The 57,671-nt window shown below is 36.0% G+C and carries 62 protein-coding genes (1 of these 62 running past the window's edge); 61 read left to right on the top strand and 1 reads right to left on the bottom strand.

Annotation, left to right across the window (positions count from 1 at the left end):
• The 58 genes from flgL to arcA all read left to right on the top strand — a co-directional run.
• A protein-coding gene (gene flgL, locus ACFP65_RS12045) for a flagellar hook-associated protein FlgL (RefSeq protein WP_379918941.1) crosses the window boundary here: on the top strand, positions 1-515 show its 3' portion. Its footprint begins 400 nt before the window's first position; the window shows 515 of its 915 coding nt (coding positions 401-915); its start codon lies off the left edge, out of view; it ends in the stop codon at positions 513-515.
• 147 nt (positions 516-662) lie between these two features.
• Positions 663-1,898 carry an ISL3 family transposase gene (locus ACFP65_RS12040; RefSeq protein WP_379918939.1) on the top strand — a complete coding sequence of 412 codons (1,236 nt, stop codon included), beginning with the start codon at positions 663-665 and terminating at the stop codon, positions 1,896-1,898.
• A 182-nt stretch (positions 1,899-2,080) separates the two neighbouring features.
• On the top strand, positions 2,081-2,935 hold the full coding sequence (locus ACFP65_RS12035; protein WP_379918937.1) for a flagellin: 855 nt from the start codon (positions 2,081-2,083) through the stop codon (positions 2,933-2,935).
• Between the two features lie 139 nt (positions 2,936-3,074).
• Positions 3,075-3,467, top strand: a complete 393-nt coding sequence (locus ACFP65_RS12030) for a flagellar protein FlaG (RefSeq protein ID WP_379918935.1) — start codon at positions 3,075-3,077, stop codon at positions 3,465-3,467.
• A 4-nt stretch (positions 3,468-3,471) separates the two neighbouring features.
• Complete coding sequence (gene fliD, locus ACFP65_RS12025) at positions 3,472-4,908, top strand: flagellar filament capping protein FliD (RefSeq protein ID WP_379918933.1); 1,437 nt, start codon at positions 3,472-3,474, stop codon at positions 4,906-4,908.
• Between the two features lie 17 nt (positions 4,909-4,925).
• Positions 4,926-5,288 carry a hypothetical protein gene (locus ACFP65_RS12020; RefSeq protein ID WP_379918931.1) on the top strand — a complete coding sequence of 121 codons (363 nt, stop codon included), beginning with the start codon at positions 4,926-4,928 and terminating at the stop codon, positions 5,286-5,288.
• 21 nt (positions 5,289-5,309) lie between these two features.
• Positions 5,310-5,675: a flagellar export chaperone FliS gene (gene fliS, locus ACFP65_RS12015; protein ID WP_379918929.1), complete on the top strand. Its 366-nt coding sequence runs from the start codon at positions 5,310-5,312 to the stop codon at positions 5,673-5,675.
• Positions 5,676-6,212: 537 nt separating this feature from the next.
• Positions 6,213-6,590: a flagellar basal body rod protein FlgB gene (flgB, locus tag ACFP65_RS12010; protein WP_379918927.1), complete on the top strand. Its 378-nt coding sequence runs from the start codon at positions 6,213-6,215 to the stop codon at positions 6,588-6,590.
• Between the two features lie 21 nt (positions 6,591-6,611).
• Positions 6,612-7,046 (top strand): flagellar basal body rod protein FlgC, encoded by a 435-nt coding sequence (gene flgC, locus ACFP65_RS12005; RefSeq protein ID WP_379918925.1) that lies wholly within the window; start codon positions 6,612-6,614, stop codon positions 7,044-7,046.
• Between the two features lie 30 nt (positions 7,047-7,076).
• Positions 7,077-7,400, top strand: coding sequence for a flagellar hook-basal body complex protein FliE (gene fliE / locus ACFP65_RS12000; RefSeq protein WP_379918923.1), 324 nt, complete (start codon positions 7,077-7,079; stop codon positions 7,398-7,400).
• A 36-nt stretch (positions 7,401-7,436) separates the two neighbouring features.
• Complete coding sequence (gene fliF / locus ACFP65_RS11995) at positions 7,437-9,062, top strand: flagellar basal-body MS-ring/collar protein FliF (RefSeq protein ID WP_379918921.1); 1,626 nt, start codon at positions 7,437-7,439, stop codon at positions 9,060-9,062.
• Positions 9,063-9,072: 10 nt separating this feature from the next.
• Complete coding sequence (gene fliG, locus ACFP65_RS11990; protein ID WP_379918919.1) at positions 9,073-10,104, top strand: flagellar motor switch protein FliG; 1,032 nt, start codon at positions 9,073-9,075, stop codon at positions 10,102-10,104.
• Complete coding sequence (locus tag ACFP65_RS11985; RefSeq protein ID WP_379918917.1) at positions 10,088-10,852, top strand: FliH/SctL family protein; 765 nt, start codon at positions 10,088-10,090, stop codon at positions 10,850-10,852. The genes fliG and ACFP65_RS11985 overlap by 17 nt, the downstream gene beginning before the upstream one ends.
• Positions 10,849-12,177: a flagellar protein export ATPase FliI gene (gene fliI, locus ACFP65_RS11980; RefSeq protein ID WP_379918915.1), complete on the top strand. Its 1,329-nt coding sequence runs from the start codon at positions 10,849-10,851 to the stop codon at positions 12,175-12,177. The genes ACFP65_RS11985 and fliI overlap by 4 nt, the downstream gene beginning before the upstream one ends.
• An 11-nt stretch (positions 12,178-12,188) precedes the next feature.
• Entirely contained in the window at positions 12,189-12,644 is a 456-nt protein-coding gene (gene fliJ / locus ACFP65_RS11975) for a flagellar export protein FliJ (protein WP_379918913.1), read from the top strand.
• 48 nt (positions 12,645-12,692) lie between these two features.
• Positions 12,693-14,186 carry a flagellar hook-length control protein FliK gene (locus tag ACFP65_RS11970; RefSeq protein ID WP_379918911.1) on the top strand — a complete coding sequence of 498 codons (1,494 nt, stop codon included), beginning with the start codon at positions 12,693-12,695 and terminating at the stop codon, positions 14,184-14,186.
• Between the two features lie 22 nt (positions 14,187-14,208).
• Positions 14,209-14,634: an FLgD tudor-like domain-containing protein gene (locus tag ACFP65_RS11965; protein ID WP_379918909.1), complete on the top strand. Its 426-nt coding sequence runs from the start codon at positions 14,209-14,211 to the stop codon at positions 14,632-14,634.
• A 1-nt stretch (position 14,635) separates the two neighbouring features.
• Positions 14,636-15,031, top strand: coding sequence for a flagellar biosynthesis protein (locus ACFP65_RS11960; RefSeq protein WP_379918907.1), 396 nt, complete (start codon positions 14,636-14,638; stop codon positions 15,029-15,031).
• Between the two features lie 105 nt (positions 15,032-15,136).
• Positions 15,137-16,021: a flagellar hook-basal body complex protein gene (locus tag ACFP65_RS11955; RefSeq protein ID WP_379918905.1), complete on the top strand. Its 885-nt coding sequence runs from the start codon at positions 15,137-15,139 to the stop codon at positions 16,019-16,021.
• A 46-nt stretch (positions 16,022-16,067) separates the two neighbouring features.
• Positions 16,068-16,271: a flagellar FlbD family protein gene (locus ACFP65_RS11950; protein WP_379918903.1), complete on the top strand. Its 204-nt coding sequence runs from the start codon at positions 16,068-16,070 to the stop codon at positions 16,269-16,271.
• Positions 16,268-17,068 carry a motility protein A gene (locus ACFP65_RS11945; RefSeq protein WP_379918901.1) on the top strand — a complete coding sequence of 267 codons (801 nt, stop codon included), beginning with the start codon at positions 16,268-16,270 and terminating at the stop codon, positions 17,066-17,068. The genes ACFP65_RS11950 and ACFP65_RS11945 overlap by 4 nt, the downstream gene beginning before the upstream one ends.
• 21 nt (positions 17,069-17,089) lie before the next feature.
• Positions 17,090-17,899, top strand: coding sequence for a flagellar motor protein MotB (locus tag ACFP65_RS11940; protein ID WP_379918899.1), 810 nt, complete (start codon positions 17,090-17,092; stop codon positions 17,897-17,899).
• Positions 17,868-18,359 (top strand): flagellar basal body-associated FliL family protein, encoded by a 492-nt coding sequence (locus ACFP65_RS11935; RefSeq protein ID WP_379918897.1) that lies wholly within the window; start codon positions 17,868-17,870, stop codon positions 18,357-18,359. Before ACFP65_RS11940 ends, ACFP65_RS11935 begins: the two co-directional genes overlap by 32 nt.
• Before the next feature lie 33 nt (positions 18,360-18,392).
• The gene (locus ACFP65_RS11930) at positions 18,393-18,779 is read left to right on the top strand and encodes a FliO/MopB family protein (RefSeq protein ID WP_379918895.1); all 387 of its coding nucleotides are present in this window, start codon (positions 18,393-18,395) and stop codon (positions 18,777-18,779) included.
• A 15-nt stretch (positions 18,780-18,794) separates the two neighbouring features.
• Entirely contained in the window at positions 18,795-19,460 is a 666-nt protein-coding gene (fliP, locus tag ACFP65_RS11925; RefSeq protein ID WP_379918893.1) for a flagellar type III secretion system pore protein FliP, read from the top strand.
• Positions 19,461-19,487: 27 nt separating this feature from the next.
• Complete coding sequence (gene fliQ / locus ACFP65_RS11920; RefSeq protein ID WP_379918891.1) at positions 19,488-19,751, top strand: flagellar biosynthesis protein FliQ; 264 nt, start codon at positions 19,488-19,490, stop codon at positions 19,749-19,751.
• Positions 19,752-19,757: 6 nt separating this feature from the next.
• Positions 19,758-20,516, top strand: a complete 759-nt coding sequence (fliR, locus tag ACFP65_RS11915) for a flagellar biosynthetic protein FliR (protein ID WP_379918889.1) — start codon at positions 19,758-19,760, stop codon at positions 20,514-20,516.
• Positions 20,517-20,550: 34 nt separating this feature from the next.
• Entirely contained in the window at positions 20,551-21,618 is a 1,068-nt protein-coding gene (gene flhB / locus ACFP65_RS11910; RefSeq protein WP_379918887.1) for a flagellar biosynthesis protein FlhB, read from the top strand.
• 23 nt (positions 21,619-21,641) lie between these two features.
• The gene (gene flhA / locus ACFP65_RS11905) at positions 21,642-23,726 is read left to right on the top strand and encodes a flagellar biosynthesis protein FlhA (RefSeq protein ID WP_379918885.1); all 2,085 of its coding nucleotides are present in this window, start codon (positions 21,642-21,644) and stop codon (positions 23,724-23,726) included.
• A gap of 27 nt (positions 23,727-23,753) precedes the next feature.
• On the top strand, positions 23,754-24,470 hold the full coding sequence (locus tag ACFP65_RS11900) for a sigma-70 family RNA polymerase sigma factor (RefSeq protein WP_379918883.1): 717 nt from the start codon (positions 23,754-23,756) through the stop codon (positions 24,468-24,470).
• The gene (locus ACFP65_RS11895; protein ID WP_379918881.1) at positions 24,463-25,230 is read left to right on the top strand and encodes a flagellar hook-basal body complex protein; all 768 of its coding nucleotides are present in this window, start codon (positions 24,463-24,465) and stop codon (positions 25,228-25,230) included. The genes ACFP65_RS11900 and ACFP65_RS11895 overlap by 8 nt, the downstream gene beginning before the upstream one ends.
• 10 nt (positions 25,231-25,240) lie before the next feature.
• Positions 25,241-26,026, top strand: a complete 786-nt coding sequence (locus tag ACFP65_RS11890; protein WP_379918880.1) for a flagellar hook-basal body protein — start codon at positions 25,241-25,243, stop codon at positions 26,024-26,026.
• Between the two features lie 36 nt (positions 26,027-26,062).
• On the top strand, positions 26,063-26,779 hold the full coding sequence (gene ftsE / locus ACFP65_RS11885; protein ID WP_379918878.1) for a cell division ATP-binding protein FtsE: 717 nt from the start codon (positions 26,063-26,065) through the stop codon (positions 26,777-26,779).
• Between the two features lie 534 nt (positions 26,780-27,313).
• Positions 27,314-29,116, top strand: a complete 1,803-nt coding sequence (locus ACFP65_RS11880; RefSeq protein WP_379918876.1) for an EAL domain-containing protein — start codon at positions 27,314-27,316, stop codon at positions 29,114-29,116.
• Positions 29,117-29,443: 327 nt separating this feature from the next.
• Positions 29,444-31,195, top strand: a complete 1,752-nt coding sequence (locus ACFP65_RS11875; RefSeq protein WP_379918874.1) for a GGDEF domain-containing protein — start codon at positions 29,444-29,446, stop codon at positions 31,193-31,195.
• Positions 31,152-31,625: a type IV pilus modification PilV family protein gene (locus tag ACFP65_RS11870; RefSeq protein WP_379918872.1), complete on the top strand. Its 474-nt coding sequence runs from the start codon at positions 31,152-31,154 to the stop codon at positions 31,623-31,625. Before ACFP65_RS11875 ends, ACFP65_RS11870 begins: the two co-directional genes overlap by 44 nt.
• Entirely contained in the window at positions 31,618-32,049 is a 432-nt protein-coding gene (locus tag ACFP65_RS11865; RefSeq protein ID WP_379918870.1) for a prepilin-type N-terminal cleavage/methylation domain-containing protein, read from the top strand. Before ACFP65_RS11870 ends, ACFP65_RS11865 begins: the two co-directional genes overlap by 8 nt.
• Before the next feature lie 4 nt (positions 32,050-32,053).
• Positions 32,054-33,568 carry a DUF7305 domain-containing protein gene (locus ACFP65_RS11860; protein WP_379918868.1) on the top strand — a complete coding sequence of 505 codons (1,515 nt, stop codon included), beginning with the start codon at positions 32,054-32,056 and terminating at the stop codon, positions 33,566-33,568.
• A gap of 25 nt (positions 33,569-33,593) precedes the next feature.
• Positions 33,594-35,213 (top strand): GspE/PulE family protein, encoded by a 1,620-nt coding sequence (locus ACFP65_RS11855; RefSeq protein WP_379918866.1) that lies wholly within the window; start codon positions 33,594-33,596, stop codon positions 35,211-35,213.
• Between the two features lie 9 nt (positions 35,214-35,222).
• Positions 35,223-36,254, top strand: a complete 1,032-nt coding sequence (locus tag ACFP65_RS11850; protein ID WP_379918864.1) for a type IV pilus twitching motility protein PilT — start codon at positions 35,223-35,225, stop codon at positions 36,252-36,254.
• A gap of 24 nt (positions 36,255-36,278) precedes the next feature.
• Positions 36,279-37,481: a type II secretion system F family protein gene (locus ACFP65_RS11845; protein ID WP_379918862.1), complete on the top strand. Its 1,203-nt coding sequence runs from the start codon at positions 36,279-36,281 to the stop codon at positions 37,479-37,481.
• A gap of 113 nt (positions 37,482-37,594) precedes the next feature.
• The gene (locus ACFP65_RS11840; RefSeq protein ID WP_379918860.1) at positions 37,595-37,939 is read left to right on the top strand and encodes a prepilin-type N-terminal cleavage/methylation domain-containing protein; all 345 of its coding nucleotides are present in this window, start codon (positions 37,595-37,597) and stop codon (positions 37,937-37,939) included.
• A 56-nt stretch (positions 37,940-37,995) separates the two neighbouring features.
• Positions 37,996-38,748 carry a prepilin peptidase gene (locus ACFP65_RS11835; RefSeq protein WP_379918858.1) on the top strand — a complete coding sequence of 251 codons (753 nt, stop codon included), beginning with the start codon at positions 37,996-37,998 and terminating at the stop codon, positions 38,746-38,748.
• Positions 38,749-38,793: 45 nt separating this feature from the next.
• Entirely contained in the window at positions 38,794-39,837 is a 1,044-nt protein-coding gene (pilM, locus tag ACFP65_RS11830) for a type IV pilus biogenesis protein PilM (protein WP_379918856.1), read from the top strand.
• Positions 39,834-40,382, top strand: coding sequence for a PilN domain-containing protein (locus ACFP65_RS11825; RefSeq protein WP_379918854.1), 549 nt, complete (start codon positions 39,834-39,836; stop codon positions 40,380-40,382). Before pilM ends, ACFP65_RS11825 begins: the two co-directional genes overlap by 4 nt.
• On the top strand, positions 40,372-40,920 hold the full coding sequence (locus tag ACFP65_RS11820) for a hypothetical protein (RefSeq protein WP_379918852.1): 549 nt from the start codon (positions 40,372-40,374) through the stop codon (positions 40,918-40,920). The genes ACFP65_RS11825 and ACFP65_RS11820 overlap by 11 nt, the downstream gene beginning before the upstream one ends.
• Positions 40,921-41,078: 158 nt before the next feature.
• A complete protein-coding gene (locus ACFP65_RS11815) occupies positions 41,079-42,344 on the top strand; it encodes a tetratricopeptide repeat protein (RefSeq protein WP_379918850.1) in 1,266 nt (421 codons plus the stop codon).
• Between the two features lie 71 nt (positions 42,345-42,415).
• Positions 42,416-42,982, top strand: coding sequence for a ReoY family proteolytic degradation factor (locus tag ACFP65_RS11810; RefSeq protein ID WP_379918848.1), 567 nt, complete (start codon positions 42,416-42,418; stop codon positions 42,980-42,982).
• 119 nt (positions 42,983-43,101) lie between these two features.
• Positions 43,102-43,416, top strand: coding sequence for a nucleotide pyrophosphohydrolase (locus ACFP65_RS11805; RefSeq protein ID WP_379919038.1), 315 nt, complete (start codon positions 43,102-43,104; stop codon positions 43,414-43,416).
• Positions 43,417-43,480: 64 nt separating this feature from the next.
• Entirely contained in the window at positions 43,481-44,701 is a 1,221-nt protein-coding gene (locus ACFP65_RS11800; protein ID WP_379918846.1) for a CCA tRNA nucleotidyltransferase, read from the top strand.
• A 39-nt stretch (positions 44,702-44,740) separates the two neighbouring features.
• On the top strand, positions 44,741-47,539 hold the full coding sequence (locus ACFP65_RS11795) for a helicase C-terminal domain-containing protein (protein WP_379918844.1): 2,799 nt from the start codon (positions 44,741-44,743) through the stop codon (positions 47,537-47,539).
• Between the two features lie 95 nt (positions 47,540-47,634).
• On the top strand, positions 47,635-48,108 hold the full coding sequence (locus ACFP65_RS11790; protein ID WP_379918842.1) for a DUF5590 domain-containing protein: 474 nt from the start codon (positions 47,635-47,637) through the stop codon (positions 48,106-48,108).
• A gap of 35 nt (positions 48,109-48,143) precedes the next feature.
• Positions 48,144-49,439 carry an asparagine--tRNA ligase gene (asnS, locus tag ACFP65_RS11785; protein WP_379918840.1) on the top strand — a complete coding sequence of 432 codons (1,296 nt, stop codon included), beginning with the start codon at positions 48,144-48,146 and terminating at the stop codon, positions 49,437-49,439.
• Positions 49,440-49,462: 23 nt separating this feature from the next.
• The gene (locus tag ACFP65_RS11780; RefSeq protein WP_379918838.1) at positions 49,463-50,176 is read left to right on the top strand and encodes a DnaD domain protein; all 714 of its coding nucleotides are present in this window, start codon (positions 49,463-49,465) and stop codon (positions 50,174-50,176) included.
• A 21-nt stretch (positions 50,177-50,197) separates the two neighbouring features.
• Positions 50,198-50,857 (top strand): endonuclease III, encoded by a 660-nt coding sequence (gene nth, locus ACFP65_RS11775; RefSeq protein WP_379918836.1) that lies wholly within the window; start codon positions 50,198-50,200, stop codon positions 50,855-50,857.
• Between the two features lie 128 nt (positions 50,858-50,985).
• Positions 50,986-52,257, top strand: a complete 1,272-nt coding sequence (locus tag ACFP65_RS11770; protein WP_379918834.1) for an aminotransferase class I/II-fold pyridoxal phosphate-dependent enzyme — start codon at positions 50,986-50,988, stop codon at positions 52,255-52,257.
• A 4-nt stretch (positions 52,258-52,261) separates the two neighbouring features.
• The gene (locus ACFP65_RS11765) at positions 52,262-52,582 is read left to right on the top strand and encodes a YtxH domain-containing protein (RefSeq protein ID WP_379918832.1); all 321 of its coding nucleotides are present in this window, start codon (positions 52,262-52,264) and stop codon (positions 52,580-52,582) included.
• A gap of 232 nt (positions 52,583-52,814) precedes the next feature.
• A complete protein-coding gene (arcA, locus tag ACFP65_RS11760; RefSeq protein ID WP_379918830.1) occupies positions 52,815-54,044 on the top strand; it encodes an arginine deiminase in 1,230 nt (409 codons plus the stop codon).
• 62 nt (positions 54,045-54,106) lie between these two features.
• Here the strand turns inward: arcA and ACFP65_RS11755 are convergent, their stop codons facing one another.
• Positions 54,107-54,538 (bottom strand): DUF2188 domain-containing protein, encoded by a 432-nt coding sequence (locus tag ACFP65_RS11755; protein WP_379918828.1) that lies wholly within the window; start codon positions 54,536-54,538, stop codon positions 54,107-54,109.
• Between the two features lie 116 nt (positions 54,539-54,654).
• Here ACFP65_RS11755 and ACFP65_RS11750 point away from each other — a divergent pair, with 116 nt between their 5' ends.
• From ACFP65_RS11750 to trmL, 3 genes are all read left to right on the top strand, one after another.
• Positions 54,655-55,482, top strand: coding sequence for a methyltransferase domain-containing protein (locus tag ACFP65_RS11750; protein WP_379918826.1), 828 nt, complete (start codon positions 54,655-54,657; stop codon positions 55,480-55,482).
• A 383-nt stretch (positions 55,483-55,865) separates the two neighbouring features.
• Entirely contained in the window at positions 55,866-57,017 is a 1,152-nt protein-coding gene (gene queG / locus ACFP65_RS11745; RefSeq protein WP_379918824.1) for a tRNA epoxyqueuosine(34) reductase QueG, read from the top strand.
• A gap of 39 nt (positions 57,018-57,056) precedes the next feature.
• Entirely contained in the window at positions 57,057-57,566 is a 510-nt protein-coding gene (gene trmL / locus ACFP65_RS11740; protein WP_379918822.1) for a tRNA (uridine(34)/cytosine(34)/5-carboxymethylaminomethyluridine(34)-2'-O)-methyltransferase TrmL, read from the top strand.
• Positions 57,567-57,671: the final 105 nt, after the last annotated feature.

The raw sequence follows: 57,671 nt of genomic DNA, 5'->3' as shown, positions 1-57,671 counted from the left end.
TTTTTGCAGGGAATAACTCCACAACTAAACCGTTTGTAAAAGAAGCTTCAGTTGAAGGAGAAATGCCCAAAGTAACATACAAAGGAACATCAGATAATACTTCTAAAGAAATTGCACGTGGAGTTGCCGTTGAGATGAAAACTGACGGAAGTGTACTAATGAATACTCAGGAAGAAAGCAGTGACTTAGGAACATTATTTAACGACTTATTAGTTGCCTTGGATAGTGATGATACTGAAAAATTGGGTGGAAGCATTCTAAATAACGTCGATAAGCAAATTAATAATATCGTTAATTTGCGTACAAATATTGGGGCAACTCAAAACCGTTTAGTAGCTGCAAAAGATCGTAATGAATCAGAATATCTTAATTTAAAGACAACTTATTCAAATACACAAGACATTGATTTAGCAGAAACCTATATGAAATACTCTATGGAGATGGTTTCTTATGAAGCTTCTTTACAGATGGGTACAAAGATTTTACAGAATAATTTACTTGATTACATTAGATAGCTTTGATTTGAAACTACTCGACAAAAAGGGTTCTATAATATTTAGTGTTGGTGAGAATTCGCCAACACTATTTTTATGTAAAATGAAACAAGCGAGATTCTCTGATAGACTGTAGTTACCACACCAAATCTATAGGAGGAATCTTGCTTGCTTGAATCTTATGATATCAAAAAAATACTTCATATCCAAGATGAATCGATCACATTGACTCAGATTGATCGTCAAACCCTTAAAGGTGTTTTAACCAATATTGTCAGGGGGACGATCACTTATACACCCAACTATTGCCCTAAGTGCGGTGTTAAGAACGTTGATTACACGATTATTAAGCATGGAACCAAGCTAACTAAACATGTTTGGAATAAAGTAGCTGGGTATCCGACGCGCCTTTATTTAAAGAAACAACGTTTCTTTTGTAAGTCCTGTATGCAAACCTTTTCCGCTCATTCCTCAGAAGTCGAAGAACATTGCTTTATTTCTAAGAAAGTAAAGCAACACATTGGCTTTCAATCTAGAGAAGATCTTTCGATGAAGTATATAGCAGAAGAACATACAGTGTCACCTTCTACCGTTAAGCGAGTCATTTGCACGTTTGCCCAAGCCTATTACCCTGACTTTCAATCTTTACCGCCTTGTTTGCTTTTCGATGAATTCAACTCAGTCAAAAATGTGAAAGGTTCGATGAGCTTCATTTACGCCGATGGCGATACACATGAGGTCATTGATGTCCTTCCTGATAGAAGAAAAACTTATCTCAAACTTCACTTTCAAAAGTATCCGCTAAAAGTGAGAGAGCAGGTAAAACTTGTCGTGATTGATATGAACGCAGCTTATGAGTTCTTTATAAGAGAGCTTTTTCCAAATGCAAAAATCATTATTGATCGCTTTCACATCATTCAGTTGATCAATCGTTCTTTAGATAGAATCAGGGTCAAAGTGATGAAACAATATAACCGTTCTAGCTATCCGTATAAAGGGATCTACAATAAATTCAAGAATCATTGGCGCCTTCTATTAAAAGAGGAACGAGCACTGTCGAGTACAAATTATAAGCACTATACTTGTTTTGGACAAACCACCCAACAACACGTCGTTGATACACTACTCAGCTTTAGTAGCGAACTAGGAGAAAGTTATCGTTTCTATCAAGATCTTTTGCATGCTTTAAAAACGAAAAACTACAGCCAATTTCAAAACACATTAAAACAGACTACTTTTGACTATCACAATACAATGAGAATCAGTCAGCGAACATTACATTATCACTTAAAAGAAGGTCATATAGAAACAGCGTTTCTATATCGCTATTCCAATGGTCCGCTAGAAGGCTCTGATAACAAGGTGAAAAATATTAAACGTACAGCTTATGGCTTTATCAAATAGATCGATAAAGCTTCTTAAAGGTAACTAACGGTACAACACTATTTGACACAGAGCCACAAAAAGTTGAGTAGTTTTTTATTTTATTTTACTTTTTAGGGTTAACAATATTTGTATGCTTCCGATACTATAATTAGAAGGCGATAACGTCTTAAAAACACACAAACACATTGGAGGAAATTAACATGCGTATTAATACTAACACTGCAGCGATGAATACATACTCTCGCTTAACATCAGCAAACGGAGCTAAAAGTAATTCACTAGCTAAACTATCTTCAGGACTTAGAATCAACAAAGCTGGCGATGATGCTGCAGGACTTTCAATCTCGGAAAAAATGAAAAATCAAATTTCTGGTTTGAACCAAGCTACTCGTAATGCTCAAGATGGAATTTCTCTTATTCAAACAGCAGAAGGTGCTCTTAACGAAACTCACTCAATCTTAAATCGTATGCGTGATCTTTCTGTACAGGCTGGTAATGGAACTAACAGCGCTGACGATTTGTCTGCAATTCAAGATGAATTGACTGCTTTGACAACAGAAATTGACAGAATCGCTGAAACTACTCAGTTCAATACAAAAAAACTTCTTTCTAGTGAGTCAGAAGATGTTACTTTACAAATTGGAGCAAACACTAGTGATGAAGATAAAATTACTGTATCTCTGAAAGATATGTCTTCAACTGGTTTAGAGATTGCTGCTGAAGATATTGAGCTAGTAGATGCTTCTGATGTCGATAATATTACTGTCAATGCAGATGCTGCTAATGCGTTAACTGATAAACTTGATGCTGCTATTACTACAGTTTCAAAACAACGTTCTGAATTAGGTGCTACTCAAAACCGTTTAGACCACACAATCAACAACTTAACTACTACTAAAGAAAACCTAGCTGAAGCTAACTCACGTATCCGTGACGTTGACATGGCTGAAGAAATGATGTCATTCACTAAATCTAACATCCTTTCTCAAGCTTCAACTGCGATGCTTGCTCAAGCTAACCAAATGCCACAAGGTGTTTTACAACTATTGGGTTAATCTTAATAGAACAATTAGATTTAATATGGAACCGGAGCTGGTTTTCCAGCTTCGGTTTTATTTTACATATATAATAATGCTTTTTTTAGTTTCTTAAGAACAAGTTGAGTTTATTTATTTGATATTAGGAGTTGTGAAGATGAATCAACGTATTAATTCACAAAATACAATCAAGACTGTCGATAGAGTTTTACAACATAGTAAAAGTACGATATCCTTATACGGTAATTCATATGTAGATCCTATCCAACCAGTAAGAGAAATTAGAAGAACCGATCAGCAAGAAGACATCGTTAAAAAACCACCAACAGAGAGAGAAATCAATCAGTGGATACTTGAAGCAGAAGATGTCATGCAAAGAGTTAATACACAACTCTCTTTCAGAAAACATGATGGTACTGGGCGTATATTGGTTGAATTAGTAGATAATAATACTAGAGAAGTTTTAAGAGAGATTCCACCTGAAAAAATGCTAGATATAATTGCTGGTATTTGGGAATGGTCGGGACTTATTGTAGATAGAATGGAGTGACAATATGAGTGGTATGAACGTAATGGGGCTATACTCTGGTATTGATATGACCACAGTGGAGCAATTGATACAAGCAGAATCATCTAGAGGGGTAAAGTTTACAAACCAAAAAGATAAATACCAGAAACAACAAACTGCTTGGAAAGATGTCAATGGCCGTTTAGATAACCTTTATACGAAACTGGATAATTTAAAGAAACCAGATACTTTTAATTCGAAAACTGTTACAGTTTCTAGTGATAAAAATATCTCAGCTACTGCTAAGAGTACAGCTACTACTGGAGATTATGAGCTAAAAGTCTTACAACTGGCTACTAGTACACGTATAACAGGTGGAGAACTTGGCATAGAATCACTTAACGATCAGATGGGTATCGAAAGCAATTTAATAATTGATACGGGTACACTTGGAGAAAACGATTCTTCAAGCACTACTAAATTTGAAATAGAAATTAAAGCTGAAGATAGCTTGAAAGATATTCGTGACAAAATCAATGAGCAAAGTGAAAAATCAAAAATTAAAGCTAGCATAGTCGATAATCGTTTGATCTTGACTCATACAGATTCAGGTGAGAAGACTTTATCCGTTATTGGTGAAGCTGCTTCGGATCTTGGATTTGGTACTGATGTCGCTTCTGTAAAAATAGGACAACAAGCTGAGTTTGAAATTGATGGTCTTAACATAAAAAAAGATAGCAATACAATTACAGACGTTTTAGATGGGGTTACCTTAAATCTTCAAAAAGTACATGGTTTAGATGAGTCGGATAGAATCTCAATTACAAATAATACTGACAAGGCAGCAGATACCATGAAAGAGTTGGTGGATCAGTATAATTCTTTGAATTCCTTTATAGACCAACAAACTTCAGTTGGTGATCCTTCTGCTGAAAATAATAAGACTGGTACATTGGTTGGAGATAGCTCATTAGCTCGATTACAGTCAAGTTTAAGAAGTATGTTTACCAGAAACATGAGTACTTCTTCAGAGTCCGTCAAAAACTTACAAGATTTAGGAGTAGAGATCGATCGTTATGGTAAAGCATCTTTCGATAGGGCGAAATTCACAGAAACACTTGAAAAGAATCCGAGCGATGTAGAAAAGTTCTTTCATAGTTCTGAAAGAGTTACAAATACCGTCACCGATACTGAAGGTGTAGAAATAACAAAAACTGAAACAAAATTAAGTGGATTTGCCAATTCAGCACGTTCTCTAGTGAACGAATATATTTCTAGTTCATCAGGAATTATCAAAACTAAAAATGATACGTATGATCGTCTGATCAAAGATGTGAATCAGCGTATTGAGACATTTAATAAACGCATAGAAACTAAGCGTGAGCAGTATATTAAACAGTTTACTGCGCTTGATACAGCAATGATGCAAGCTGAATCACAACTCCAATTTATGATGGGACAAATGGGCGGAAACGATAAGTAAGACTGAAAGGAAATGTCATGGTACTACAATGTCAATTGCTGCAAAAAAAGAAAGCAACACTTCTTAAAATGTATAATGCTTACGAGTCTTTTAATGATACGATTGACTCCGCAATTTCTATTCTTTCTGAAGTAGAAGTGTTCATTCAAGAGATGAATGAACTAGATAAGCAACTTTCAGAATCAGAAATTCAGACATTTTCGGATGATTATCGGGATGTCTGGAAAGAAGTTATTGTAAAGCACAAAGAACTAATCACACTAATTGCAACTGAAAATCAAACAGTAAAAGGTCAGATGAATCAAGTGAACAAGAAAAACCAGATGATCAACGGGTATATGGATCAGAATCAGTCAATGTTTCTGGACAGACAGGCTTAATAGAAGACAAGGAGTATGAACATGGGTTACGGTAATGCGTCAAATGTCTATAAAACAAATCAAATTCAAACAGCTTCTCCTAAACAATTGGTTGTTTTGCTTTACGAAGGCGCAATCAAAAATATCCGACTAGCTGAGCTAGCTCTAGAAAACAAAGATAATGAAAAGATCAATCGTCATTTGATTAAAGCACAAGATATAGTGGCTGAATTATTAAATTCCTTGAATCATCAAGGTGGAGAGAACCACATAGCTAGTGAACTTGAAACTCTCTATGAGTATTTATTGAATGAATTACTCCAAGCAAATCTAAAAAAAGATTCTGAAAAAATGAGTGGAGCTAGATCAATATTAAGCGAATTACTAGAAGCTTGGGCCAGCATTTAATTGCTGGTCTTTTTATATGTGTAAGGGCATTCTAAAGTCTTAAAGAAAAATGTATAAAAATTAACAAAAATATTACTAGTTTTAAATAGGAATTTTACATTTAAAACAGTTCAGAAGTTGTACAAAAATAGATTTATTAGATAACAATATCAATCTATAAGTAATGAAATCGATTTAATATTTCTGTTCACAAAACTGTCATTTGTTTACATAATGACAAAAATAATGTGTAAAAAGCGCTTGACATTAACATCAATTTAACTATAGAGGTACGCAACTAGTGCATCTGGTGTCAGATAACCATTGGTATGATAAGGGTTAACTAATATTCGGGTTTTGACATATGAAAAAAGAAATTCATCTCGAATCTTTTATTTCAACCAAATGTTCACAATTACATTTCAAATATAAACATAACAAAAAAATTAAGATTGAAACTTTTTCAAGACTAATTTAAACTTATAAATGTTGGATATTTAAACAAAATTTCGAGTTTATACACATACCAAGATTTTTATTAGTAGCGGAGGTAATCAGATGGAATACAAGAACATTTCTTTATTGAATAGAGCACTGGATGCAACAAATATGAGACAAGAAACCGTCTCTAGCAATATTGCGAATGTTAACACTCCAGGTTATAAAGCAAAACGCGTAGAATTTGAATCCGTTCTTCAGCAAGCCATGGACGGTACCGGACTCAGAAAAACCAATGAACGTCACTTTGGTGTCTCTGGTCATAATGATGTTACAGCAAAGATAAAAGCACAAGAAGGTAATCGAGTAGGAGAGAATGGCAACAATGTAGCAATTGATACAGAAATGGCAGAATTAGCTGCGAACTCGATTCATTACCAAGCTCTCGTATCTCAAACAAGTGCTCAATATAATATGCTTAGATCTGTATTAAGATAATAGAAGGAGTTGGAATTATCAGTGTCAATTTTTGATGGAATGCGTATTAATGCAAGCGGGTTAACGCTTGAACGATTCAAGTTAGATACAATCTCAACAAACATCGCCAATGTAAATACAACAAGAACAGAAAATGGCGAAGGACCTTACATAAAACAACAAGTAGAATTTGAAGAAAGTCTTAAAACACAGACATCTGGCTTCACTGGTGACGTGAATACAAGTAGCGCTGGTGTCCGAGTCACAGGTGTTACTGCAGACCAAGATAATATCAAGATGGTATTCGAGCCAGAACATCCTGATGCGGATGAATTAGGCTATGTTGCCTATCCTAATGTGGACATGGCAGATGAAATGGTGGAAATGATGACGGCTATGAGAACCTACGATGCCAATGTTACAGCTATGAATAATAATAAAGACTTACTGAAACGTGCACTAGAAATTGGAAAATAATAAATAATTCAGATTGAAAGGAAGCATAGAATGTCAGGAATGAATGGAATTAATCAATTATACTCAAATGCATTAACTGAAATGAATGGAACAATAGGGACTAATCAAAAAGGGGGCGTGGTAAAAGGAGAAAGCGATCCTTTTTCAAACGTCTTTTCTAATGCTTTACAATCCTTAGAAAATAAACAAGTTGAATCTACTCAAGCTGTAGAAGCACTCGTTGATGGAACAGCGGACGACTTGCATACAGTTATGATCAAAACAACGGAAGCACAGCTTTCTTTAGAAGTTGCTGTTCAATTTAGAAATAGAGCACTTGAAGCATATAACGAAATCAAAAATATGCAGTTCTAAGTTAGAACCAGCAGCTGTTAAAGGGAGTATGCGTTTATGGACAAGGTAAAAGATATATGGGGTAACTTACAAAGTGGCTGGATGAACCTTGAAGCTACAAAAAGAAAAAGACTGATTATGTTAATTGTAGTTGCAGTGATTGTACTTGCTGGTGTTGCTTACATATCTCAAAGGAAGCAGTACACCGTTCTATTTTCGAATATGGAAGAAGCAGATGCGGGTGCTATTGTTGAGGATCTTGAGTCGCAAGGAATTCTCTATAAATTGGAGAACGGCGGAACTACGATTTTAATTGATGAAAAACAGGTCGATCAATATCGTATTGAGATCGCAACGAATGGCCTAATGCCTAAAAGTTCTACTGGATTCGAAATTTTCGATGACACAAGTATGATGGCAACAGATCAAGACCGCGAAATTATGTATCAAAGAGCTGTAACAGGAGAGTTAGAACGTTCTATTTCTTCTTTACAACAAGTAGAAGCAGCTAAAGTGATGCTATCGATACCAGAAGACAGTATCTTTCAAAATCCAGAATATAAGAGTGAAGCTTCTGCTTCTATTGTGCTTCAGACTAGAGGCGCGAATCAATTAACGACTCAAAATATTCAGGGAATTGCTTCTTTAGTTGCCGGTGCAGTTGATGGACTACCCGTAAGCAACATACAGATTGTAGACTCAAATGGAAACTTGTTAAGTGGATTCTTACAAGATGGAGAGAATGCGATTGGCGCTACAGATATTTCCAACCAGCAGCTATCTGTACAAAAGAGCTATGAGCAAGATCTTGAAAAACGAATCAATGAATTATTAGCGCCAGTTTATGGTCCAAATAATATCCGTGTAGTTGTCAATGCTTCAATGAATTTCGATGCAGTTGAAGGGGAGACAGTGACTTATACAGCTCCTATGGTTGATCCAGAGAGTGAAGAAGCTCCGGACCGAGAAGGACTAATTAGAAGTCAAACGGAAAATTATAACGGTGCAAGCGAAATGCTACAAGGTCTTATAGAAGAAGGAGAACTTCCCGTTGCAGAAGATGGCGACGGAGAAAATCAACAAAATGCTTCTCTAGACCGTACGATCAATTATGAGTTAGATCAAAATTCTGAACGATACGTGAGAGCCCCTGGTGTCATTGAAACAGTAGATGCTTCAATTATCATTAACCAAACGGGTGATACGGTCATTGCCCAGAATCAAATTGTTCCGATTGTAAGACGTGCTTTAGGACTAGACACTCAAGATAGTGCAATTCGTGGAGACGTTACAGTAGAGTCAATGGCTTTTGTGGGTAATGAAGAAGTACCTGTAATCAACACAGACATTATGGAAGATATTATGATCTTCTTTAGAAGATACTGGCCATTCATGGTTGGAAGTATCGTACTGCTTGTATTAGGCATTGCCATATTATCTATTCTGCGTAAAGGTCGAAAAGATGAATTTGATGAGTTTGAAGAAAGTTTCGAACCTCAACCAATGGTTCCAACTCAACCGGCTCAACCACTTCCTGTTGAACCAGAACCAATTGATTTAGATATTGAACGTAAAAAACAACAAAACAAAGTCATGAGTGATAAAGAAGACTTAGTAAGGGAAGAAGCAAAACAAAATCCTGAACTAGCGGCAGAATTAATGAAAATATGGTTAAAAGAATAGGAGGGGTAGAATGACAGAGGTTATTGATGATAAGAAAACCGTTCAACTAGATGGAATTAAGAAAGCGGCTATTTTCATGATTGCTTTAGGCCCCGAAACATCTGCACAAATTATGAAACAATTACCTGATGCCTACATTCAAAAAGTCAGTTATGAAATTGCCAATATTGATCATGTAAGTAGAGAAGATAGAGAAGCGATCGTGGATGAATTTCTTGAAATGTCTCAAGCAAGAGAGTATATACTTGATGGTGGTATTGATTACGCTAAAACTTTATTGAATAAAGCCTTGGGAACACAACGTGCAAAAGAAGTGATTGACATGCTGAACCAAATTCAATTAAGAGAGCGACCATTTAATATTGCTAGAAAAGCTGATCCTCAACAATTGACGAATCTACTGTTGGGCGAACAATCTCAGACAGTAGCTTTAATTCTTTGTTACATGCAGCCAGATAAAGCAGCTCAAATTTTGGTTCAGTTTCCTCAAGATAAGCAAACAGAAATAGCTGAACGAATTGGTACGATTAGTAATACCTCACCAGCTATTATTGAAAAGATTGAGAAAGTAATTGAGAGTAAGTTTTCTTCTTATGTTGAAAATGAAACCGAGAATGTAGGTGGCGTCAATACTTTGGTTGATATCTTGAATCAAGTTGGACGTACGACCGAGAAGACGATTGTAGCGGAACTAGAAGAAAGACAACCTACTTTGGCTGAGGAAGTCAAAGCGAGCCTATTCACATTCGAAGATATCGTTTCACTTCAAAAGAGCGATGTCCAAAAAGTTTTACGAGAAGTCAATCAAGACGATCTTATTCTTGCACTCAAAGGCGTTTCCGACGAGTTGCGTGACTTTATCTTTGATAATCTATCTGCTAGAGCTGTGGATACACTCAAAGAAGATATGCAGTTCCTTGGACCCGCAAGATTGTCTGCAGTCGAGGAAGCACAGCAGAAAATCGTTACCGTTATTCGTCGCTTAGACGAACAAGGGGAAGTATACATCATGAGGGGCGAACAAGATGCTATCGTCGAGTAGAATTATTAAATCTAAAAATAATATACAACAAGCGGAAGACGCTTGGGTTATCAATACAGTCTTAACCGATACTGAAGAGTATACGGATGAAGAATCAGATGCCTCAGAAGAGACACAAGAAGCACTATTAGAAAAAAAGAGAATCTTAAATCATGCCTACTCAAAAAAAGAAGAATTGCTTGAACAAGCTAAACAAGAAGCAGAAGCCATCAAGCAGCAAGCTTACCAAACAGCATTCCAGCAAGGACAGGAAGCTGGTTATCAAGAAGGCTATACTTTGGGTATGAAAGAAGGATTTGAACAAGGAAAGCAAGAAAGTGAAGCGTTGAAGCAAGAAGGTCGAGATTTAATTGTTCAGGCGCAATTTGAAGTTGAGCAATATAGTCAAGACAAAAAAGAAGATTTGCTTAAACTATCGGTTCATATGGCAGAAAAGATTGTTCATGAACAAATCAATCATAATGATGAAGGGATCTTATCTTTGATTCATCCCATACTACATCAACTAGATCGTGAAGAAGACTTTATCTCTATCACGGTCAATCCGGCAGTGAGAAATCAGATTCAAGCAAACTTAGCTAGTTTGAAGAATCAGTATACTGGCGTGCGTTTCGCCGTACTACAAGACAGTAGTATTGATCCAATCGGTTGTATTGTCGAAAGTGCACATAAAGTGATCGACTTGCAAATAACGGCTCAACTAGAATCTATGCTTAAAGAAATGAAAGAAACGGAGCGTAATGTTTGATGATCGATATCCCATTCAAACAATATCATGAGTCTATTGATAAAAATATGCATACCTTAAAGCAAGGTAAAGTAAGTCAGGTTATTGGTTTAATTATCAAAGTAGATGGACTAGATGCTTTTATCGGGGAAGTCTGCGAGATCAATATCAAGTCTACGGACAAGATCGTTTTAAGCGAAGTCGTTGGATTTGTAGACGAAACGGTACTGTTGATGCCACTTGACGAACTTGAAGGTATTGGACCGGGCTGTCTCGTTCGACCGACCAGAAAGACACTTAAAGTAGAAGTGTCTGATGACATGCTGGGTACAACCCTAGATGGTTTGGGGCGTCCGCTAACAGAGGCACGATTAACCGAAGGTAAAATGTATCAGGTTAATCGATCTTCTCCAGATCCTTTTAAGCGTAAAAAAATTAAAAATATTATGACCACTGGTGTTAAGGCAATCGATGGATTATTGACAGTAGGGGAAGGTCAGCGTATGGGCATCTTCGCAGGTTCTGGTGTAGGTAAATCTACACTACTTGGGATGATGGCTAAGTATTCTGATGCGGATGTTATCGTTATTGGATTGATTGGTGAGCGTGGCCGAGAAGTAATGGAATTCATCGAGAATGAGCTTGGCGAAGAAGGGTATGCCAAGTCCGTTGTTGTCTGTGCCACTTCTGATATGCCACCACTGGTTAGGTTAAAGGGCGCTTACGTGGCCACTGCAATTGCTGAATATTTCAGAGATCAAGGTAAGAAAGTCGTTTTGATGATGGATTCCGTTACGCGTGTAGCTATGGCTCAACGAGAGATTGGTCTGGCAACTGGTGAACCGCCTACGAGCAAAGGATATACTCCTTCTGTGTTCACAACATTACCGAAACTTCTTGAACGAAGTGGAACGTCTCAAAGTGGATCAATAACGGCTTTCTATACGGTTCTAGTAGAAGGTGACGATATGAATGAACCCATTGCCGATTCCGTTCGAGGTATCCTTGATGGTCATATCATTCTTTCAAGAAAAATCGCGTCAGAAAATCATTATCCAGCGATCGATATTCCAAATAGCTTAAGCCGTTTAATGAAAGAATTGGTTAGCCCAGAACAAGATGAACTTGCAGGCAAGTTACGAGAAAATTTGACTAGATATACAGATACCAAAGATTTAATCGACGTTGGAGCGTATCAAAAAGGCTCGAATCCTTTAGTTGATCAAGCCGTTCGTTTAAATAGACCGATAAAAGATTTTTTAAAGCAGAAAACAAAAGAATCTTATACATTTGATGAAACATTATCTGAGCTTAGCTCAGTATTCTCAGCTCACTCGATACGATAAGGAGAATGAATATGCAAGCCTATCAATTTTCAATGAGTAAGATTTTAGACTGGCGTGAAGATCTAGAAGAAGCTGCACAAAAAGAGGTCAAGTCTGTCGAAGTAAAGTTGATAAAAGAACAGCAACAGCTAGAAACCTTACTAAGAGATAGTCGTAAAATTAAAAGTGATAATCTTTTCAAGACTGATATTGATTCTGTTAAAAGACATAGTCTATACAAAGATCTGTTGGATGATAAAATCATTCAACAAAAAAACAGAATCCATCAAGTTGAAATAGAACTTGAAGCCGTCAGGGAGAAATTGAAATCAGCAAACAAAGATAAAAGAATGATGATCAAACTGGAAGAAAAAGAACGCCTCGTACATACAGAAGCCGAGAAAAAAGAAGAACAGAAACAACTAGACGAAATTTCTACTTTACAATTTGGTCGAAACCTCGCTCTTAACCCGAATTTAAGTATTTAAATTCAGGAAGAATGGATTTAAGATTACCCATTGAGAGGAGGTGAACACATGAACAGTCAAATTCAAGTTCAATTGATTCAAAATAGTGAATTGACCCAATCGAGTCAAATAGTTCAAGTTGATAGTCAGTTATTTGAATCCATGTTGAATCAGCAACAACCTAATAACCAACAGAATACCGAAGAAGGTTCAATCGAACAAAAAACGGATAAAGAAGAGTCAGTTTCTTTAGAAATCAAACGGTCAACTGATGAAGATACAGGTGAAGATACTCCTATAAATTTAGGACCATTTCTTCTAGAAATGATCAATCAAGAAACAGAAATCATTACTCAATTAGGTCTATCGACTGAAGAGTTAGACGCCACAATGAACAAAGTACTTAACGGTAACAAAGACTTGTCTCCAAAAGAGCAGAAAGTGATAGAGGCATTAATCAAACACTTGAAAGCTCCTGATACAGATGAACAAACTCAAATTCTAACTTCGATCCGCGATCAGGATAGTGACTTAAAACTTCAAAATCCTGTTTTTTATCAGAAACAAGTTTTAGACAACAAACATGGAAATTCAGAAGTGCTTTTAGAACAAAGCTTGTCAGAACAAGAACCTAAAGATCTAGAGAGATACTTAAATCAGTTAAATAGAAATACCTTTAAAGATCCTAAGCAATTGATTGAAAATCCTAAGTTGATCAAACCTGAAATACCATCTGAATTGTCTAGTGAGATGCCTGAAGCTCAATCGGTCTTAACTGATCATTCTGCTTTTACTTTAGAAAAGGTACTTCCAAATCTAAACTCTGAAACGATGGTAAAAGAAAAATCTTTATTACAGACTACTCAACTAGTGGGTCATTTCGATGAATCTGAACGTTCTATTGAAACAAGTACAGAAAGTATTAGTGCAACAAGTAAACCAGTGACTAATTTACGCCCGGTATCTAATACGCTAATGAGTAATAGTAATGAATCTGAATCATCTCTTGAAACAAAATCAACAGTTGTCGAAACAATGAATAACTCTATTTTATACTCTCGCCTAGTACCAGAACCACTTGATACGATTACTACAGCTAATCAGGTGATTGAGAAGAAAGAACTGGACGTTATCAAAAGCATGATAACAGAGAAAATTCAAAACCCCGGAAAAACTGAAACCCTTAGATCAACAATCAAACTAACTCCGGAAACGCTTGGAAAAGTCACGGTTGAGATCGAAATGGTCGATAATAAATTGGTTGGTCGATTGATCGTTGCAACAAATGAAGCGAAATTGTTAGTTGAACAGCAATTGAAATCTCAAACGTTAATCCAACCTGGTCAGGCTGTGCAATTAGAAAAAGTAGAAGTATCCGTAATGCCCGTCCAAAATACATTTGATGCAGCTTTCAATTTCTCAGATCAACAACAAAGTTCTCATTTTTCACAGCCCATGAAAAACAAAAAAGGGTATACAGTTAAAGAGGAACAGGAATTAGAAGGAACAGAAACATTAGAGTTAGAACGAAATGGATCAGGTCGACTTAACGTAATGGCCTAACATATAGAAAGGAGCGAAAAATATGATCGTCCCTCCTCAAATGACGATTGGTTCACTGAACCAGATTACACCAGAAGCTGATACGAAACAGAATTCAGATTTAGATATGGAACAATTTCTAATGATTATCTCTAAAGCGATGAGTATGCCTTCACTTGACGGCGGTAGCGGCGGTGGTGGCAACGAAACTGACTATATTGGACAGATGGTCCAGTTTGGTATGTTGAACCAGATGCAAGAACTCACTGAAACAATGCAAACAACGATGTTGATGACCCAGCAGCAGCAAGCTTTAAGTATGGTAGGGAAAGAAGTGACACTAAAAACGGATGCAGACCAGCTTGTATCTGGAGCAGTCGAAAAAGTTCGATTCGACAATGGTTATGCGACCATTCAAGTTAATGGTGCACAGTATTCACTCAATAGTATCATCGAAGTAGGCGCATAAGATGATTGAAAAGTTACCGCATCGTTCTATTCAAAATAATTTTAATGAAAATAAAGTGAGCCATAAAACGCAAGCAGTTGATCGACAATTTGGGACATTTATAGAAGATGCTTTGAAAAAGGTTGACGGAGAAACTCGAGTAACCTTTTCCAATCATGCTCAGAAAAGACTAGATCAACATGGTTTCACTTTGAACGAACAAGATATGACTAGACTGGATGAAGCCGTTCAAACTTTAGCTGATAAAGGTTCCAAACAGTCACTGATTTTATATGATGATATGGCACTCATTGCAAGTATTCAAAATCGTAAAGTCATAACAGCTCTAAAGTCGAATGAAATGAACGAAGTGACCAATATAGATAGTGCCATTCAAGTCAAGAAAGAGAAGATATAGTAGCTGGACTGAAAAGAGGCTGCGCTCCATTGACCGACTGATATGGAGACTTCTGACAGACATATAATCAAAATAAAAACACAAGAAACAATAGGAGGAATTCAAATGTTAAAGTCATTGTACTCAGGTATTACAGGAATGAAAGGTCAACAAACTAAAATGGATGTTATCTCTAATAACATTGCAAACGTAAATACTATGGGATTCAAATCACAAAAAGTTACTTTCCAAGATATGATTTCACAGACAAACGCTTCTGCTCAAGGACCAAATGCAAACGGACGCGGTGGTATCAATGCGCAACAAGTTGGTCTTGGTACACAAGTTGCATCTACTGGTATGTTAATGCAAGGCGGATCACTACAATATTCAGGACGTAGCCTAGATTTTGCGATTCAAAATGGAGATAACTCATTTTTTATGGTTAGTGAAAATGGCGGAGCTGAGAGCGTTAGTTATACACGTGATGGAAATTTTTACCTAGATAACGGTGGAAATCTGACAACTGCAAATGGCTATAAAGTAATGGGTTATGTTGCACCAGCAAATACAACTGAAGCTGCGTACAGTCAAATTGAAGACTTTGAAAATGCACCAAAAAATCCAATAACAATCAATCAAACAATGGGGGACTTAACGTTACAAGACTATAACATTGATAATACAGGAACAATCAAAGCTACATACAGTGATGGAAATACTTACGTGCTAGGAAGGCTAGCTTTAACAAACTTTACTAACCCAGATGGTCTGGAAAAAACAGGAAACAATATGTACAACGCTACAAGTAACTCAGGTGCGCCTTCGGCAGGTGCTCCAGGAGAAGACGGATACGGTCTTGTTCGCTCAGGATTCAACGAAATGTCTAACGTTGACTTAGCAAGTGAATTCACAGAAATGATTGTAACGAGTAGAGCTTACCAAGCTAACTCTCGTAGTATTACAACTTCTGATGAAATGCTTCAAGAATTAATCAACCTTAAACGTTAATTTTAACTCGTAACACTTAACTAAGCCTGTAGAAAGAAGGTACCTTATGATTTTATTGAAGTCTCTGATCGGCAAAGAGTTTTATTTAAATTCTGATTTGATATACAAGATTGAACGCGAATACGACACACTCATTACATTAACAGATCAAAAAACTTTATGGGTTCAAGAGTCTCCAGAGCTAGTTAAGAATAAAATTATAGAGTATAAAAAACAGATTTACAACCAGTCACTGGAGGTACAAGAATGAAAAGAAGTTTATTACCCATTATTGGAATGATTGTAGGTATAGGTTTAATCTTATATGCTATGTCATCTAGTGGATCATTGATGCGATTTTTCGATGCACCGTCACTCATTATTACTTTATTTGGATCTTTCTGTGCATTACTGATTAGTTTTCCAATTGATACGATGAAAAAAGTACCTGGTTTAATGAAAAAATTACTAATGACACCAGATAACGATCGTATAGCGTTGATTGATAAAATCATCGAAATTACAAAAAAATCTAGAGTAGAAGGTATTTTGGCAATTGAAGCGGATATTAAAGAAATACAATATCCCCTGCTTAAGTACGGTTTAGAAATGGTGGTTGATGGTTCAGACGAAGACACCATCAGAGAATTATTAACGGTTCAACTTGAACAAACAGAAGAACGACACTCAGTTGGTCACGAAGTGTTCTTAAAATGGGGAGAATATGCTCCTGCTTTCGGGATGATTGGTACATTAGTTGGCCTTATCGCTATGCTAGGAGATCTTCAAGATCCTTCTATGATTGGTGCTGGAATGGCTACAGCTCTATTGACTACCTTCTACGGTAGTTTTATGGCGAATATTGTATTCTTACCGATAGCTAAGAACTTGCAAATGCAAACCTCGATAGAGTTGAAAACAAATGAAATGATTCTAGAAGGAATTATGTCTCTTCAAAAGGGTGAGAATCCTAGGGTCATCGAACAAAAACTACAAAGCTTTATTTCAATGAAAGACCTTAAAAAAGTTGAAGAGGTTGAAGCACCTGTAGCAGTTCCGGAAAGATAATGAGTTTAAAAGAGGGATTAAATGGCTAGAAAAGTAAAAAAACCAAGTGGAGGAGGAGGCGCTCCTGCTTGGATGACAACCTATTCCGATCTAATGTCTTTATTACTGACCTTCTTTATTTTGCTTTTTTCAATGTCTGCTGTTAGTGAAGAAAAATTCAAGGAAGTAGCAGAATCACTGAGAATGGCTCTAGCAGGTAGCTCAAACGATTCTATTCTGGAAAGTGATGGTCGTTCGATTACGGATTTAAATAATGTGGATATCGAACAAGCCGACATAGCTGATCTTCCAGCACCAGATGTTGAAGCAACAAGTGACCCAAATGCCATACCGCTAGAAGTACAGGAACTTTACGAAACGGCTAATGAGTATATGTTGGAGCAAGGCATTGAGTCAGATCTAACTATATCTAGAGATGCTGATGGTGTCTATATTGATATTCAAGAGTCGATTCTATTTACATCTGGGAGTTCCAATATAACAACGTCTGGTGAAGAAACACTGACGACATTATCGGGGCTGTTCGATTTATTTGATAATAGTATGATTATAGAAGGCTATACCGATGACGTTCCGATGAATTCAGCACAGTTCCCAAGTAACTGGGAACTATCTACTGGACGAGCAGTGTCCGTATTAAGGTATTTAAGTGAAGAAAGTGGACTGACTCCAAGTCGCCTTTCAGCGAAAGGTTACGGAGAATATGCGCCTGTAGTTCCAAACGATTCAGCAGAGAATAGAGCGTTGAATCGTCGAGTAAATATTATTATCATGCACAAGGATAGAAAGGAAGTAGACAGTGGCAGAGAACCAAACGACACAAACGAATAGTAAAAATAAAGGTGGTAAAAGCAAAATCATCATTATTATACTAGTCACTGTTGTTCTAGCGTTAGCTGGAGTAGTAGGCTTTATAATATTAAAAGATTCAGAAAACATTCCAATCATTAGCAATTTAATGAAAGAGCCTGAACCAGTAGAAGTACAGGTTCCACTTGAGGAATTTTTGATTAATGTTGAAGATGGTAGTGGTCGAAATACCGCTATGGTTAAATTAGAAGTATCCGTCAGTAGTTTTGCTGATAATGCAGAAGTACTGATCAATCAGGATATAGCAAAAGTACGAGACTCAGTGATTTACGTCGTTTCAAATGAGAGTATTGACTCTCTTTTAGAAAGAGAAGATGACTCATTTGTTTTAAAGAGAGATATTAAAGAACGTATTAATCAGTCCTTTGGTAGTGACTTGATCGATAATGTTTATATCACCAATATACTGACTCAAAATTAAGAAGAGTTTTGTGAAACAGAGAAGGGGAATGAAATGCTAGAACTTGGACAATTTTTTCAAATGGTTGTCGCTTTAATATTTATCATTGTACTTGCAAATTACTTGTTGAAGAAACTGAATAAGATCAATCAAGTGAGAAGCAAGGCAATCAAAATCATTGAGCGCGTACCTGTGTCAAAGAATTCCTCACTCTGTATCGTTCAAGTGGGTTCTCAATATTTCTTAATGAGTTTCAGCGATCATAGTAGTGAAGTTATTAAAGAATTTACGCAAGAAGAAAAAGAAGATATACAGCAAAGAATTTTTCAACAGAAGACTGCAATTACAGAAGTATCTGATACAAAGAAGTTCTCGGGAAATTTGAAAGAGTTGTTAGAACAGCTCAAATCGAAGTACAATGATTCTTTTAACAAGGATTAAGAAAGGATTGAATAGATGATTGATAATTTAGTAGAAATAGTTTCAAATACGGGTGATTCTTCAGAAGTCATCGATTTGTACCTGCTTCTAGTAATCGTAGCATTAATTCCATCCTTTTTAGTCCTGACGACAAGTTTCACGAGAACAATTATTGTCTTGTCTTTTACTAGAAACGCATTAGGAACACAACAAACTCCTCCGAATCAGGTATTAGTCGGATTAGCCTTGTTCTTATCCTTGTTCGTAATGAGACCCGTTTATCAAGAAGTGAATGATGTTGCGTTAACTCCTATGATGGAAGGCGAGCTGACTCGGGAAGAAGCTTTTTATGAGGCAGAAGTACCGATAAAGAATTTTATGCTTGATCAGACTAGAACGAGCGACTTGGAATTGTTCGTTGAATTGTCGGGTGATGATTACCCGGAAACACCCCAAGATCTTCCATTAACAACCATTATCCCAGCGTTCTCAATTAGTGAATTAAGAACAGCATTCACAATTGGATTTTTAATTTTCATTCCATTTCTAGTGATTGATGTTGTTGTCGCCAGTATTTTAATGTCGATGGGGATGTTTATGTTGTCTCCAGTAATGATTTCTCTACCATTTAAATTGTTACTGTTTGTAATGGTGGATGGATGGTATCTAGTGGTTGAATCACTGATTAGCAGTTTCTATTAATTATCTGACGAGGAAAGGACCGTTTAAATGACAACACAAAATGTTTTAGATGTATTGCAGGATGCCTTTCTGGTCATGCTGCGAGTGGGCGCACCAGTATTGATTATTGCACTTGTCATCGGTCTGGTTGTCAGTATACTTCAGGCTACTACTCAAATTCAGGAACAAACCTTAAGCTTCGTTCCTAAATTATTCGCTATTTTATTGACGTTAGTTCTTTTAGGAACATTTATGCTAAATACATTGATGGCTTTTACCGAGCGTATGTTTGATATCATAGCAGGATTGTGATCGACTATGATAGAAGAAGTTCAACATTTTTTATTAATTCTAATTCGAATATCTACTTTTATGACCTTGAGCCCTGGATTCTCAAATTCGGCTTTTCCAAACGTTTCAAAGTTAGGGCTATCTTTTGCCTTAACCTTTACCGTGATGAGCGTCATTGATCCTATTACAGTGCCTTTTACATTAGGAATGTTTTTATTCATTGGTGTAAAAGAACTTTTTATTGGAATGGCTTTAGGGTATATAACCGTTTTATTCTTTACAGCTGTCGATATTGCCGGGACGCTAGTAGACTTTCAAGTTGGGTTTTCAATGGGGCAACTCTATGACCCTTCACTTGGTGTAAGTGCATCAAACTTCGGAAGAATTTATTACTGGATCTCAATTGGGATATTCTTTATCTCAAACATCCATCACTATGTTATAAGAAGTCTTGTACAATCATTTGACTATGTACCGCTTGACCAGACTTCTTTTACTCAGTTTGGAGTAGAAGGAATGGTTAAAATTTTTGGACATGTCTTTGAAGTGGCAATTAATCTAGCCATTCCGTTTGTCATTGTTGCACTATTATCTGAGTTAACCCTTGCTCTGATTTCAAGAACGGTTCCTCAAGTAAACGTACTCGTTTTAGGCATACCTATGAAGATTCTTTTAAGCCTGGTATTTATGTTTTTTTTCTTACCTATGCTAATAGAAAACATTTCTGGCGTATTTCCTGAAATGATTCAATACATGAATGAATTTATTCAATCCTTATCCAGTTAAAAACTGATCCAAGATACAAAAGAGGTGAAGAGCTGTGTCAGAAAAAGATGGTAAAACAGAAAAACCCACCCCAAAAAAGCTGAGGGATGCCAGAAAAAAAGGACAAGTACCTAAAAGTCAGGATCTATCTTCTGCTTTATCCTTTGGTAGTTTTGCACTAGCTTTTACAGCGTTATCTACCTATGTATTTCAGCGCTCTTTTGTATTTTTACATAATATGCTTCATATTGGATTCAACGTAGAAAATATTCAAAACGAATTAGGAAACATTGGATTGAAAGCTATGCTTTATTTTCTAGTATTGTCAGCTCCTTTTCTAATCATTGCCTTTCTGACCGGTGTGATTGGAAATCTAGTTCAAGTTGGATTTATGTTTACAGCTGAACCCATGAAGCCTAGTCTCAAGAAATTGAATCCTATTTCAGGATTCAAAAACATTTTCGGAAAAAAAGCAGCATTTGGATTAATCAAAAACTTAGTTAAATTATTTATTGTCATTGGATTTACCTTATTGACCCTTCAGGATTCAGCCAATATGATTATGAATGCCGGTCGGATAGGGACTCCTAGAATTTTCACCTTTATGATTAGTATGGTATCTAGGTTAGCCTTTGTACTCGCTATTTTTTTAGCAGTATTAGGAGTAGGGGATTATCTCTTCCAACGGTATACGCATAAAAAAGAACTCATGATGTCTATGCAAGAAATCAAGGATGAATTCAAGGATATGGAAGGTGATCCTCAGGTCAAAGCGCAGCGTAAAGCAAGGTATCGTGAACTATTGAGTGGAAAGATCAGTGATGTTGATGAAGCAACTGTTGTGATTACAAACCCAACTCACTTTGCCATTGCCATCCGCTATGATCAAACAAAAGATGATGTGCCTATTGTTTTAGCGAAAGGGCAAGATATTATGGCTCAGCGAATGAAAGAACGTGCTAAAGAACATGAAGTACCTATGATTGAAAACAGACCGCTTGCTCGAGCATTATATAAAGATGTTGAGCCGGGGGATCCCGTTCCAATGGAATTATATCAAGCAATAGCGGAAATACTTGCTTTGATTTTCCAAGCAGAGAAGCTTAAAAAAAATAAAATTTAACCGTAAAGAATAGGAGAATTGTGATGAATCAAACGTCAGCAACGAGAAAAGATGGTATAGGCAATTATTTGAATATTTTCATAGCATTCGTTGTTGTTTCCATTATAGGAATCATTATGATACCTATGCCAACCTTTATAATGGATCTACTGTTAGTAGTGAATATTTCGTTGGCCATCACAATACTCGTGCTAACATTATTCACGCATTCCGTCTTGGATTTTTTGAGTTTCCCGACGTTGTTGTTAGTTACAACTATGTTCAGGCTAGGGCTTAATATCAGTTCAACCCGATTGATATTGAGTGAAGGGAATGCAGGACAAGTTATTGATACCTTTGCTAATTTCGTTGCTGGTAACAACTACATTGTTGGTGCAATATTATTCATTATCATTGTGCTTGTGCAAGTACTGGTTGTAACCAACGGTGCAAGCCGAGTGGCTGAAGTATCTGCACGATTTACTCTAGACGCGATGCCGGGTAAGCAAATGGCCATTGATGCAGATTTGAACTCTGGGCTTATAGACGAAGGACAGGCAAAAACTAGAAGAACCAATTTAGAAAGAGAAGCAAACTTTTACGGTGCGATGGATGGAGCTAGTAAGTTTGTTAAAGGGGATGCCATTGCCGGTATCGTCATTACAATCATAAATTTAATCGGTGGAATTTTAATCCATGCTATGCAAGGAAATTATACAATTATTGAAGCAGTTGAGCAGTTCGGTAAGCTAACAATTGGGGATGGATTAGTCAGTCAGATACCTTCTCTATTAATTTCAGTTGCTTCAGGTATCCTCGTAACTAGAACGTCCAACCAAAAGGGTTTCGGAGATACGATTGGTAGAGAGTTATTTAACGTTCCTCAAGTTATGTACATTGTTTCTGCTTTAATGGTGGCATTTGCCATCATTCCCGGTTTTCCAGTATTTCCATTCCTTGTGCTTTCAGTAGCTTTAGGTGTAACAGGATATTTGGTTAACGAAGGTCAGAAAAACGATGCAGAAGACCTTGTTAAGCAGCAACAAATGGTCGAAAGTGAACAGCCAGCCGTCCGCGAGGAAGATTCGGTATCCAGTTTCCAAGTGGATAGAATCTCTATTGAGATTGGATATGGCTTAATTCCTTTAGCAAACGAAGATCAGGAATCCAATTTGACGAATCAGATTGCTGCTGTTCGAAAGCAGTTATCATTTGAAAAAGGGATTTTGCTGAACCCTATTAGAATAAGAGATAATCTGCAAATGGGACAAAACGAATATGTTATTAAAATCAAGGGCAATGAGATAGCAGCCGGCGAACTGTACACAGATCGTTTCCTTGTTGTAGAACCCGGTGGCGCAGATGAGTCATTTGATTTTGAAGGTATTCCAGCCATTGAACCAGCATTTGGATTGGATGCACTTTGGGTAACAGATAAGAACAAAGAATTAGCTGAATTACATGACTTTACGGTCGTAGATCCATTGACTGTCTTGATTACGCATTTAAAAGAAGTTATTAAAAAGAATGCACATGAGTTACTTGGAAGACAAGAAGTTAAAGAGCTGCTTGAGGGAATCAAAGATCAATACAATGTGGTTATAGATGAGTTAATACCAGATATCCTTCAATTAGGAGATGTTCAAAAAGTCTTGCAAAATCTTTTACAAGAAGACGTTGCGATTACCGATCTAGTCACAATATTAGAAACGCTAGCAGACTATGGCCAGACAACTAAAGATCATGAAACATTAACGGAATACGTTAGACAGTCACTTAGAAGAACGGTCATCAAACCTTACCTTGATGAGCAAGGAACATTAAATATATTAACGGTTCATCCTGAAACAGAAGAAATTTTAAGTACAAGCGTTCAAAAGTCATCTGCGGGATCAATACCTGTACTTCAACCGCAGATGGTGACCAAGTTATTTGATAGTATCAACCAACAACATACCGTTTTGAATGCTCAAGGCGTTCCACATGTTCTGCTGACTGCACCTAAAATCAGACCAGCTATGAAGAACTTGATCGCATTTAATTTCCCGGAATTGTCTGTCATTTCTTTGAATGAAGTTCCAAATGACTGTGCACTAGAAACCGTTGGAATGGTTGAGATTCAAAATTAAAGCATGAAGAAGAAAGGAAGAAGTCAGTTGAAAGTAGAAGATCGTAATCAGACAGTTATCCAGTATATGCCACTTGTTCATAAGGTCGTTCATACCATCAATATTAAAAACCGGGATTATGATCATGAAGATATGGTCAACATTGGCGTAATCGGCCTCATGGATGCTCTGGATCGCTATGATGAAACCCAGAAAGTTCCTTTTGAAAATTATGCTTATATTCGAATCAAAGGTGCTATAATTGATGAGATCAGAAAAACTTCACGAGTTCCTCGCTCGAGAATGGCCAAATTAAATACGTATTATAAGGCTAAAGAAGAACTTGAATTGGAACTGAAAAGAAATGCGACTGAAATAGAGGTTTGTCAGAAACTAGGTTTGACTAAAAAAGAATTAGAAGGCATCCATGATACAGTTCATCAGTTAGCTTACGTCTCTCTAGACGAAGTGATCAATGTAGATTCCGATAATGAAGTAACTATTTTAGATGCACTAGATGATGATAATGCCCCTTCTTTAGATGAATCCATTCTAAAAAAAGAGCAGTCTGTTTACCTAACCAAAGCCGTAGAACGCTTGACTGAGCGGGAAAAGCAAATGCTTCAAATGATTTATGTAGAACGGTTATCTATGAAAGAAGTTGCTTATATATTTGATATCAGCATACCAAGAGTATCTCAAATTCACGGTAAGACCTTACTTAAGTTAAGAGAAAATCTGGAGAGTGATTACGCTAATGATTAGAGGCATTGATACTTTATCAAAGAATTTTAACGTTTTATCAGAAAAGCAAAAAAATCTGGCTACAAATACAGCGAACGTAACAACACCTGGTTTCAAATCTCAAAACCTTGTGACGAGTACAACTGAAGCTGTTGATGTACATAATTATACTAGAGGACCTGAATTGAACTTGCGAAGAGAAACAGGGCAAATCATTTTTGGTAACCAATTAGACGAGGCTTACCGCAATTTGGATAGTGGCGCTCTTCAAGGGACGAACAATCAGACAGACGTGGCGTTGGATGGAGAAGGGTATTTTACTGTTCAGGGTCCTGGTGGAGAATTGTTTTATACTCGAAATGGTAACTTTTCAGTAAATGATCAGAATCAACTGGTTACACAAGAAGGATACACTGTATTAGGGATTCAAAATGGTGGGGGAACGGAACCTATCACTGTTAGCAATGAGAACTTTACTATCGATCAAAATGGGTTTGTTATTTCTGGACAAAATGCACCTCAATTTCTTTATATTACAAGTTTTCAAGACCAGTCAGACCTTACAAGTGTAGGCGATACTTTGTTCCAAGGAGAAAATGGTGTCCCAATTGGGAATGGATTCACGACCATGCAAGGGTATGTTGAACAATCAAATGTTGATATGGTTGATGTAATGAGTGATATGATGCAGATTTCAAGAGAATTTGAAGCAAATCAAAAAATCTTGCGAACAATGGATGAAACACTCAGACGAGCGACTCAAGAAGTCGGAAAGGCGTAAGGGGGAAAGTATGAATATTCCATATAGTATTAGTAAAAGTGGGCTTAAAGCCCAGCAAGTTAAATTAGATACAGTATCGCATAATATAGCGAACTCAAATACAGTTGGTTATAAACAGAAGACCGTTAGTTTCAGGGAATTACTTGTCAATGATATTACTGCCGTTGATGTCCCAACTTCTGGAAATGTCCAGAACATGGGTTTGAATAGGGGCGTACAAAGTACTGCGACTGGAACAGATTTCTCAAGAGGTTCTTTAGTCGAAACAGGAAGTAACTTATCTATGTCAATCAATGGAGACGGCTTCTTCAGTGTTGCAGGAGAAAACGGAGAAAGAATTTTAACTAGAGATGGACAATTCACTTTAGATGAAAATAAAACAATCGTGAATGGTAGAGGTCAGATTGTCGAAGTGAACTTAACGGTTCCAACAGAAGCTTGGCCAGAAGGAACTTTTCAAATTAGTAGTACGGGCGAAATCCTCATACAAGATGGCAATCAGGGACTAACATCGGTCGGAACGATTCCACTATATAATGTAGACAATCCGCAAGCCTTGATCCCAGATGGTGGGAATGGTTTTAGAATTGCTCCTGGTCTAGAAGGTTCTGTAATGAATTCTATAGAAAACCCAGCAGCTTTTGGCTCAATTCAATCCGGATTCGTTGAGGGTTCAAATGTAGATTTAGCGCAATCTTTTACAGATATGATGATGACACAAAGAGCCTATTCATTAAATGCTCAAGTTACCAGAAGTACAGATGAGATGTTTTCGTTGATCAACCAGTTCAGTTGATATCGTTATGGATGAGATAAAGGTCATGGTGAGAAAATGATTTTATTGGATAAGATTTCAAAACAGTACAAAGATGGTACCAAAGCTCTTCAAAATGTTTCCATAGAAGTGGAGCCTGGAGAATTTGTTTATCTTAGAGGTAAGAATGGTTCAGGTAAAAGTACATTACTTAAGATTCTTTTTGGTCAAGAAAAAGTCAGCAGAGGACGAGTTTCTGTTTCAGGATATGATGTCACTTTGATGAAAAATAATCGAATTCATGAATTAAGACGAAAAATGGGATTTGTTTTTCAGGATTTTCAATTACTTCAATACAAAACTGTTTACGAAAATATTGCTTATGTACTCGAAGTTACCGATCATCCAGTTGACGAAATAAGACATAGGGTAGTTGAGGCACTTGAAACAGTTGGATTAAAACATAAAGTGTTTGATTATCCTAGTAATTGCTCAGGTGGAGAACAGCAAAGAATTGCTATTGCAAGAGCAATCGTTCACAATCCTACAATTTTGCTAGCAGATGAACCAACGGGCAATTTAGATCCGCACACTGCATACGGAATTCTCAAATTGCTACATAAAATCAATCAAAGTGGGACTACTGTGATAATGGCAACCCATGATCAATCCTTTCTTGACAAAATCCCTTCTAGAATTATTGAATTAGATAATGGTTTTGTATCAAAGGATAGAAGTAAAAACCATACGATGTTATTACTCAGTAGCCGAATGGGTGAACAATATGTGATCTGATGAAGAGCGTAAAGATACTTTAATCTTTACGCTCTTTAGCATATAATAGACACAATTTTGTATGATAACTGTATTTTCTTTCAAGTTAAAAATGTTATACTATCTTTCTTGAGGGGAATTCTTATAATGTTAAGTGGATAATTATAAAACTCTTCTATTAATATTTAGAGTGATATTACCGATAGTATAAGGTGTAATAGACTTTAGGAGGGTGGTATGTCAAAGACAGTAAAACAGTCCACTAAAAGATCGTTTATCTTAGGTATCGTCCATCATTAATAGATAAATTTAGTTTATCGTATACATAGTGGCTTAATCGCCTTGATTTTGTTGCCATTTTTCTTAAGAATTATCATTTTGTATAAAATGGCTAAACTAAAACAACGATGACTACACGATTCTTTATAATTGTTAATGGATTCATATATCTTAATACTGTTAATGATTAATTAGTTAATCTTAGAGCTCATGATTATATGATGAGTGAATATGCTTTTTGAACAGTTAGAAAGTTGTAGGGGAGTATGAAGTATAATGTATATATTATTCATGGGTTTCAAAGATTTCTTCTCTGGCGGGACAGCCTATTATAGTGTGCTTATCTTTTTTGGGATACTATCGGTGAGTGTATTATGGCATTTCAGAGGAAAACTGAATGAGAAGAAACAAGAAATTGTTGATCTAACAAAAGAAAAAACAGATTTTGAAGAAGTATTCAATAATGATGTTGCGTTCGTTTGGGAAATTGATAAAAACAAACAAAATCTGCATACTTCTAAAATCGTTTGTAAAGTCATCAACTTTAGTGAATCAGACTATCCAAGGTTGCTGAAAAACTGGAAAGAAAGAATACACAAAGAAGATCTTCCAGAGTTCTTGAATTATGTCAATTCTTTGGAAGAGAAAAAAGGAAAGCCTCATGTTTTCCGTATTTATAATGGCCAAGAAAATATAATGTGGCTTGAGACGTTTGTGAATGTCGTTTACGATGATTCAGGTGAAATAAAGAAATTTATTGGAACGGCAATAAATGTAACGGAAAGAAAATTAGAAGAAGAACGGTTACGCGAAACAAGCTATTATGATCGTTTAACTAAACTTCCTAATAGAAAAATGTTTTACAAAACTTTCAATGAAAAAGCAAACCTTCAATCTTCTGAGAACGAAATGTCGGTAATTTTACTCGATATTGATCGGTTCAAAGTTATTAATGAACTCCATGGTCGAGAACTTGGAGATCAAGTACTCGTGGTTGTAGCAGAAAAGTTGCGAGAATTACTGGGTGAAGATGTATTTATCGCTAGAGAGAGCGAAGATGAATTCATTCTTTTACTGGAAGAAGCTAGTGAGAAGAAAACAAAACTTGTTGCAGAAAAAATCATCAATATGCTTAAAAAACCAGTTATTATACAAGATCAATTGTTTTATGTTTCTATCAGTATGGGTATCAGCCGCTATCCAGAAACTGCTCAAGACGTACTGGCATTATACCAACAAGCAGAGATTGCGATGTATAAAGTGAAAGATAAAGGAAAAAACAACTATCATGTATTTATGACGGATGATGCAGCACTAATCGAAAGAAAAAGAAGAATTGAATTTGGTTTAAAAGAGGCACTGGCTCGTAATGAACTCTATCTAGTCTATCAACCTAAGGTTAGTTTAAGTACTGGTGAGACTTATGGTACAGAAGCTTTGATTCGCTGGAAACATCCACTATTGGGGAATGTTCCCCCCAGTGAGTTCATTCCAATCGCTGAAGAGTCCGGTATCATCAATGAGATTGGTTATTGGGTAGTGTTTGAAGCGATTAGACAAAATAAAATTTGGCATAACGAAGGTATCTTTATAGATGTAGCTGTCAATGTTTCTGCACTTCAATACAGAGATCCATTCTTTGTAGAAAGAGTAAGGCAGACTTTGCTACACCATGATTTAGATCCGAAATACTTGATTGTTGAAATTACAGAAAGTGTTATGCAAGATGTGGAACATTCAAACAAGGTCATCAAAGAACTACATGATTTAGGTGTGAAAGTTGCCATTGATGATTTTGGAACAGGTTACTCATCCCTGAGTGTTTTAAATAATGTATTTATAGACATCGTTAAGATCGATAAATCATTTATCGACGGTATCATGACAACAGTAAATACTGCTTCACTTGTAAAAACAATGATTCAAATGGGTAAAAGTCTCAGATTTCATATCGTAGCAGAAGGAATTGAATCGGAAGATCAAGCCGACTTTCTGAAAGAAAATGAGTGCTCTTATGGACAAGGATATTTGTTCAGTAAACCATTACATCCTGATGAAGTGCCAGCCAATATTGCTTAAGTGAGCTCTACCGTAATACCAAAGATTTTTAATCTTGGAATTACGGTAGAGTTTTTTTGATAGTAAATATGACAGTAAATAGTTTGAAATTCACAAATTAGACTCAATCAATTGATAGGACTATTTTATCACTACATTAACTGCCTTAGCGTTATACGGATCAATGTTAGTATATTAACATCTACACTAGATGCCTTGTCACTGTGAGCTTATTAACTGTGCATTTAAACTCAAATTTATCTTATTGACATGATAATTTAATAAAGATAAGATTATTAAGAAAAAGAAACTGCTAATAAATTCCTAACATAGAAATGAGGTAATGAAATGCTGTCGGAAAAAAAACAAATCTTCACATGGATGGTATGGTTTATTCTTTATCCGACTCTGTTTGTCATTACGTTTAACCTAACTAATATTAATGAATTTTCAGATAGTACGTTTTATGTATATCTACTATTAAGTATCATTATCGCGTTATTTCCTTTGAATATTAAAGGCACAACAATTCTTATGATCAATGCAGTAGGGATGGCCATGTTCCTTTCTTACGGAATTTTCGCTGAAATGTTATTGGCATCCAGTGCTTTAATTGTTGTTCTAGCAAAAATGGGTCTTAATAAACAAAATTTTTTTAAAATACCTTTGAATCTAATGTTATTTCAGATCGTTTCGGTCTCCTCTGGAATTGTTTATTACATTGTAGACCCAGTATTACCTTCAGTTTTTAACTTAAGGTTCAACTTATTATCTTTAACGACGTATCTAGTGTTTTATATACTCCTGAATAGAATATTGATTTATTTCTTGGACAAGTATTGGTATTGCAAAGAGAATATTATAATTATTGATAGTGAATTGAAATTTTCATTACTATCGATTTTTTATGTTATACCGATTGCTATCATGTTAGTTTATTTGGAAGAATTGTATACTCACGTTGGAGTTTTTATAGCCTCTTTACCATTGATCACACTTACTATAATCCTAAAAGTTTATTTTAATATTAAAGCTAAAAACAAACACTTGTCTGAAATCAACAACTTGGCGCTAGAGTTAACAGGGAAATATTCTCAAAAAGAAATATTAAGTAATTATATAAAGTCTTGGGCAGTTATTTTTACTGCACAGAAAATCAGTTATTTCGAAGCATCAGAAAATATGAAGATTACTAAAATTTATGATTATGAAGTGGATACTAAAGAGATTCATCAGGTAGATTCTGAGTATCTAATTTGTCCAGATATCATCAAAGCATCCTGGTCAACGAACAGAATGATGGTCTTCAATTCTTCCAATGAATGGGCTATGGATTTCCCTTTAAGCGAGAAGCCTGAAAGTGTTCTGGTTTTGCCTGTAACTAGAGCAGAGAAAATTGTTGGTTTCTTAATGATGATTGATCCTAAAAGAGATGCTTACAAAGATATAGATGTGGTTTCATCTATTAGAGTTCTTCATAGTTACTTGAATATTGCTTTAGAGAATGCCTTTAATTTTGAAAAGTTACAATTTAATAGTCGTACAGACCATTTGACTGGATTGACAAACCTCAGAGCCTTTGAGAATGAATTGAAACAGTTTACGACAATGAATACAGAGCGCCGATTTTCCATTATCATCATTGATTTGGATTATTTTAAGAGAGTTAATGATACTTATGGCCATCAAGCAGGTAATGAACTCCTTAAGCAAGTTTCCATTTTATTAAGTACTTTTGTATATGAAGATGAGCGACTAGCTCGATACGGTGGCGAAGAATTTATTTTCTTTATACCTGATAAGACAGCCGATGAAACACGGATCCTTGCTGAAAAAATTAGAGAAAAGATTGAAGAAACAAACTTTAATACGCACAACTATCTATCTAAAAGAGAACTGGTTACTGTAAACATTACTGCCAGTATTGGCTTAGCTACTTATCCAGATCAATGTAGTAGAGTGAAGGACTTAGTGACACTTGCGGATAGAGCAATGTTTGTCGGTTCAAAACAAAGAGGAAGAAACAGAGTCGCATCGATATTTGGAGGAGAACAAGATGGTCCTGAAAAGATACTGGAGTCTGAAACGCTTTTATCATGATCAAGCGGGTGCTACGTTGGTTGAATTAATAGCCTCAATCGCTATTCTAGCTTTAGTGGTCACCTCTTTTTTGACATTCTTTATACAGTCTTCGAAAGCGACTCAATCTTCCGAACAAGTAACCGCAGCAACTTATTCTGGGCAAAAGCAAATGGAATATCTCTATCATTTATCCGAGACTTTGACCATTGCGGAAACCGTTTTGGAATTAGCAACCAAAGCCCAATCTACAAATAGTAATGGGTTGGAAAAATCGTACACTTATCAAGAAGATGGTATATCCTACTTGTTAGAAATGACTCTTCCTGATTCTAAAACTTCAAAACAACCAAATCTTATAAGGTTCATTTTAGAAGGATCAAAAGACGGTAAAAAAGTGATCCAGCTTGAGAATAAAATACCTTTCAAAGTAGGTCAGTTAGATGAGTAAACTAAAAAAAGTGTGTTCTCAAGATGGGTTTACATTAATAGAATTACTTGCAACGCTCGCACTACTTTCCGTGGTGGTTGTACTTGCTGGATCGATACATTTGTTTGGTCAGAAGCAATTCTCTCAACAAGCAGATCAAGTATCTCAAATTAGTGATATCCGATTTGCACTTTCATCCATTGAAAAGGATGTTCGACAAACTGTTCCTTCAGCAATTTCTTATGATAGTCAGTTACGCGTTGGTGAAAATGTTTATTCAATAGAAGGAAATACTTTGAGAAAAAACGGTGGAATCATGAGTGATCAAATTGCTAGTTTCGACGTTTCCTTAACAGAAGAAAGTATTGAATTAAAAATAGAAAGTCTTTCAGAAAAAAATCGTCCAATTGAAGAAATCTCTACTATAATCTATTTCAGGAGGTGACTCAGTGTCTAAATTTAAAGATGAACAAGGATCAGGATTAGTTTTGACATTAATGGTCTTAATGGTGCTCGCCGTTTTAGCAGCAGCACTGGCCACTGTAAGCCTTGGAAGTTACCGATTGACCGCTAATAATAGAGATTCAGTATCGGCTTATTATATTGCAGAAGCTGATTTAAATGAAAAATATGAAATCGTTGAGTCTGTTGTCAAAACTACATATGACATGGATACAAATCAAGATACTTTTTATGCTTTAATTGAACAGTCATTCAAAAAATTGGAAGGTGAAAACTCCGATGGGTATGATGCTCAATTTGGAAAGAATCCTTCTTCAAACGTAACGATTCAAAAAGTTTCATCAGGAAATCCGAGGACATACGCACTGACTTCCGAAGGCCAAGTCGGAGACTCCAAAAGAATAATCTCTAAAGATTTCACTGTTGGTTATACAGAAAAGAATCAAGTTGGAGTATTGCCTGCATTACCTGATAATGCAGCGGCAATAGTGAAAAATAAAATTGAATTGACTGGTAGTGGAAAGATTATAGGAGATGTACATTTTGATTCTTTAGAAAATAAATCAATCTATATGGATGGAGGCGCTTCTATTAGAGAAGGTTATACATTCATAAAAAAATTAGAAACAGGAAATAATCTACTAAATATTCCTATCGATGATACTACTTTTCAAGAAAAAAATGGTCCATTTTTCAAGCAAACAAATAATGATATACCATGGGAGTTATACTATGATTTCGTCAAAACATTCCCTGAGATACCAACGTATGAATCGTTGCCTGATGAAACAATAGCATCATCTGATGGAAGTAATCAGCATAAGTTTATAAATCAAGGCTCTTTCTATTATAATAGTTGGATTTTTAATAATAAAGATTTTATATTTGAGTTATCTGATAACGTTTCATTTAACGAATTCAAAGTGGATAGTGATGTTCCGCTTAAAATAGATACTTTGGGTCAAAACATTATCGTTGTAGTTGATTATTTAAACTTTAATAGAGGTAATTTGGAAATTAAGGGTAGTGGCTCGCTCACTTTTTATGTAAAAAATAATTTTAATCTCAACACAAGTAATGATAGTAATCTCAATAAAAAGGGTAATACTGATCAATTAAAAATTCTTTATGCTGGTACAGATGATTTTATTATGAATGGTGGAATTGTCAATGGATCTATTTTTGTGAAAAATGCAGTCGTAAACGTTAATTCAGCTCATGGAATTAATGGACTACTGATAAGTGGAGGGAGATACATATCTCATGATGGCGGTACAAAAACAAAGGCTACTGTAATTGCTCCATTAGCAGAATTTAACTTTTCAGGAAGTGGAAGTATAGAGGGCATTGTTATTGGGGAACGAGTTATCTCATCCGGAGATGGAGAGATAAAGGTTGGACAACCAATTGTTGATTTAAATATTTTTAATACTAGTTCTAGAAAACAGTCTGATAAACCAAATTTTGATCTTATAAAAAGCGACGCATCCATAGAAAAATAGAATTTCAAAAGGAGGAAGAAACTAGATGGCTACTCAAAGAAAAAAATTAGGTGATCTATTAAAAGAAGCTAACTTGATTACTGAGGAAGAAATCGTTAAGGTCCTTGAATCGAAGAAAAAGAATCAAAAGCTTGGAGATGCACTAGTAGAACAAGAGTACATTACTGAGAAAGAGTTACTAGATGTACTTGAAATCCAACTCAAGCTAGAAAGCATTTCATTGTATCAGTATCCAATCGATACTAGTCTAATAGATCTTATATCCAAAGACTTTGCTCGAGAGAATGTTCTGCTCCCAATCAAACAAGAAGCACATCGCTTGATTGTAGCCATGCATGACCCTCTGGATTTCTATGCGATTGAAGACCTAGAACTTTCAACTGGATTCAGTGTACAACCTGTTATTGCAACTAAAGATGATATTTTACAAACCGTCAATCATCTATACGACTACGACGAGAGCTCTGAATTAATCGAAGAAGAATTCAATGCTTCTGCAGTCAGTATATTAGATCAAATTCTTGAAGCTGGTGTAACAATGCATGCTTCTGATATCCACCTTGACCAGACCGAGACTTTGGTGAATGTACGCTACCGAGTAGATGGCGTACTGAGAAACGAAAGAACTCTACCAAAATCTGCTATGAATTCTTTAGTGGCTCGAATCAAGATACTTTCTGGTTTGAATATTACAGAGAGTAGACTTCCTCAAGATGGTCGAATCAGTTTAACGATTATGGAAAAGTCTATCAACTTAAGAATCTCGACATTACCAACTGTGTATGGTGAAAAAATCGTTATCCGAATACTTGATTTGACAAATGTCCTCAAGAAATTGAGTGATTTAGATTTAACTGAAGGTACGCTTAAAGAATATAGAAAGATCATTCAAGAACCTTCTGGTTTAGTTTTGATTACCGGACCTACCGGATCTGGAAAGTCGACCACACTCTACGGATCTATCAACGAATTGAATAATGCTCATGTCAATATTTTGACGATAGAAGACCCAGTTGAGTATCAACTAGATGGCATCAACCAAGTACAAGTGAACGCGAATATCGGCCTAAATTTTGCAACGGGACTTAGATCCATCTTAAGACAGGATCCTAATATTATTATGGTCGGAGAAATAAGAGATAGAGAAACGGCAGATATTAGTATCCGTGCGTCTCTTACAGGTCACCTTGTATTCAGTACATTACACACCAATAGTGCAATAGAAGCTATTCCAAGACTTTTCGATATGGGTGTAGAACCTTATTTGGTTGTTTCTTCGCTCTCAGGAATTATGGCACAGCGATTAGTTAAAAAAGTTTGTAAAGATTGCCAGTACACAAGAGCAGCGACACAAATTGAAAAAGAAATCTTCCAAAAAAGAGGTAGAGAAATCGACGAAATATGTTTGGGAAGAGGGTGTAATCGATGCAGATTCACTGGTTACAGGGGTCGAATGGCGATTCATGAATTGATTGTGATTGATGATCATATGAAAGAAATGATGATGAACCATGCTTCTCTTCAAAAGATTAAACAGTATATGGAAAACAAGCAAATTCCATTTTTGATTGATGACGGGCTAGATAAAGTTCAAAAAGGATTTACAACTATTGAAGAAGTATTAAGAGTCGCAACATTAGATTAGAGGGATACAATGGATTATTTACATCGAATACTAACAGCAGCTTATTACAAAGAAGCTTCAGACATTCACTTAACAGCAGGTTCTCAGCCGGTTTATCGTATTGACGGTAGATTGATTCCGCAGAAAACGGAAGAAAAGCTCATGCCAGATGATTTAGAAGCAATTGTCAAAGAAATGCTCACTGAAAAATTATGGGAAGATCTCCAGAGAAATAGAGAAGTAGACTTATCTTACGGAATTAATGGTATATCAAGATTTCGGGTAAATGTCTTTTACCAAAGAAACGCGCTCTCTATAGCTTTTAGAATCATCTCCAAAGAAATTCCATCACTTGACGAGTTGGGGCTTCCAAATATTTTAAGAGAACTTGCAAAAAAGCCTCACGGACTCATTTTAGTAACTGGTCCAACAGGTAGCGGAAAAAGTACTTCTTTGGCAGCTATGATCGACTATATGAATCAGAATATGAATCGGCATATCATTACCTTAGAAGATCCTATAGAATATTTGCATTCTCACAATCAGTCCATCATTGTTCAGCGAGAAATAGGATTCGATGCATTGTCGTTCAAAGATGGTTTGAGAGCTAGTCTAAGACAAGACCCGGATGTGATTCTTGTCGGGGAACTTAGAGATTTAGAAACCATTTCAACAGCTATCACAGCGGCAGAAACTGGCCACTTAGTTTTAGGTACACTTCACACGCAAGATGCTTCAAGTACAATCGACCGTATGATCGACGTCTTTCCAACACATCAAAGAGACCAAGTGCGTACGCTACTAGCGAATATACTAGTTGGTATCTTGTCACAAAGATTATTTCCTAAAGCTAGAAGCACAGGTAGAATTGCCTGTACTGAAATGCTCATTAATAATGCAGCAATCAAAAATTTAATCAGAAGTGAAAAAATGCATCAAATACCAAATACTTTGCAGACATCTCGTGATCAGGGGATGCATACAATGGAAATGGATATGAAATTAAAGTCGCAAGAAGGCCTAATCAATTCAGTTGAACTCCTTCCTTACTCGAACACTTAAGAAAGCTCATAGGTGAATGATTTTATGACAATGTATGCTTACAAGGCGAAAAGAAACGACGGAACATATGTTAAAGGGAAATTAGAGTCTCAAGATAGAAAAGAGGCTTTAATGGAGCTTGAACAGCTTAATTTGATTGTCTATAGTATCAAAGAGCTGAATTCTGCACTTTATAAAGATATTTATATTGGCAAACCGATCAAATCTAAAGATTTTGTCTTATTTCTTAGACAATTTTCTACGTTGATTGATTCAGGTATTCTTTTACTGGATGCATTAGAAATCCTTTCAAAGCAGATTGATAACAAACCACTTCAAGAAGCTCTAGAACAAATTACGCTTCAAGTTAAAGAAGGAATTTCTTTATCTGAAGCTATGAGAAAATATCCAAAATTATTTCCTGATTTGCTCGTAAATATGATTCAATCCGGCGAAGCTAGTGGTCGTTTGGATGATGTTTTAAAAAGAATGGCTGATTATTACGAGAAACAACATCGCTTGAGACAAAAAGTATCGACTGCTTTAACTTATCCAGCTGTTGTTGGAGCGATGGCGATTCTAATCACAATATTCCTACTTGTATTTATTGTTCCAATATTCGCTGACTTGTTTTTAAGTTTTGGAGAAGAATTGCCTGCTTATACTCAATTTGTTTTGAACCTTAGTCAAATTATGCAACGTTACTGGTGGAGCATCATCTTATCAGCAATATTAATCGTCTATATCTTTAAAGAGTTAACTAAAAGAGAATCGACTGCTTTTATTATTGATGGTATTTTGCTCAAAGTTCCAGTGGTTGGAATGTTTGTTCAAAAATCGATTTTAGCTAGGATGACACAAACATTAAGTTCTCTCTTGAATAGTTCGGTTCCCATTCTTGAGGCTGTTGATATTACTTCAAATGTTATGAGTAATCGAGTAGTTAAAAAAGTCTTGTTGGAGAGTAAACATTCACTCGAAAGAGGAGAATCTTTATCCGTGCCAATGAAGCAACATTGGATGTTTCCAAACTTGATCACTCAGATGATAACGGTCGGTGAGTCAAGTGGGGCTTTAGATGAAATGCTACACAAAGTAGCGAAAGTTTATGATCGAGAATTGGAAGAGGCTTCTGACAAGTTGCAGTCATTGATAGAACCTATATTAATAGTCTTCTTATCAGCAATTGTTGGAGCAATTGTACTATCAATTATTATTCCAATGTTTTCATTGTTTGAGACATTTTGATGGCTACAATTGAAAGGGGGAATGGCCATAGCTATATAGAAAATCGATAGATATTAGAAAGTACATTGGCTGCCATTGAATAACATACGCAATTATTAGGAGGAAGAAAAATAATGAGAAATCAAATTAAGAAAATGATCAAAAAAGAAAATGGATTTACATTAGTTGAGTTACTTGCAGTATTAGTGATTTTAGGAATTATTGTAGCAATCGCTATACCAGCAATCGGAAATGTAGTAGATAATGCTGAAACTAAAGCTGCTGATGCAGAACAATCTTTAGTTATTGATGCTGCAAGATTATATGACATTGAGAACGATATTAGTTCAGAAGGTGTTAGTGTAGCTGAACTGAGAAAATCTGGTTATTTAGATACTAAAGATGGTAAATCCATAGCAGATTCGGTTACAGTTGTTGTGACTACAAAAGATCAAGAAAAAACTTATTCAATTAAGTAAAAAGTATACTAGAGAAAGAAATATAATATTCTTTCTCTCTACATAGGAGAAACATAATGAATACCTTCATAATCACATTATTTTTCATATACGGTCTTGTTTTAGGTTCATTTTATAATGTAGTAGGTTTACGGATTCCAGAAGGGACTTTTTTTAAAGAAAAGCAATCCTATTGTTATACGTGCAAACGAACTCTAGGGTGGTCGGAATTGATTCCTGTGCTTTCTTATCTATTTCAGAAAGGTAAATGTAAGGGATGTGGAAATCGTATCTCTGCAATATATCCAATCGTTGAGTTCACTACAGGTCTATTGTTTGCTTTATCCTATATTGTGTTCGGATGGACATGGATGACAATGGTTAGTTTGGTCCTTGTTTCAATGATTGTTACTGTGACTGTATCGGATATTGCTTACCAAAAGATTCCAAATCACATTTTACTTTTTTTCTTACCTATTTTCGTACTAATTCAAATCTTCACACCAGCTATAACATTCTTATCTGCACTTCTTGGAGCAATAATGGCTTTCACTTTATTACTGGCCATTATTGTCCTTTCTAGAGGCGGAATGGGGATGGGGGATTTGAAATACTTTACTTTATTCGGTTTTATTTTTGGATGGAAGTTATTTTTATTACTTTTTTTACTATCGACGATATATGGTGCTTTGATTAATGGGCTATTGCTCGCGACCAATAAAGTTACGAGAAAAACAAAAGTACCTTTTGGACCCTATATTGGTGCGGCTGCGCTAAGTGTATTATTTTTTGGGAATCAATTACTCGATTTATATTTATCCTTACTATAGACAACAAGACTTGTATGTAGACAAGAAGACTTATGGAGGAACAATATGTTATTCAAGAAAAAAAACACTCTTTTCCTGCTATTTAAAGATAAAAGTATTCAATACATGATTGTGGATGCTCAGAAAAAAGATATTTTAGAGCATGATTTTTTATTAATGGATGTACCCGTTTTAATAGAAGGGAAATTAACGAACGAGTCTTTAGTGCAAAAAAGGTTAGAATTATTTGTGCGCGAGAAAAAACTGAGAAATGCTAAAGTTCACCTTATTCTTCCTGATCATTTTACAATTATTCGAAAAGAAGAAGTGCCCATTCAATTAGAGGAGTCTGAAATTAAAGATTATTTATATTTACACTTGAACAGTAAAATACGCCTACCCATTGATAAGCCAAAAATCGATTTTCAGGTGATCAATCAATTAAGTGATTCAAAAGAACTATTACTGGTCGCTTATCCTGATGAACTGGTCCAATCTTTTCAAAAATTAGTTGAGTCCCTACAACTTTATCCTGAAGTCGCTGACTTTTCATATCTCTCTGTATATCGTGTTTTCAAGCAGTTTAATGCTTCTGACATTTCAGAGGAAGATCATTTGCTGCTCATTCAGTGGCATCCATTTGATAGTTCTCTGACAGTTTTTCATAGAGATACTCCTCAATTTAACCGACAAACAAACTTTCAAAGAGTCGTTCAAAATTGGGAACAAAAAGCCGATGGCAGTTGGGTTTGGATAGGTACGCCTGAAGAATTGGATATTGTTATTGAAGAACAGATCAACTCGATTGAAAGATATCTAGATTTCTACAAGTACTCCATTATGAATGGAGAGAAGATGATTACAAGCATATTGCTAACTGGAGACTTTCCAGACTTTGAATATCTTTTCGAGAAGATTAAGAATCGAATTGATATACCACTTTCCCAATTAAAATTGCCTTCAGAATTTTCAAAGGAATTTGCGCCTTTATTAGGACTAACTATCAAGAAACCAGCAGTAAAATATAAGAAAAAGCGAAAACCCATACGAGAAATTAAATTCTTGAAGAAACCTTTTAAGAAAACGGTAGAGGAGGTTGATGCAGGATGATCAATATCAATCTATTTGAGAAAAAACAAATCAATCGTCTACCATATATCATAGTTACGACATTTCTCACTTTATTGTCAATCTTGTTTCTCTACTTATTTATTATGAATCGATATTATACTCTGCAAGATCAACACAATATGAGAACGATTGAAAATCAAGTCAGCGAAGTTCAGCAGGCTCGAAAGATCGAACAATTAAATCTACAAACAATTCAGTTAGAAGAATCGATTAGTACTATAGAAGACAACCAGCATAATATGCCTTACTTGTTTGAAGATTTGAACACGTACTTGCCTGAAGACGAGTCTCGTATTACAACATTCACACTTTTAGAAAACTTCACATTGGTGATTGCATTGAATAGCATGGATTATGTTGCAATCACAGAGATGATTGAAAGTTTGAATACCATTGATTATGTTCATACAGCAGAACTGCTGACGCTAACCGTGGACGAAACCAATATAGCCTTATTTGATTCTGAAATCAGTATTTCTCTAGATCAGACGCTACTGAGAGAGGAAGGTACGGATGAAAATTAATTGGAATAAACAAAGTATTTTCTTGCTGGGTCTATTGACAATCGTTTTAGGGCTATTGTTTTATTTTGGTAATCAGTCTGTTATTGAAGCAGCTAAACAATCTTATGAAAGTTCAAATAGAATTTTAAATGATCAACAAATGCTTTTAAACGATGTGAATGAAATAGAAGGATCTGAAGACACTTTACTGGAAGAACTCGAATCACTTAATGCGGTTATCCCAAGTCATGCTGATCCTAGTCAATGGATGGAAAGTATTAAAAATGCTGCAGATAGTAGTCAGTTAACGATTGAGTCTTTAAATAGTATTGAAGATTCTATAGAAAGCGAAGCAACAGAAGCCAACGGAATGATCGTAACGATTCCCTATCAGCTCACTGTTCGTTACGAAAACTTAAATCAACTATCAGTGTTCATTGATGCAATCTATCAACTGACTCAAAAGACAGATATCACCGCGATTAGTTATGAACAAGAAGAAGGCAAAGAAGCTTCATTAATGTTAACAACATATACTCAATCAAGTAATTTAGAATAATTTCTTAAAAACGTCTAATAGCTTAGGCGTTTTTGTTTTATCCAAATACGAAGAGTGCATGACGTTTAGTATTGGATATGATAAGATAGGAAGAGTATTTTCAAAGAACAGACTTTATAATGTTGAACATAAAAATTGTATTTTCAGGAGGAGAAAGCATGTCTTACTCTCAAAAAATGATTGATGCTTTACAGAACGAACAACTAGAAAAAGCAAATCAGAATCTTGAACAGGCGCTCAAAAATGATTCAATTGATGATCTTTATCAACTGGCAGATTCTCTTTATCAATTAGGATTTCTAGAAGAAACAAAAAGAGTTTTACATTTTTTACTTGATCAGTCAGATGACGATGAAATCAAAGTGAATCTAGCAGAAATCGCAATCGAAGAAGGTAAGGAACTAGAAGCCATTGAATGGTTGCAGGCTGTAGAGAAAACGAGCGATGTTTATCCTCAAGCTTTACTTGTATCCGCTGATTACTATCAAGTACTAGATTTGCCAGAAGTTTCTGAGCAAAAATTACTAGAAGCCCAGTCCATTTTAGAAAATGAACCCGTTATTCTATTTGCTTTAGCAGAACTGCATTTCACAATGGGGAAACATGCTCAAGCGATTAGAGAGTACGAGCAGTTACTGACAGATGGGGAAGATACCTTTGCTGGCGTTCATTTAGTAACGCGACTAGGGAGTGCTTACAGTGCGTTAGGTGACTGGGAGAACGCAATCGGATATCTTGAAGAAGCTGTTGAAGTCGATGATCAAATTGATACGTTATTTCAATTAGGATTTACCTATTTCCAAATCAAAGAATTTCAGCGATCCAATGAAACATTCCATAAAGTAAAAGAAATGGATCATTCTTACACATCGGTGTATCCTTATCTAGCTAAAGGCTTGGATGAAGAGAATCAAATCGAAAAAGCTGCTGAAGTTGTGAGCGAAGGCCTGCTTCAAGATAAAACTAATTATCAACTCTATTTAATTGGTGCTGATATCGAGATCAAGCGAAACAATGCCGATAAAGCAGAAGAATACTATAAGCTAGCGATGGAATTGGATCCAGAAAATGAAGCAATCTCTTTACAGTATTCAAATTTCTTGAATCATCAGGAAAGATACGATGAAACGGTTGAGTGGATTCAGCAAGCCTTAACAGAATTAGATGCAGATCCACAGTTTTATTGGAATCTAGCTACTGCTCAAGATGCACTAGAAGAATACGAAGCTGCTGGAAGAGCGTTCGAAAAAGCTTATCCTTATTTTGATACAAATACTGAATTTATGAAGCAGTATTTCTTCTTTTTAAGAGAAGAAGGACGTTTAGCGGAATCCCGTAATATTGGTACTCGCTATCTTGAACTCCAAAGTGACGATTTAGAAATTCAAGAAATCTTAAACAATGAACAAACAGATACGGAGTGATTTTTGTTATACTATAATAGAAGAACTGCTTGAATATTTAATGTGTCTGTTCTATAAGGAGGGAAGTCAAATTGAATAATCGAGTACAGTTAAGTGCTAAAAAACAATTTCTGAAATGGTTCTTACAGCGACACCAAATGAAGCGCAGAGAATCTATGTGGATATTAAATTATCTATTGAATCATGATATTGTGTTAAACAAAGCAAAATTTGTCGAACGTGCTGAAAAGACACCTCGGGGAATTAAAATGGCGGCCGTCGGATCAGAAAATGAAGCGTTCAAATTTTATAAAGATGGTCATTCGTTTGATAACCCAGAACAAGCGTTTCACGAAGTAAGATTGAACTGGCATACAGATCTTTATATCGAATTATTGTTTTCAGATTCATGGATGTCTGCTGAGTATTTAGCAGTTTTAGAAGACAATCCTTTTTCTAGCTGGAACGATTCCATTTCAAATGATCTCAGTCTTGAAGTTAACGAAGCAATCGATTATTTTCAATTAAGTGAGAAGCGAAATGATCTCATTCATCATATTGATATCGCACTTGAAAATGATGAAAAAGAACAATTCTTGATGTTAACAAGAGAACTTAAAGAAATAGAAGAAAAGTTAAGCAATGAACTACCGTATTGATAATTTTGTTTGTTTAAAGAAATTCAATAGAGTACAACCATTTTGAAATGATTGTACTCTTTGACTTTTCTATTCTTTCGAATTGAAAGGTGGTATGAGGTGTGACAGATACAAGAGACATGCAAAAAGAAGTAGATGATTACATAAATCAATTCAAGGCTGGATACTTTTCACCGCTTGGGCAACTAGCAAGACTTACAGAAGAGGTAGGAGAATTAGCTAGAGAGATCAGTCATAACTATGGAGAAAAGCAGAAAAAACCAGAAGAATTAGACAAAAAGCTGGATGAAGAACTTGGTGATGTTCTGTTTGTCATTATCACTTTGGCAAATTCTCTTGAGATTGATCTTTCAGAAGCTTTCGAGCTGACGATGAATAAATTCAACACCCGAGATCGTGATCGTTTTGAACGAATCGATGACGAATCGATTTAGTGTGTTTAAAAAGGAGAGAATGGTTGTACGCTAGTCCTTATAAGCTGGATGCAACCTTACTATCATGCGAAATAAACTGGTTTTAACAGAAGTTTTTATAAAGGCATTACCCGTTTTAAACGTCCTCGAGCAAGCTGGATTTGAAGCTTATTTTGTTGGCGGTAGTGTACGAGATGCTATGCTCGGTAAAGACGTTAACGATGTCGATATCGCTACAAGTGCATTTCCCAATGAAGTCCAGAACTTGTTCAAGAAGACGATAGATGTTGGGATAGAGCATGGTACGGTCATGGTACTATGGGAAAAAGAAACTTACGAAATTACGACATTTAGAACCGAATCAACCTACCAGGACTTTAGACGTCCAGATTCGGTTACTTTTGTGCGTTCTTTAGCAGAAGATTTGAAAAGAAGAGATTTCACTATTAACGCATTGGCAATGGATAAAGATGGTTATATCACTGATTTGTTTAATGGTACAGATGACCTGAATCATCAAGTCATTCGAGCAGTAGGCGTGCCTGATGAACGTTTCGGTGAAGATGCCCTTAGAATGATGAGAGCGACAAGATTTTCGGCTCAACTTGGATTTAATATTGAAGAAGAGACCGTGCGCGCTTTGAAAAAAAATACGGCTTTACTTGAACATATTGCTATAGAACGGATTCAAGTAGAATTTATTAAGATGTGCCTTGGCCAATTCAAATATAAAGGATTAGTATATTTTATTGAGTCAAACTTGTATGAGTTTTGTCCTGGTCTAAAAAAAGAAGCTTTGAGAAAATTTTCTGAAATTGGCTCTTCACTGGAGAATGAGAGACAAATCTGGACAGCGTATCTTTTGCTAGACGAATATGATGATCATCAGCTTAATGCTTTTATGAAGTCGTGGAAATTATCGAATAAACTCATCCAGCAAGTAACGTCTTTATTTCGATCGGTGAAATTTAGAATGGCGTCTTCTGCAGACGTGCTCTATATTTATCGTCTTGGAAAAGAATTAGCACTTGAAACTGAGAACATCCTCCGTTTCTTGCAGTATCCAGCTGACTCAGAAGCTGTTCTCTCCATTTATGAGAGTCTACCGATTTATTCCAAGCAAGATCTTGCAGTAACTGGAAAGGATCTGCTTAAGCTAACGAATGCAAAAGCAGGTAAGTGGTTAGGGGATGCTTTGAACCATATTGAAGAAGCGGTTGTTCTTGGAACACTCAATAATTCGAAACAAGAAATTATAACCTGGACAAAACAGCATACGCTGATTCCAGAAACGGACAAAAATTAAATTGAGAATAACTTTGAGGTTATTGGGAAGGAGGGGAATATGAAGAAAGATCAAATTTATGCAATTGTAGATATAGAATCAACTGGTGGAAGTATTGGTAAAGATCGGATGATTCAATTTGCTTGTGTACTGATGAAAAATGGAGAAATCATTGAAACTTTTGACACCTTCGTAAATCCTCTTAAAAGTGTCCCTAAACGTATCCAAGAATTAACAGGCATTCATCCTAGAGAATTAAAAACAGCCCCTTATTTCGAAGATATTGCCCTTTTACTTCGTAATATGTTGGAAGAAACGATATTTGTTGCCCATAATGTTGCTTTCGACTTTCAGTTTTTAAACGAAGAGTTTAAAAGAGTTGGGGTTTCTGAACTAAAGATTCCTGCAATAGATACGGTGCAACTTTCCCAAGTTGTTTTTCCAACATCAAATAGTTATGCGCTTCAAGAAATCGTTGAGTGGCTTGGCTATGATCTGGACCGTCCGCACAATGCACTTTTTGATGCAGAAGCAACTGGATTTTTGTTGAACCAGATAGACTCAAAACTCCGAACACTTCCTCTTACAACGGTGGAGAAACTAGCAGAACTTTCCGTTTACTGTATCGCAGAAACACGTTTATTTTTTGAAGAGGCTTTAGAAGAAATGAAGTCACAAGCGACAGATTTAAATCAGCAATTAATTGTCGTTGAAGGCATTGCAATTCAAGATCCTTCAATCTCAATAAACGCTTATAACCATAGAACTGATAAGCAATATCCTGCTTCTTCGCTAGACAAGATCAATTTATTGGATGAACAGTATTCTAAAAGAGACGTTCAAGAAGAAATGATGGATAGCGTTTATCATTATTTAAAAGACTCTTCTCCAAAGTCTGGTCTGGCAATTGAAGCTCCTCCGGGTACGGGAAAATCTCTTGGTTACTTATTACCGGCCAGCTTTGAAGCAAGTCCAGAAGATCCCATTTTAATTAGTACTAAAACAACGGTGTTACAGCGTCAAATGATTGAAGAGAGTCTTGCTTACTTAGAAAGACTTGTACCTTTTGAATTAGCGATTGCTTCAGTAAAGGGGAGACATAATTATCTTTCCTTGGCCAGTTTTGACTATAAATTAAGCGTAATAAATAAAGAGGACATTGAAACGCTTTTCAGTATGCGCGTTCTGGTCTGGCTAACTGAAACAGTCACTGGAGATATCGATGAAATTGGTGCTGGTGGACATAGTAGCCATGATTTTTGGTCTGAGGTTCGTATAGGTAAATCTGAACTTTCAAAAAATCAAATGGAAAAATGGGTAGAGTATGACTTTTTCCTGCGTGCAGAAAAAAGACTCAAGCAAGCTTCTATTATCGTTACGAATCATGCTTTTCTCGTTCAAGACTGGAAAAAAGAGCAACCGTTATTTTCTAATGTCAAAAAGCTCATTATAGATGAAGCGCATTTCTTTCCTGACGTTATTCAAGACGCTGCTAATACCTCCATATCAGCTGGATCATTCGCTACGCATCTAAAAAAATTAGGTAGTCAAGATAGAGAACATTCGATTATGGCTATGCTTTATGATCTAGTGGCTAAAGATGTGATCAAAGATTATCAAGTGCGAGCGATTGAATCTAATCGGCAGTTATTTGAATCTGAATGGAATGACTTTATAGAGCAGTGGCTTAGTCAATTGTCGATACCTATTGAACCGATACAATCTATCGTTAAATGGAAAGAACACTCTATTCAACTATCGAACTTAACAATTTCTTTGAAGCGCCAACTTAAAGAACTGACGAGACTGATATACGAAATTGTCTATGTAGGAAATCACATTTATCAGAGCGGTGAATTAAACGCCGAAAATCTAACCGCTACTGAAAAATTCAATTTAGGTATTTTTAAAGAAATTCTTGATACCATTTCTTTGGATGCTCATCGCTTAAAAACGGTATTCAAGCAGAATGATCATGCAGATTATTCTTGGATTTCCTATTACTCTAAACATCCAGAAAAAACATTGAGATTTCATCGAGCGAGTTTTGAAGTAGAAGAAACACTGCAAAAACAATTAGAGCGTTACACCCATGCAATCTTCACAAGTAGTTCACTGTCATATGATGGTTCCATTGATTTCTTTAGAAAACAAATCGCTTCAAAAAGTCTAGAATTTATCGAACTTTCTTCACCGTATCACTATGACGAGCAGCTTAGGGTTTACGTGCCAGAACAAGCAAAATCTTTTTCTGATTATTCAAAAGAAGACTTTTTGAAATATCTGATTGATTCAATTGAGCAATCGGTTAAACAAACCTCGGAAAATGCTCTGATCCTTTTTAAGTCAAATGATTCTTTACAACAGGTGTATAGAGGATTACAGAACAAGAAATCGCTCGAAAAGAAATTAATATTAGCTCAAAATTTATCTGGAACGAAGTCAAAGCTGATCAAACAATTCAAGAAAAGTAAAAATGCCATTTTACTTGGTGCAGATACGTTCTGGGAAGGTATTGATCTTCCTGGTGAAACGTTAAAAATTGTCATTATTACGAAGCTGCCATTTGATTCACCAGACCAACCCTCCGTTAAACTAAGGCTGAAAAAATTAACGGATCAGAATCAAAATGCTTTTATTCAAGACATGTTACCTCGAGCTGTTATGAGATTGAAACAAGGCTTTGGACGTCTCATTCGATCCGAGAATGATAAAGGTGTATTGATTGTTTTGGATTACCGCTTTCTTCATTCAAGTTATGCGAATGTCTTAAGACAAGTTCTGCCTAAAGAAGTTGAAATTGAAAAAATAGACTTATCTCAAATGGCCGAGAAAGTAGAAAACTTTTTAGGAAAATAGTGAATGTACAATAGAATGTGTGACCGGATATTTATTTCCATTCATTATTTTGCTATACTTAGATAGTTGAAAATCTGGACTGCGAGGAAATCACTGTGAAAAAATTTTTTATAGGACTTTCTGTTTTTCTAATTGTACTCATTATTGGTTCAGTTGTTATATACAGACAATCCGTTGCGCTATACAACGATACTGAAGAACAAGCTATTGAGTACGCCATAGCTAACTCAGAAATCGTTTCAGCAACAGATTTTTATTGGTATAATGATACAGAAACAATCTTTACTGTCGTAGGTGAAACAGAAGAAGGTGAGTCTCTTATCGTGTTTACAAATCAGGAAACTCAGGAAACAACAACTCTGAATGTTTCAGATACAATTCCTAAACAGCAAGCTGTCCAAATGACTCGTGAAGCTAGACAGCCTAAGAAAATACTAAATGCTCGAATGGGTATTGATAATCAGAGACCTGTATGGGAAATCAGTTACCGTAACCAAAATGGACGATTAGGGTATTATATCCTTTCGCTGCAAGATGGCGAATGGATCCGCACAATCGATAATATTTAAATTTAAAAATTGAATTAGGATAAGGAGATTGAACATTGAAAAAAATCAGAATCATAGAAGCATCTAAGCATATCGGTGAAAAAGTAACCATAGGAGCTTGGATCGCAAATAAAAGATCAAGTGGGAAAATTGCCTTCCTACAACTAAGAGATGGATCTGCTTATTTTCAAGGTGTTGTTATCAAAAGTGATGTAGATGAAACAGTATTTGAACAGGCTAAAAATCTAACACAAGAAACTTCGGTTTGGATCACGGGTACGATTCAAGAGGATACACGTTCTAAATTTGGTTATGAAATTCATGTCGACGGTATCGAAGTCATTAGTGAATCTAAAGACTATCCTATTACACCGAAAGAACATGGGACAGAATTCTTGATGGATCATCGTCACTTATGGTTGCGCTCTTCTAAACAGCATGCAATCATGCAAATTCGTAATGAAGTGATTCGGGCAACTTATGAATTCTTCAACAAAGAAGGTTTCTTGAAAGTTGATCCTCCTATCTTAACCGGTAATGCAGCTGAAGATACAACTGAGTTATTCCACACGAAGTATTTTGAATATGATGCTTACTTATCTCAAAGTGGTCAACTATACATGGAAGCTGCTGCGATGGCATTAGGAAAAGTATTTTCATTTGGACCGACTTTCAGAGCCGAAAAATCTAAGACAAGACGCCATTTAATTGAATTTTGGATGATCGAACCTGAGATGGCTTTTATGGATCAGGATCAGTCTTTGGAAATTCAAGAACAATATGTTGCTTACCTAGTACAAAGTGTTCTTGATAATTGTGATATGGCACTTGACGTATTAGATCGCGATAAAGAATTATTGAAAAAATACACTCATTTACCTTATCCTCGTGTTTCATATGACGAAGCGGTTGAATTGCTTCAAAAAAATGATTTTGATACGACTTGGGGTGAAGATTTTGGATCACCAGAAGAAACGTTTATCGCAAACCAGTACGATCAGCCTGTATTCATTTTAAATTATCCAAAAGCAATTAAACCTTTTTATATGAAACCACATCCAGACCGTGAAGATATCGTTCTTTGTGCGGATATGATCGCTCCAGAAGGCTACGGAGAAATCATTGGTGGTAGTCAGCGTGAAGATAACTACGAGGCATTAGAAAAAGAACTTGAGAAGCATAACTTAGCAATCAAAGATTACGAATGGTACCTTGATTTGCGTAAATACGGTAGTGTCCCGCATTCTGGATTCGGATTAGGTCTTGAACGTGTGATTACTTGGTTATCAGGAACAGAGCACATTAGAGAATCCATTCCATTCCCACGTTTGTTGAATAGAATCTACCCGTAAAGTGACTTGGAAGGGTGAAAACGTTGAACGAAGCATTAATGAAAAAGTGGTTAAAGTCAAAAAACGTTTCGATTTCTACCCTTTTACTTGAAAATTACAAGAAAATTGGATTAACGAATGACCAGTTCGTTTTCCTGATACAATTAAAATCTTTTGTGGACCAAGGAGAAGGATTTCCTGATGTCTCTTTAATTGCAGAACGGATGGAGCTGACACGAGAGGCTGCTTTCAAAGAAATTCACAACTTGATCAATAAGAGTGTATTATCTATTGAAACCAAGACTGGACAAGATGGCAAGAGTCAAGATGAACTGTCATTTGATCTTCTATGGGAAAAGCTGATCTTGCTTATGAAACAAGATCAGGAGCGTCAAGAACAAGAAACCTCCCGGCTGTCTTCTAAGGATTTGTATAATTTATTTGAGCAAGAATTCGGTAGACCCTTATCTCCAATTGAAATCCAAACGTTAAATATGTGGATCGATGAAGACCATTACGATCCCGAACTTATTCAAATGGCTTTAAGAGAAGCGGTATTGAGTCAAGTTTACAGCCTGAAATATATTGATCGCATCTTATTAAGCTGGGAAAAGAAAAACATTAAGAATAAAGATCAAGTTCTTAAAGAATCTCAGAATCACAGAAATAATCAAAATAAATCAAATGACTCTGGTCAAAAGCAAGACACTGCTAAACCGGTGCCTATGTATGACTGGCTCAAAGAATATAAAGATTAAAGATTTAAAAAGGAGCTTTTCATGTCTGATAGTGAAGTTTTACTGACTAGTTCAGAGACAACTAAATTGATTGAAGCTATGGGAAAGTTATTTCCGGAGGCTAAAGCTGAATTAAACCACAAGAATTCTTTTGAACTGCTCATCTCTGTCATAATGAGTGCGCAGACAACAGATATCGCTGTAAATAAAGTGACCCCAGCACTCTTTGAAGCTTATCCTACCCCAGAATTGATGATGGAGGCTCCATTAGATGACATCATGAATAAAATCAAAACCATTGGACTTTACCGTAATAAAGCAAAATTCGTTAAAAACTGTTCTCGAGAATTGATAGAACGATTTGATGGGATTGTACCGTCTACACATAAAGAGTTGGAAAGTCTGCCCGGCGTTGGACGAAAAACTGCTAATGTAGTAATGAGTGTTGCTTTCGATAAACCAGCTATTGCCGTTGACACACATGTAGAAAGAATTAGTAAGAAATTCAATATTTGTTCGCAGCAAGCAACCGTCCGCCAAGTAGAAGATAGCTTGATGGAAAAATTACCAGAAGAATTGTGGAGTATTGCCCATCATCGTATGATCTTTTTTGGACGCTATCAATGTCCTGCAAGAACGCATGATCATAACCAATGTATTCAGCGAATCAAAGAAAATTTAGAATCAAAAAGCAGAGTATGATGTACTCTGCTTTTTTTTTAGAATGAAATTTAATTGAAGAATTTCTCTAATTCTTTTAAATACGTTATACTAATAGCATAAATCTTTCCATCATTTTACTTATTTAAGATCATTATAGGGGGATCAGTATGGATAATCATCAACAAACTTCGAGATTAGAACAAGTTCGAGAGCAATACAAGGCTTATCAAAATAGACCATTTGAAATTACGATAGCAAGGGGGATTCCGTCTACTAAGCAATTAGAGTTAGCAAAACCATTGTTAGACAAAATGGTAAGTTCTGATTGGCTTAGTGAAGATGAGCAAGATATTCGTAATTACGGCGGACTAATGGGGATCAAGGAAGCTAGATTACTATTTAGTAATTTACTAGGTACGTCGATTGAAGAAACCATTGTCGCCGGAAATTCAAGCCTTCAATTAATGTATAGTGTGCTCGTTATGCAAATGTTCACAGGAAAGTCAAACTGGAGTAATGAAGAAAAAGTTAAGTTCCTTTGTCCAAGTCCTGGTTACGATAGACATTTTTCTATGCTCGAAAGGTTAGGCATTGAGATGATTCCAGTAGAACTGACCGGTTCAGGACCTGATATGGAAATAGTAGAAAAAATTGTTTCACAAGACGCTTCCATTAAAGGGATTTTCTGTGTCCCTACGTATAGCAACCCTACTGGTGAAACGTACTCTGATGAAGTCGTTGAACGCTTAGCAGATATGCACACGGCAGCGGATGACTTTTTGATCATGTGGGACAATGCTTACACTGTTCACCATCTATTTGATGAAAAAGAACAAGCATTCAATATATTAGAAGCTTGCAAAGAAGCTGGTGTACCGAATCGTCCCTTTATGTTCGTGTCTACTTCTAAAATGACTTTTCCAGGTGCTGGTGTGGCGGCAGTAGGCGCATCGGAGACAAATATCCTAAAATTTGCTGAAGAGCTCAGCAAACAAATTATTAGTTTTGATAAGTTGAACCAGAAGAGACACGTGGACTTTTTGAAAGATCAAGAAACGATAGAGATATTGATGGAAAAACATGCAGACATCTTGCGTCCTAAATTTGAATGGATACAAGCGATTTTTGAAGCATACTTTGGAGGAGAAAGAAGTCAGTTTCTGAAATGGACAGAACCAAAAGGTGGATACTTTGTTCATCTTACAACCGCAAATGGTTGTGCAACCGAAATAGTGGACAAAATGGAGCAAATTGGAATACAATTAACACCAGCGAATGCAACTTATCCATACGGTATCAATCCTCTTGATAATAGTATCAGATTGGCACCAAGTTATATCGGATTAGATAAACTAGAAGTTGCCTTAGAGGCTTTGTGTACTTGTGTCGAGCTCGTAACACTTGAGAAATATGGAGAAAATTTTTTAGGAGGCGAATAACAATATGTCAAAAGGAAGTTTTGGATTAGGCGTTATTTTAGGGAGTACGATAGGAGTAGCTTCAGCTTATTTATTAGCTCAGAAATCTGGAGATGCGCTTCAAGAAGACATTAAAGATAAGGCAAATGAATCCAAAAATAAGATGGTTATCAAACTAGATGAAATGCTAGATGAAGCAGAAATTGCCGTATCTGAAAAATTAACAGATACGGAGTCATATAATCCACCTGTTCAATATGAGGTTACACCAGAGACGGTCGCTGCACCACCAGAAAATACGGCCCTGGTAGATGATCCTGTCGTTATACCTGATGTTAAACTATAAATGCCTTTAGTCTTAGATAAAATATAGAACTTTGATGAATGTACTTTCGACGCTTTCTAGCTCGAGGATGCTAAATCAAGGTTCTTTTATTGTTTAAAATTCCAATCATTATGTATAAAAATTCAAATAATAGCTTTAGAGTGAATCTTTTACCATTTTTTCCTTTTGATTGTTTTTCCAAGTAAAAGTCTTTATTATAATGATTATAACTACTTGCTACAGGAGGACAAAAATGAGTATGATCTTCAACGTGAAATCCGAAATCACTAAACTAAATTCTGTTTTATTAAAAAGACCCGGTAAAGAAGTAGAGAATCTGACCCCCAACACAATGCATGATCTTTTGTTTGATGACATTCCTTATTTACCAATAATACAACAAGAACATGATGCCTTTGCGCAACTTTTAAGAGATAATGGATCAGAAGTATTGTATCTTGAAAAACTTGTAGCAGAAGCAATTGACGCTGCAGGAATTAGAGAAATGGTTATTGATAAATTTATGAATGAGTCTGGAGTTTATGAGTCAGATATTACAAAGGAACTAAAAAATTATCTAATGACATTCTCTACGCAAGACCTAGTGGATAAAATTATGGGTGGTGTTCGTAATGATGAGATTGATATTGATTCGAACTCATTATCTTGGATAGCCGACCATGAAAAAAGCTCTTTATTTTTAATGCAACCAATGCCTAATTTGTACTATACGAGGGATCCTGCGAACATACTAGATAATGGAATTTCTATTAACAATATGACCTACAAGGCTAGAAAACGTGAATCTTTATTCATGGATATTATTGTTAAACATCATCCTGAATTCAAGCAATCTAACTTGGAAGTCTGGAGAGACAGAACCGTTTCTACCTCGATTGAAGGAGGAGATGTACTCGTATTGAGTGACGATGTTTTAGCAATCGGTATTTCCCAGAGAACTTCTGGTCTTGCTATTGAAGAACTGGCACGGACCTTGTTTGAAAAGCATGCGACCTTCTCAAAAGTTGTTGCAATTGAAATTCCTAGAGTTCGGGCAATGATGCACTTGGACACGGTTTTTACAATGATTGATAAGGATAAATTTACAATTCACCCAGGAATTCAGGGACTTGATGGTAAAATGTCTGTTTATATCTTAGAGCCTGGCAAGTCAGACGGTGATATCCACTTAAAACAACATTCAGATTTAACTGAAGTCCTTAAACAAGTTTTAAACCTACCTGAGATTGCTTTGATTCCTTGTGGGGGTGGGGATGCTATCGCTGCGCCTCGGGAACAATGGAACGATGGATCAAACACTTTAGCGATAGAACCCGGTGTAGTCGTCACATATAATCGTAATTATGTTTCAAATAATCTTATGAGAGAACACGGTGTTAAAGTATTGGAAATTCCTTCAAGTGAGCTGTCAAGAGGGCGTGGCGGCCCCAGATGTATGAGTATGCCTTTTAATAGAAATTAATCAAAGAATACCATCCTAGCCTTACCTGATAAGGTAGTCTAAGATGGTATTCTTTTAGAATTTTAAGATTGTTTTTTCCCGTCTTTAGTGTAGGAAATAACATTAGATTCTTTGTTGTCCGCAATTTCTTTGGCGCGATTTGTAGCATCCTTTTTTGTGTCAAACGTGGAATCTGGTCTTTTTGCATTTTTTGTTCGAACTTTCCATTCATTGTCTTCAAAGTATACCAGTACATCATTGTCTAGCAAATCGGCATTACTAGTATGTTCGTGATCGTCATCTTTTCTCGGTTTCTGATTCGAATCAAAAGCTTGTATTTCATCATGATCTGACTTGTCAAACCAGTCTTCTGCTTGGCTTATAGCGATTGGTATGGCACGATCTTCTGGGTAACCATTGTCCAATAAGGCATTCGCAATATCAATAGCCTTTTTGCGTACGACATTTTTTAAATTCTTCATAGCATCTGGATAGTCTTTAGTATCCCATGGCATACAAATCATCCTTTCATATTTTCTCTTTTCGTTATATCATGAATATAGAATTAAGACGAATATTTAGACTTCATGTTTTAAAATAATATGAAGGAAAATAAGTAAAAGAGGTTGCTATGAAAAAGATCGAAAAATCAGCTCATTTCTTAAGAGAAAATAGTGCGTTATTTCAATGTCCAGTATGTCAGGATAATTTCCTAGAAGTTAATAGTCATCAGATGATTTGTATTCAAGGCCATTCATTTAATCTTTCAAAAAAAGGAACGGTTCATTTCCTTTTGAAACAACCCCACAATGATTATAGTAGTGAAATGCTTAAATCTAGAAGAATCATTGCCCAAGATGGGCTTTGGCATCCAATGCTACAAGAAGTCCTCCAGACTGTTTCAAAAAAAGATGGGGTTCACATGGATGTTGGCTGTGGAGAAGGTTCTCATCTTCACCATTTACATGAGATGGGATTAGAAGGTGTAAAAATTGGTTTTGATATTTCTAAAGATGCCATACAGCTAGCAGCTGCTCTATATACTGAAGCATTCTGGAGTGTAGCCGACTTGGCTCGATCACCTTTTGCGTCAAATGCTTACGATACCATCTTCAACATTCTTTCTCCGTCAAATTATAGTGAATTTGATCGATTGTTGAAAAAAGGCGGTCAGGTGATTAAGGTTATTCCATCAGAACGTTATCTTATTGAGGTAAGAGAATTAACTGGTAATGACGAAAAAGCTTATTCTAATAAAGACGTAGTAGAAAAATTCTTTGATCACTATCCAGGTGCTGAAAGAATTAGTATTCAATATAAGCATGATGTGAAACCATCACTTGTTCCATTGTTGGTTGAAATGACTCCGCTAGGATGGAATGCATCTGAGCAAATTGATTTGAAAGGTTTGAAAAGTGTGACCATTGAAATGGAAATATTGGTTGGGACAAAAGCTTAACTTGGAAAAAATAACTGGATAATATGCTTTGTTTATATTTGCAGATGATTTTTTTGTAAACCCCTTTACTGAAAGTTCACAATATTGTTGAACTTTACCTTATTTTCGAGATTAATTCCGCCTGTACCTTGCATTCGCTATAGTCCAGTGTTATCATATGGAACATAAGCTGATTTGATTCATTGGTTTTTATCAGTCACCCCATCAGAAGCTGATAAAAAAATGTGAAATAGCAACAGCTTAATTAACGTATCGCTTCGCAGTGCTTGACACCGAGGCGATACGTTTTTTTGTGTAATTAATTTTACATTACGATATTTAAGTTTAAAGGAAAATAGGTTATAATTTATACCGATTCCCCATTATGAAAGGAGGTAGCCGTAATGACTTTAGCGCTTAAAGAAAAAATACAATTGAAGGCTCAAGAAATTGGAATAGATAAAATTGGGTTCACACATGCAGAGCCTTTTTATGACCTCGAAGATAAATTACATAAACAAAAAGAAAAAGGTCATACTTCCGGCTTTGAACATGATGTAATTGAAGAACGGATCTATCCTGATAGAATATTTTCTAAGCCTAAGTCCATTATTGCGATAGCTGTAGCTTATCCTTCAAAGATGGGTACCAAGCCTCCGAGAGTCAAAGGGGAGAGACGTGGAGAATTTGCTCGAGCGTCATGGGGAACGGATTATCACGATGTTCTAAGAGACCGAATGGACCGCTTAATTGAGTATATCCGAGAAGAGACAAGCTCAGAAACTGAGTTCAAGCCAATGGTTGATACTGGTGAACTAGTCGACGTTGCAGTAGCTCAAAGAGCAGGATTAGGATTTATCGGTAGAAATGGATTGCTGATCACAAAAGAATTTGGGTCATACGTCTATTTAGGTGAAATTATAACAAATATTGAATTTGATCCCGATGAAGAGGTCGCTTTCGGCTGTGGGGATTGTACACGATGTGTAACAGCTTGTCCTACTGGAGCATTACTCGGAGACGGACGGATGAATGCTCAGAAATGTCTTTCTTTCCAGACTCAGACCAAAGGCTATATGCCCAAAGAGTATCGTCGCAGAATGGGGCATGTCATTTATGGATGTGATATCTGTCAGATCGTATGTCCTTACAATAAAGGGATTGATTCTCATTTTCATGAAGAAATGGAACCCGAACCCGAAAAAACAATGCCGTTATTAAAACCTTTACTAACTATATCTAACAAAGAATTCAAAGAGACTTATGGAGAAATGGCTGGTTCTTGGAGAGGGAAGAAGCCCCTGCAGAGAAATGCGATTATTGCACTAGCCAATTACCGTGACCGTACAGCGATTCCAGAGTTACTGAAAGTCGTTGATCAAGATCCACGTCCAATGATTAGAGGAACGGCAGCTTGGGCCATTTCCATGATCTTGAAAAGGGAAGCGAATCCGGATGTGATCTTTTTTCTTGAGGAAGCTTTAGCTAAAGAAACGGATCCAGAAACAATTGAAGAATTCACTACAGCAATTGCTTCAATGAAGGAAAATCTGTAAAATATCATAAATGTATTTGAGAATTAAGGAGATAATGAAATGCCAAATCATATCGTATTATACGAACCACTGATACCAGCGAACACTGGTAATATTTCCAGAACCTGTGCAGGTACAAATACGCACTTGCATTTGATCAAACCGCTAGGGTTTAGTACCGAAGATAAACAATTAAAACGAGCAGGACTCGATTACTGGAACGAAGTTGAAATTACTTATCATGAAAATCTGGAAGCCTTTATTGAGTATGCAAAGAACGGGAAGTTCTATCTGATTTCTAAGTTTGCGAATAAGGTTTATTCAGATGAAAACTTCACAGATACAACGCAAGATCACTTCTTTATCTTTGGAAAAGAAACAACGGGTTTACCAGAAGCATTTATGAAAGAATATGAGGAAGATTGCTTGCGTATTCCAATGAACGACCAGCATGTACGTTCGTTAAATTTATCTAATACAGCGAATATTCTAATTTATGAAGCACTTAGACAACAAAAGTTCTTGGATCTTGAATTGACGCACACTTATGAAAATGACAAATTGAAGTAAGAAAAGAGGCTGGGACAAAAGTCCCTTAAAATATTCAAATACAAATAAACCCTGTAAGAATTGTGCTTTTTTACAATCCTTATAGGGTTTATTCTTGTTTATAAT

This window comes from Marinilactibacillus sp. GCM10026970 (assembly GCF_042660675.1).
Classification (GTDB): Bacteria; Bacillota; Bacilli; order Lactobacillales; family Carnobacteriaceae_A; genus Marinilactibacillus.
The sequence above is the reverse complement of the archived record's forward strand: the minus strand, read 5'-3'. Positions and strand labels throughout refer to the sequence as shown.

Coding starts and splice junctions, on each gene's coding strand:
- ACFP65_RS12035 (WP_379918937.1), top strand. CDS start 2,081: ATGCGTATTAATACTAACACTGCAGCGATGAATACATACTCTCGCTTA.
- ACFP65_RS12030 (WP_379918935.1), top strand. CDS start 3,075: ATGAATCAACGTATTAATTCACAAAATACAATCAAGACTGTCGATAGA.
- fliD (WP_379918933.1), top strand. CDS start 3,472: ATGAGTGGTATGAACGTAATGGGGCTATACTCTGGTATTGATATGACC.
- ACFP65_RS12020 (WP_379918931.1), top strand. CDS start 4,926: ATGGTACTACAATGTCAATTGCTGCAAAAAAAGAAAGCAACACTTCTT.
- fliS (WP_379918929.1), top strand. CDS start 5,310: ATGGGTTACGGTAATGCGTCAAATGTCTATAAAACAAATCAAATTCAA.
- flgB (WP_379918927.1), top strand. CDS start 6,213: ATGGAATACAAGAACATTTCTTTATTGAATAGAGCACTGGATGCAACA.
- fliE (WP_379918923.1), top strand. CDS start 7,077: ATGTCAGGAATGAATGGAATTAATCAATTATACTCAAATGCATTAACT.
- fliF (WP_379918921.1), top strand. CDS start 7,437: ATGGACAAGGTAAAAGATATATGGGGTAACTTACAAAGTGGCTGGATG.
- fliG (WP_379918919.1), top strand. CDS start 9,073: ATGACAGAGGTTATTGATGATAAGAAAACCGTTCAACTAGATGGAATT.
- ACFP65_RS11985 (WP_379918917.1), top strand. CDS start 10,088: ATGCTATCGTCGAGTAGAATTATTAAATCTAAAAATAATATACAACAA.
- fliJ (WP_379918913.1), top strand. CDS start 12,189: ATGCAAGCCTATCAATTTTCAATGAGTAAGATTTTAGACTGGCGTGAA.
- ACFP65_RS11970 (WP_379918911.1), top strand. CDS start 12,693: ATGAACAGTCAAATTCAAGTTCAATTGATTCAAAATAGTGAATTGACC.
- ACFP65_RS11965 (WP_379918909.1), top strand. CDS start 14,209: ATGATCGTCCCTCCTCAAATGACGATTGGTTCACTGAACCAGATTACA.
- ACFP65_RS11960 (WP_379918907.1), top strand. CDS start 14,636: ATGATTGAAAAGTTACCGCATCGTTCTATTCAAAATAATTTTAATGAA.
- ACFP65_RS11955 (WP_379918905.1), top strand. CDS start 15,137: ATGTTAAAGTCATTGTACTCAGGTATTACAGGAATGAAAGGTCAACAA.
- ACFP65_RS11950 (WP_379918903.1), top strand. CDS start 16,068: ATGATTTTATTGAAGTCTCTGATCGGCAAAGAGTTTTATTTAAATTCT.
- ACFP65_RS11945 (WP_379918901.1), top strand. CDS start 16,268: ATGAAAAGAAGTTTATTACCCATTATTGGAATGATTGTAGGTATAGGT.
- ACFP65_RS11940 (WP_379918899.1), top strand. CDS start 17,090: ATGGCTAGAAAAGTAAAAAAACCAAGTGGAGGAGGAGGCGCTCCTGCT.
- ACFP65_RS11930 (WP_379918895.1), top strand. CDS start 18,393: ATGCTAGAACTTGGACAATTTTTTCAAATGGTTGTCGCTTTAATATTT.
- fliP (WP_379918893.1), top strand. CDS start 18,795: ATGATTGATAATTTAGTAGAAATAGTTTCAAATACGGGTGATTCTTCA.
- fliQ (WP_379918891.1), top strand. CDS start 19,488: ATGACAACACAAAATGTTTTAGATGTATTGCAGGATGCCTTTCTGGTC.
- fliR (WP_379918889.1), top strand. CDS start 19,758: ATGATAGAAGAAGTTCAACATTTTTTATTAATTCTAATTCGAATATCT.
- flhA (WP_379918885.1), top strand. CDS start 21,642: ATGAATCAAACGTCAGCAACGAGAAAAGATGGTATAGGCAATTATTTG.
- ACFP65_RS11895 (WP_379918881.1), top strand. CDS start 24,463: ATGATTAGAGGCATTGATACTTTATCAAAGAATTTTAACGTTTTATCA.
- ACFP65_RS11890 (WP_379918880.1), top strand. CDS start 25,241: ATGAATATTCCATATAGTATTAGTAAAAGTGGGCTTAAAGCCCAGCAA.
- ftsE (WP_379918878.1), top strand. CDS start 26,063: ATGATTTTATTGGATAAGATTTCAAAACAGTACAAAGATGGTACCAAA.
- ACFP65_RS11880 (WP_379918876.1), top strand. CDS start 27,314: ATGTATATATTATTCATGGGTTTCAAAGATTTCTTCTCTGGCGGGACA.
- ACFP65_RS11875 (WP_379918874.1), top strand. CDS start 29,444: ATGCTGTCGGAAAAAAAACAAATCTTCACATGGATGGTATGGTTTATT.
- ACFP65_RS11870 (WP_379918872.1), top strand. CDS start 31,152: ATGGTCCTGAAAAGATACTGGAGTCTGAAACGCTTTTATCATGATCAA.
- ACFP65_RS11865 (WP_379918870.1), top strand. CDS start 31,618: ATGAGTAAACTAAAAAAAGTGTGTTCTCAAGATGGGTTTACATTAATA.
- ACFP65_RS11855 (WP_379918866.1), top strand. CDS start 33,594: ATGGCTACTCAAAGAAAAAAATTAGGTGATCTATTAAAAGAAGCTAAC.
- ACFP65_RS11850 (WP_379918864.1), top strand. CDS start 35,223: ATGGATTATTTACATCGAATACTAACAGCAGCTTATTACAAAGAAGCT.
- ACFP65_RS11845 (WP_379918862.1), top strand. CDS start 36,279: ATGACAATGTATGCTTACAAGGCGAAAAGAAACGACGGAACATATGTT.
- ACFP65_RS11840 (WP_379918860.1), top strand. CDS start 37,595: ATGAGAAATCAAATTAAGAAAATGATCAAAAAAGAAAATGGATTTACA.
- ACFP65_RS11835 (WP_379918858.1), top strand. CDS start 37,996: ATGAATACCTTCATAATCACATTATTTTTCATATACGGTCTTGTTTTA.
- pilM (WP_379918856.1), top strand. CDS start 38,794: ATGTTATTCAAGAAAAAAAACACTCTTTTCCTGCTATTTAAAGATAAA.
- ACFP65_RS11825 (WP_379918854.1), top strand. CDS start 39,834: ATGATCAATATCAATCTATTTGAGAAAAAACAAATCAATCGTCTACCA.
- ACFP65_RS11820 (WP_379918852.1), top strand. CDS start 40,372: ATGAAAATTAATTGGAATAAACAAAGTATTTTCTTGCTGGGTCTATTG.
- ACFP65_RS11815 (WP_379918850.1), top strand. CDS start 41,079: ATGTCTTACTCTCAAAAAATGATTGATGCTTTACAGAACGAACAACTA.
- ACFP65_RS11805 (WP_379919038.1), top strand. CDS start 43,102: ATGCAAAAAGAAGTAGATGATTACATAAATCAATTCAAGGCTGGATAC.
- ACFP65_RS11800 (WP_379918846.1), top strand. CDS start 43,481: ATGCGAAATAAACTGGTTTTAACAGAAGTTTTTATAAAGGCATTACCC.
- ACFP65_RS11795 (WP_379918844.1), top strand. CDS start 44,741: ATGAAGAAAGATCAAATTTATGCAATTGTAGATATAGAATCAACTGGT.
- nth (WP_379918836.1), top strand. CDS start 50,198: ATGTCTGATAGTGAAGTTTTACTGACTAGTTCAGAGACAACTAAATTG.
- ACFP65_RS11770 (WP_379918834.1), top strand. CDS start 50,986: ATGGATAATCATCAACAAACTTCGAGATTAGAACAAGTTCGAGAGCAA.
- ACFP65_RS11765 (WP_379918832.1), top strand. CDS start 52,262: ATGTCAAAAGGAAGTTTTGGATTAGGCGTTATTTTAGGGAGTACGATA.
- arcA (WP_379918830.1), top strand. CDS start 52,815: ATGAGTATGATCTTCAACGTGAAATCCGAAATCACTAAACTAAATTCT.
- ACFP65_RS11755 (WP_379918828.1), bottom strand. CDS start 54,538: ATGCCATGGGATACTAAAGACTATCCAGATGCTATGAAGAATTTAAAA.
- ACFP65_RS11750 (WP_379918826.1), top strand. CDS start 54,655: ATGAAAAAGATCGAAAAATCAGCTCATTTCTTAAGAGAAAATAGTGCG.
- queG (WP_379918824.1), top strand. CDS start 55,866: ATGACTTTAGCGCTTAAAGAAAAAATACAATTGAAGGCTCAAGAAATT.
- trmL (WP_379918822.1), top strand. CDS start 57,057: ATGCCAAATCATATCGTATTATACGAACCACTGATACCAGCGAACACT.